The sequence below is a fragment of the Paraprevotella sp. genome (assembly GCF_986071375.1).
This window is the reverse complement of sequence record NZ_CFQRNQ010000013.1, coordinates 1-57,671: the sequence shown is the minus strand read 5'-3', so window position 1 is coordinate 57,671 and position 57,671 is coordinate 1. Positions and strand designations below refer to the sequence as shown.

Annotated in this window: 50 protein-coding genes and 1 tRNA gene (1 of these 51 running past the window's edge); 13 read left to right on the top strand and 38 right to left on the bottom strand. The window is 50.5% G+C overall.

The features are described 5' to 3' along the window. Positions 1-397: the final stretch of a dGTP triphosphohydrolase gene (gene dgt, locus AC5RDV_RS08550; protein WP_282748428.1), read on the top strand. The gene continues 959 nt to the left of window position 1, outside the view; only the last 397 of its 1,356 coding nucleotides appear in the window; its start codon lies beyond the left edge, outside the window; its stop codon occupies positions 395-397. Positions 398-424: 27 nt separating this feature from the next. On the opposite strand, the gene glsB is transcribed toward dgt, so the two are convergent. From glsB to rsmH, 16 genes are all read right to left on the bottom strand, one after another. Then, positions 425-1,357, bottom strand: coding sequence for a glycine N(alpha)-acyltransferase GlsB (glsB, locus tag AC5RDV_RS08545; protein WP_008629008.1), 933 nt, complete (start codon positions 1,355-1,357; stop codon positions 425-427). Between the two features lie 23 nt (positions 1,358-1,380). Continuing rightward, positions 1,381-2,199, bottom strand: a complete 819-nt coding sequence (gene glsA / locus AC5RDV_RS08540; protein WP_172604707.1) for a lyso-glycine lipid O-acyltransferase GlsA — start codon at positions 2,197-2,199, stop codon at positions 1,381-1,383. Between the two features lie 74 nt (positions 2,200-2,273). After that, positions 2,274-2,639 carry a hypothetical protein gene (locus AC5RDV_RS08535; RefSeq protein WP_008629006.1) on the bottom strand — a complete coding sequence of 122 codons (366 nt, stop codon included), beginning with the start codon at positions 2,637-2,639 and terminating at the stop codon, positions 2,274-2,276. A 237-nt stretch (positions 2,640-2,876) separates the two neighbouring features. Further along, positions 2,877-3,326, bottom strand: a complete 450-nt coding sequence (locus AC5RDV_RS08530) for a GatB/YqeY domain-containing protein (RefSeq protein ID WP_008629005.1) — start codon at positions 3,324-3,326, stop codon at positions 2,877-2,879. Between the two features lie 23 nt (positions 3,327-3,349). Further along, the gene (ftsZ, locus tag AC5RDV_RS08525) at positions 3,350-4,669 is read right to left on the bottom strand and encodes a cell division protein FtsZ (RefSeq protein WP_008629004.1); all 1,320 of its coding nucleotides are present in this window, start codon (positions 4,667-4,669) and stop codon (positions 3,350-3,352) included. 21 nt (positions 4,670-4,690) lie between these two features. Then, entirely contained in the window at positions 4,691-6,043 is a 1,353-nt protein-coding gene (gene ftsA, locus AC5RDV_RS08520) for a cell division protein FtsA (protein WP_008629003.1), read from the bottom strand. Position 6,044: 1 nt separating this feature from the next. After that, on the bottom strand, positions 6,045-6,782 hold the full coding sequence (locus AC5RDV_RS08515) for a cell division protein FtsQ/DivIB (RefSeq protein ID WP_130893880.1): 738 nt from the start codon (positions 6,780-6,782) through the stop codon (positions 6,045-6,047). Then, positions 6,779-8,155 (bottom strand): UDP-N-acetylmuramate--L-alanine ligase, encoded by a 1,377-nt coding sequence (gene murC / locus AC5RDV_RS08510; protein ID WP_276786776.1) that lies wholly within the window; start codon positions 8,153-8,155, stop codon positions 6,779-6,781. The genes AC5RDV_RS08515 and murC overlap by 4 nt, the downstream gene beginning before the upstream one ends. Before the next feature lie 69 nt (positions 8,156-8,224). Then, entirely contained in the window at positions 8,225-9,352 is a 1,128-nt protein-coding gene (gene murG / locus AC5RDV_RS08505) for an undecaprenyldiphospho-muramoylpentapeptide beta-N-acetylglucosaminyltransferase (protein ID WP_008629000.1), read from the bottom strand. Positions 9,353-9,740: 388 nt separating this feature from the next. Continuing rightward, entirely contained in the window at positions 9,741-10,949 is a 1,209-nt protein-coding gene (locus tag AC5RDV_RS08500; protein ID WP_008628999.1) for an FtsW/RodA/SpoVE family cell cycle protein, read from the bottom strand. Between the two features lie 17 nt (positions 10,950-10,966). Further along, positions 10,967-12,301, bottom strand: coding sequence for a UDP-N-acetylmuramoyl-L-alanine--D-glutamate ligase (gene murD / locus AC5RDV_RS08495; protein ID WP_282748412.1), 1,335 nt, complete (start codon positions 12,299-12,301; stop codon positions 10,967-10,969). A gap of 10 nt (positions 12,302-12,311) precedes the next feature. Beyond that, complete coding sequence (locus AC5RDV_RS08490; RefSeq protein ID WP_130893878.1) at positions 12,312-13,577, bottom strand: phospho-N-acetylmuramoyl-pentapeptide-transferase; 1,266 nt, start codon at positions 13,575-13,577, stop codon at positions 12,312-12,314. Between the two features lie 11 nt (positions 13,578-13,588). Then, positions 13,589-15,040 carry a UDP-N-acetylmuramoyl-L-alanyl-D-glutamate--2,6-diaminopimelate ligase gene (locus AC5RDV_RS08485; RefSeq protein ID WP_278455397.1) on the bottom strand — a complete coding sequence of 484 codons (1,452 nt, stop codon included), beginning with the start codon at positions 15,038-15,040 and terminating at the stop codon, positions 13,589-13,591. 15 nt (positions 15,041-15,055) lie between these two features. Beyond that, entirely contained in the window at positions 15,056-17,218 is a 2,163-nt protein-coding gene (locus AC5RDV_RS08480; protein WP_008628986.1) for a penicillin-binding protein, read from the bottom strand. After that, complete coding sequence (locus AC5RDV_RS08475; protein ID WP_008628984.1) at positions 17,215-17,763, bottom strand: FtsL-like putative cell division protein; 549 nt, start codon at positions 17,761-17,763, stop codon at positions 17,215-17,217. The genes AC5RDV_RS08480 and AC5RDV_RS08475 overlap by 4 nt, the downstream gene beginning before the upstream one ends. A gap of 3 nt (positions 17,764-17,766) precedes the next feature. Then, complete coding sequence (gene rsmH / locus AC5RDV_RS08470) at positions 17,767-18,675, bottom strand: 16S rRNA (cytosine(1402)-N(4))-methyltransferase RsmH (RefSeq protein WP_008628982.1); 909 nt, start codon at positions 18,673-18,675, stop codon at positions 17,767-17,769. A gap of 195 nt (positions 18,676-18,870) precedes the next feature. On the opposite strand from rsmH, the gene AC5RDV_RS08465 reads away from it, so the two are divergent. The 6 genes from AC5RDV_RS08465 to AC5RDV_RS08440 all read left to right on the top strand — a co-directional run bounded on the left by AC5RDV_RS08465 (position 18,871) and on the right by AC5RDV_RS08440 (position 25,618). Continuing rightward, positions 18,871-19,611 (top strand): peptidylprolyl isomerase, encoded by a 741-nt coding sequence (locus tag AC5RDV_RS08465; protein WP_282748411.1) that lies wholly within the window; start codon positions 18,871-18,873, stop codon positions 19,609-19,611. A 152-nt stretch (positions 19,612-19,763) separates the two neighbouring features. After that, the gene (locus tag AC5RDV_RS08460) at positions 19,764-20,912 is read left to right on the top strand and encodes a PCMD domain-containing protein (protein WP_008628976.1); all 1,149 of its coding nucleotides are present in this window, start codon (positions 19,764-19,766) and stop codon (positions 20,910-20,912) included. Positions 20,913-20,932: 20 nt separating this feature from the next. Then, on the top strand, positions 20,933-21,748 hold the full coding sequence (locus AC5RDV_RS08455) for a porin family protein (RefSeq protein ID WP_282748410.1): 816 nt from the start codon (positions 20,933-20,935) through the stop codon (positions 21,746-21,748). 20 nt (positions 21,749-21,768) lie between these two features. Then, positions 21,769-22,425 (top strand): calycin-like domain-containing protein, encoded by a 657-nt coding sequence (locus tag AC5RDV_RS08450; RefSeq protein ID WP_157183539.1) that lies wholly within the window; start codon positions 21,769-21,771, stop codon positions 22,423-22,425. A 458-nt stretch (positions 22,426-22,883) separates the two neighbouring features. Next, the gene (locus AC5RDV_RS08445) at positions 22,884-25,427 is read left to right on the top strand and encodes a calycin-like domain-containing protein (RefSeq protein WP_282748409.1); all 2,544 of its coding nucleotides are present in this window, start codon (positions 22,884-22,886) and stop codon (positions 25,425-25,427) included. 17 nt (positions 25,428-25,444) lie between these two features. After that, positions 25,445-25,618, top strand: a complete 174-nt coding sequence (locus AC5RDV_RS08440; protein ID WP_282748408.1) for a hypothetical protein — start codon at positions 25,445-25,447, stop codon at positions 25,616-25,618. A gap of 116 nt (positions 25,619-25,734) precedes the next feature. Here the strand turns inward: AC5RDV_RS08440 and AC5RDV_RS08435 are convergent, their stop codons facing one another. Then, on the bottom strand, positions 25,735-26,844 hold the full coding sequence (locus tag AC5RDV_RS08435) for a hypothetical protein (protein ID WP_008628965.1): 1,110 nt from the start codon (positions 26,842-26,844) through the stop codon (positions 25,735-25,737). A gap of 309 nt (positions 26,845-27,153) precedes the next feature. Here AC5RDV_RS08435 and AC5RDV_RS08430 point away from each other — a divergent pair, with 309 nt between their 5' ends. Further along, a complete protein-coding gene (locus AC5RDV_RS08430; RefSeq protein WP_282748407.1) occupies positions 27,154-27,600 on the top strand; it encodes a copper resistance protein NlpE in 447 nt (148 codons plus the stop codon). 125 nt (positions 27,601-27,725) lie between these two features. Here the strand turns inward: AC5RDV_RS08430 and recO are convergent, their stop codons facing one another. Beyond that, positions 27,726-28,451, bottom strand: a complete 726-nt coding sequence (recO, locus tag AC5RDV_RS08425) for a DNA repair protein RecO (protein ID WP_130893871.1) — start codon at positions 28,449-28,451, stop codon at positions 27,726-27,728. Positions 28,452-28,660: 209 nt separating this feature from the next. Here recO and AC5RDV_RS08420 point away from each other — a divergent pair. Together AC5RDV_RS08420 and rpsT are read left to right on the top strand one after the other, a co-directional pair. Next, positions 28,661-28,732: transfer RNA gene (locus tag AC5RDV_RS08420), tRNA-Glu, on the top strand. A 30-nt stretch (positions 28,733-28,762) separates the two neighbouring features. Next, complete coding sequence (gene rpsT, locus AC5RDV_RS08415) at positions 28,763-29,017, top strand: 30S ribosomal protein S20 (RefSeq protein ID WP_008628959.1); 255 nt, start codon at positions 28,763-28,765, stop codon at positions 29,015-29,017. An 82-nt stretch (positions 29,018-29,099) separates the two neighbouring features. Here the strand turns inward: rpsT and AC5RDV_RS08410 are convergent, their stop codons facing one another. Then, the gene (locus AC5RDV_RS08410; protein WP_008628958.1) at positions 29,100-29,741 is read right to left on the bottom strand and encodes a thiamine diphosphokinase; all 642 of its coding nucleotides are present in this window, start codon (positions 29,739-29,741) and stop codon (positions 29,100-29,102) included. Continuing rightward, positions 29,738-30,316, bottom strand: coding sequence for a nicotinamide riboside transporter PnuC (gene pnuC / locus AC5RDV_RS08405; protein ID WP_282748406.1), 579 nt, complete (start codon positions 30,314-30,316; stop codon positions 29,738-29,740). The genes AC5RDV_RS08410 and pnuC overlap by 4 nt, the downstream gene beginning before the upstream one ends. 220 nt (positions 30,317-30,536) lie before the next feature. Between pnuC and gyrB the strand changes: the two genes are divergently transcribed. Further along, a complete protein-coding gene (gyrB, locus tag AC5RDV_RS08400) occupies positions 30,537-32,504 on the top strand; it encodes a DNA topoisomerase (ATP-hydrolyzing) subunit B (protein ID WP_008628956.1) in 1,968 nt (655 codons plus the stop codon). Between the two features lie 96 nt (positions 32,505-32,600). On the opposite strand, the gene AC5RDV_RS08395 is transcribed toward gyrB, so the two are convergent. The 8 genes from AC5RDV_RS08395 to rnhB form a co-directional block, all read right to left on the bottom strand. Continuing rightward, on the bottom strand, positions 32,601-34,994 hold the full coding sequence (locus tag AC5RDV_RS08395; protein ID WP_282748405.1) for a leucine-rich repeat domain-containing protein: 2,394 nt from the start codon (positions 34,992-34,994) through the stop codon (positions 32,601-32,603). Between the two features lie 329 nt (positions 34,995-35,323). Next, positions 35,324-36,601 carry a hypothetical protein gene (locus AC5RDV_RS08390; protein ID WP_282748404.1) on the bottom strand — a complete coding sequence of 426 codons (1,278 nt, stop codon included), beginning with the start codon at positions 36,599-36,601 and terminating at the stop codon, positions 35,324-35,326. Between the two features lie 304 nt (positions 36,602-36,905). Continuing rightward, positions 36,906-37,490: a DUF3109 family protein gene (locus AC5RDV_RS08385; protein WP_172604771.1), complete on the bottom strand. Its 585-nt coding sequence runs from the start codon at positions 37,488-37,490 to the stop codon at positions 36,906-36,908. A 27-nt stretch (positions 37,491-37,517) separates the two neighbouring features. Then, the gene (gene ung, locus AC5RDV_RS08380; protein WP_130893867.1) at positions 37,518-38,180 is read right to left on the bottom strand and encodes a uracil-DNA glycosylase; all 663 of its coding nucleotides are present in this window, start codon (positions 38,178-38,180) and stop codon (positions 37,518-37,520) included. Between the two features lie 206 nt (positions 38,181-38,386). Beyond that, positions 38,387-39,904 carry a 2,3-bisphosphoglycerate-independent phosphoglycerate mutase gene (gene gpmI / locus AC5RDV_RS08375; protein WP_282746782.1) on the bottom strand — a complete coding sequence of 506 codons (1,518 nt, stop codon included), beginning with the start codon at positions 39,902-39,904 and terminating at the stop codon, positions 38,387-38,389. 365 nt (positions 39,905-40,269) lie between these two features. Continuing rightward, on the bottom strand, positions 40,270-40,581 hold the full coding sequence (locus tag AC5RDV_RS08370) for a hypothetical protein (protein WP_008628947.1): 312 nt from the start codon (positions 40,579-40,581) through the stop codon (positions 40,270-40,272). A gap of 57 nt (positions 40,582-40,638) precedes the next feature. After that, positions 40,639-41,553, bottom strand: coding sequence for a helix-turn-helix transcriptional regulator (locus AC5RDV_RS08365; RefSeq protein ID WP_282746783.1), 915 nt, complete (start codon positions 41,551-41,553; stop codon positions 40,639-40,641). Between the two features lie 3 nt (positions 41,554-41,556). Continuing rightward, positions 41,557-42,180, bottom strand: a complete 624-nt coding sequence (gene rnhB, locus AC5RDV_RS08360) for a ribonuclease HII (protein ID WP_008628937.1) — start codon at positions 42,178-42,180, stop codon at positions 41,557-41,559. A 163-nt stretch (positions 42,181-42,343) separates the two neighbouring features. Here rnhB and AC5RDV_RS08355 point away from each other — a divergent pair, with 163 nt between their 5' ends. Together AC5RDV_RS08355 and AC5RDV_RS08350 are read left to right on the top strand one after the other, a co-directional pair. Then, positions 42,344-43,801 carry a hypothetical protein gene (locus AC5RDV_RS08355; RefSeq protein WP_282746784.1) on the top strand — a complete coding sequence of 486 codons (1,458 nt, stop codon included), beginning with the start codon at positions 42,344-42,346 and terminating at the stop codon, positions 43,799-43,801. After that, the gene (locus AC5RDV_RS08350; RefSeq protein ID WP_282746786.1) at positions 43,798-44,946 is read left to right on the top strand and encodes a DUF4934 domain-containing protein; all 1,149 of its coding nucleotides are present in this window, start codon (positions 43,798-43,800) and stop codon (positions 44,944-44,946) included. Before AC5RDV_RS08355 ends, AC5RDV_RS08350 begins: the two co-directional genes overlap by 4 nt. Before the next feature lie 249 nt (positions 44,947-45,195). Here the strand turns inward: AC5RDV_RS08350 and AC5RDV_RS08345 are convergent, their stop codons facing one another. The 10 genes from AC5RDV_RS08345 to AC5RDV_RS08300 form a co-directional block, all read right to left on the bottom strand. Further along, on the bottom strand, positions 45,196-46,410 hold the full coding sequence (locus AC5RDV_RS08345) for an aminotransferase class V-fold PLP-dependent enzyme (RefSeq protein WP_282746788.1): 1,215 nt from the start codon (positions 46,408-46,410) through the stop codon (positions 45,196-45,198). 7 nt (positions 46,411-46,417) lie between these two features. After that, entirely contained in the window at positions 46,418-47,761 is a 1,344-nt protein-coding gene (gene sufD, locus AC5RDV_RS08340; RefSeq protein ID WP_282746790.1) for a Fe-S cluster assembly protein SufD, read from the bottom strand. Between the two features lie 14 nt (positions 47,762-47,775). Next, on the bottom strand, positions 47,776-48,531 hold the full coding sequence (gene sufC / locus AC5RDV_RS08335) for a Fe-S cluster assembly ATPase SufC (protein WP_008628924.1): 756 nt from the start codon (positions 48,529-48,531) through the stop codon (positions 47,776-47,778). A gap of 22 nt (positions 48,532-48,553) precedes the next feature. Next, positions 48,554-50,077, bottom strand: coding sequence for a Fe-S cluster assembly protein SufB (sufB, locus tag AC5RDV_RS08330; RefSeq protein WP_130893861.1), 1,524 nt, complete (start codon positions 50,075-50,077; stop codon positions 48,554-48,556). A gap of 95 nt (positions 50,078-50,172) precedes the next feature. Then, on the bottom strand, positions 50,173-50,709 hold the full coding sequence (locus tag AC5RDV_RS08325; RefSeq protein ID WP_282746794.1) for a CvpA family protein: 537 nt from the start codon (positions 50,707-50,709) through the stop codon (positions 50,173-50,175). Between the two features lie 7 nt (positions 50,710-50,716). Beyond that, positions 50,717-53,518 (bottom strand): translation initiation factor IF-2, encoded by a 2,802-nt coding sequence (gene infB, locus AC5RDV_RS08320; RefSeq protein ID WP_282746796.1) that lies wholly within the window; start codon positions 53,516-53,518, stop codon positions 50,717-50,719. A gap of 8 nt (positions 53,519-53,526) precedes the next feature. Continuing rightward, positions 53,527-54,789, bottom strand: coding sequence for a transcription termination factor NusA (gene nusA / locus AC5RDV_RS08315; RefSeq protein WP_008628917.1), 1,263 nt, complete (start codon positions 54,787-54,789; stop codon positions 53,527-53,529). 5 nt (positions 54,790-54,794) lie between these two features. Continuing rightward, a complete protein-coding gene (gene rimP, locus AC5RDV_RS08310; protein WP_130893857.1) occupies positions 54,795-55,262 on the bottom strand; it encodes a ribosome assembly cofactor RimP in 468 nt (155 codons plus the stop codon). 136 nt (positions 55,263-55,398) lie between these two features. Continuing rightward, on the bottom strand, positions 55,399-55,791 hold the full coding sequence (locus tag AC5RDV_RS08305) for a hypothetical protein (RefSeq protein WP_282746799.1): 393 nt from the start codon (positions 55,789-55,791) through the stop codon (positions 55,399-55,401). Next, positions 55,788-57,452 carry a S41 family peptidase gene (locus tag AC5RDV_RS08300; protein WP_008628911.1) on the bottom strand — a complete coding sequence of 555 codons (1,665 nt, stop codon included), beginning with the start codon at positions 57,450-57,452 and terminating at the stop codon, positions 55,788-55,790. Before AC5RDV_RS08300 ends, AC5RDV_RS08305 begins: the two co-directional genes overlap by 4 nt. Positions 57,453-57,671: the final 219 nt, after the last annotated feature.

Genomic DNA, 57,671 nt, shown 5'->3' with positions numbered 1-57,671 from the left:
CGTGAAGGTGTTTTTGGACAATGAAGAAGAAATCCTGGCCGGCACCTTTGAAGGTTGCCTCATCGACCACATTTCCGAAACGCCGCGAAAGGCTTACAAAGCTTGCGAAAGCATGGCATACGCCAAGATTTACCGGAGCAAGGATGTCGTGGATATCGAACTGGCCGGTTTTCAGGTTATCACCACGCTGTTGGAACTCATGACAGAAGCGGTATGCCACCCTGAGAAAGCGTATTCGCAGTTACTCATCAACCGCGTGTCACAACAGTACGACATCGGAGCCGAACGGCTCTACGACCGCATCATGGCCGTATTGGATTACATCTCCGGCATGACGGACGTGTATGCCTTGGACTTATACCGTAAAATCAATGGCATGAGCCTGCCTTTCGTATAACCGAGAAGCCTCATGCCGCCTCCCCCGTTATCCGCGTCCGGAGAAGGTTTCAATGTGCCGCCTGCGCTTTTCCTCCCGAATCTCGTCCACGGCAATCAGGATGCCGGTCTCCTCCACGTCGCCGAACTCGTCGTTGATAGCCGTGCCGAACATCTTCATCGTGGGCGACAACCCCATGTAGGCGTTCACCAAAGGTGGGATATTATAACCCAACTTGCGCACTTCCGAATTCAGTATCTTATAGTCTTCCTTGAAATCCTCGTAAACGAACAATTTACCCAATTCCTCCGTATCGGCTTCCAACTGCAAGGGATGAATCGGCACTATCAGCCTGTCCTTATCCTCGAAATGCTTTTTCAGAAAATACAGAATCATATCACGCCCATAACGGTCATAAGACGGATACATGGTCATCTTACCGAAATAATAGCGCACGTCAGGCACTAAAACCGTCAATGCCCCCAGGCCGTCCCACAAGTTGTCCAAAGTGAACAAGCCTTTTGAACCCTGTCGCGTACTCTGGTATTCCAACGTCACGAACGAACGTCCGAGCTCTATCGTATAGGGCATATAATTCTTCATGAAGTTTTCCGAGAAGTGGAACATGTGGGAAGTAGCCAATATGGGCTGCCCATCCTCACGCAGCTTCACGTCTGCCCCAATCAAATAGCGGTATCCTCCCAAAATTGCTTCTACATCAGGGTCCCATACGATCAACTGCTTATAGGGTTCTTCCATCATGTCGAAGTCATCCAAATCGAGCGACATCCCCGTACCTCCACCGGCAGCCCGGAAAGCGATTTCACGCAAACGGCCGATTTCGCGAAGTACATTCGGTGAATCCTGCCACGTCACCACATATATCTCATTGTGGCTTTTGTTCGTATAACGCAACCTCTTATCCGCAGTCAGTTCTGCCTTCAGCAGCTCTTTACTCACCGGAGCTATGATTTCTTCCATATCATCAATCTGTTTTCTTCTCTTTATAACTTATACACTTTTTCCTTCACTTCCTGTGCCCACTGTTGGGGGCTTTTGGACTTGTCGAACGTGCTCCATGGTATCGGTTTCCCGATTACGACCCGATACTCGCCATGCCTGCTGCGGTACATTTCATCGGGTAAAAACAGCATGGCCAGGTTAAACTTGAGATGCAACCGTTTGCACCATCCCGCGATGGAATAAAAGCGGTCGGAATTCTGCCCTATGAAATGTATCGGCACCACATCCCGCCGGGCAGCCACACTTTTCACGATAAATGTCTTGCTCCATGCCAAGTCCCTTATGCTGCCGTCTTTCATACGCCGCGAACAAATGCCGGCCGGGAACATGATGACTTGGTCATCAGAACGAAAAGCATTCTCTACCATTTGAGGGAAATTACGCGCCTGCTTCCCCAACTTATTGATAGGTATACACAGGGGAGCCAATCCTTTCAGGTTCATCAGAAGGTCATTCACCAGATACTTAATCTTCCCGTCGTAATGACGCCCGAGCACCATTCCCAAAGTCACACCGTCTATGGCACCCAACGGATGGTTGGACACAAAAGTATATTTCCGGGACAAATCGGAAATGTTCTCCAAGCCGTCCACCTTTACTTTCACATCCAAATAAGCCAATGTGTGTTCACAAAAGTCAACACCCACATAACCTTGACGCAGATACTCATTAATAAAATCCTGATGAATGAGACGTTTGAGCCCGTTAATCAGAAAACCGGGAATATATCTGGCTTTCTTTCCGGCACGCGTCCGTATGATGTCATCAAGATCGATTAATGTCACAGCTTTATCCGGCATGATTCTTTCCTTTGTCTCCATTGCAACAGCAAACCTCCATCTTTAACTCAATCTTCCATATTCGTAAAGAAGTCTCACGATACCGTCACTTTAGAGTTGTTAATGATATAAGTCCCCTTCGGCAATCCACTAATCCAGTTTGTCCCTTTGTTCAGTCGGAACAACCCGTAAAATACGCCATTACCCTTATACACCGGAAGCATCTGGGAATGTCGGCTCGTAACCAACAACGAACCTCCCTTCATCTTAATCTTAATTGGATAAGTCGAAGAGACTCTCTTCGTCTTGTAGACATGGGTATATTCGGAAAAAGACACGTCATGCCCTACCGAATCTGCCTTAGCCCGGATGGACACGCGGTCTACAGCCGAAGTGCTTACGGAACTAAAGGACATCAATAGCACCCACAAACTAACCTTTTTCCAACTATGCGCCCACATTACGTTTAAAATTAACTTCTATTTTGCAAAAATAGAATGAAACTATCAGTATCCAAGATAAAGGCTGAATATTTTAAGAAATATTAGACATATAAGGTTTGAAATCCCCGTTCCGCTCTCATTTCCGTTTCAATATCCCGCCCTTCAGAACCGGACAATAATCAACAAAAGCCGAATGGCACTCTACCTTTATCCCGTATCGTCACATCCGGCTTTCGTTGAGTTTATCCTCAGCAGTCAGGCTAATAATTGCCTTACCAAGGAGCTGATAGCCTTACCATCAGCTTTGCCTGCCAACTGTTTCGTGGCTGTGCCCATCACTTTGCCCATATCCTTGGCACTCGTAGCGCCTACGGCAGCAATAATGGCTTTGATTTCCTGTTCCAGTTCTTCTGCCGAGAGCTGCTTGGGCAGATAACGGCTGATGACTTCTACCTGAGCCAACTCTTCGTCGGCCAGATCCTGACGTCCTTGCCCTACGTATAAAGCCGCAGTGTCCTTGCCCTGCTTGGCCAGTTTAGCTAAAATTTTCATTGCCGCATCATCTGTCAACTCATCGTTTGCTCCCGGAGCGGTTTTGGCTTCCAAGAAAAACTTCTTGATGTTCCGCAACGCCTCCAACGCGACTTTATCCTTGGCCTTCATGGCCACTACGATATCCTTACTGATTTGTTCAAAAAGTGCCATATCTTATTTCTTCTTATTATATACTAAAACACTATCATCGACTTTTCCTCTCCATTAGTTCCTGCCGCCATGCCATCGGCCGCGTTCTCCATTCCGGCTGTCTTGCTTTTGATACTGGACAACACTTCCTTGCTACGCTTATAGGTAGGCGTATCTTCCACCATGGAAATCACATCGTCGTTATCCAAGTCGTCTTCTCCGAAAATATAAAGATGATGCGGGCGCTTGATTTCCCTTTGGTTCATGTCATGCGTGTAAAACTCACGTCGGCGTTCGGCTTTCTTTACGGCTATTTCTTCTTTCTGAGCCCGCGCTTCTTCATCTTCAATGCCATGCTTGGCCATCACATTATCCATGCCCGGCACGTTCTTCAGACCGAATCCGGTAGCCAACACCGTGATCTTTACCTTCTTCTCCAACGTAGCATCCGTGGCCAGTCCGAACTTCGTCTCCACATCGTCACCGAACTTACTCATGAATTCATGCACTTCGTTCATTTCTTCCATGGTCAACTGGTCGCTCTCTTCCTGATCGCAGAACGAAATGCTCAGCAACACCTTCTTGGAGTTGAATATGTCGTTGTTATTGAGCAACGGGGAATGAAGCGCACTTTCAATGGCCTGGCGCACACGCCCTTCACCCTCTCCGAATCCAGTACTCATGATGGCCACGCCACCGTCTTTCAGCACCGTGGTCACATCCTGGAAGTCGAGGTTCACAATGCCATGTACCGTAATAATTTCGGCTATGCTCTTGGCGGCAACGGACAACGTATCGTCTGCCTTGGCAAAAGCATTCAACACAGTAAGCTCCGGATAAATCTCACGCAAGCGTTCATTATTGATAACCAACAACGCATCGACATGCTTGGATATTTCCTCCACACCGTCCAATGCCTGGTCTATTTTCTTCAATCCCTCAAAACGGAACGGTATAGTCACGATACCGACCGTCAGGATACCCATTTCCTTGGCACATTGTGCTATCACGGGAGCTGCACCGGTTCCGGTACCGCCTCCCATTCCGGCCGTAATGAAGACCATACGGGTTCCGTCGTTCAGCATTTCTTTTATACCGTCCAAACTCTCCATGGCTGCCTGACGAGCACGTTCGGGACGGTTTCCGGCCCCCAATCCTTCTGTCCCCAATTGCAGACGCGTCGGGATAGGAGAGTCGCTCAAAGCCTGATTGTCGGTATTGCACAGCACAAAACTCACATCATGGATACCCTCCTTATACATGTGATTGACGGCGTTACCTCCGCCTCCCCCAACTCCGATCACTTTAATGATGCTCGGGCTGTTCGTTTTGAAGTTAAACCGTATGTCTGTTTCTTCTTGCATAATCTATTTTGTTTTTCTATGTTATTCTTCAGTTACCGTTTTAGTCAAATCCACAAGTTTCTCTTTAAACTTCTTCCAAATCCCCCCTTTACTTTTCGGTTCCTCTCTTTCGTAGACTTCCTTATGCGTTTCCTCTACCGGAACAAAACCGGGAGCCGTTTGCGGCATTTCCTGTTCTTCTGCAACCTCCTCGGGCACTTCCTCCTTCATTACGACCTTGGGTTCCACGCAATTCTGGTTTCCTTCGTTCATCAACGCTAACAAAGTATTCAAAGAACCGTCCTTCACAACCTGCTCGGCATGAACAGCTTGTAAGGCAAAAGGTACAATACGCGCAAAACGCGTTTTATCCGGATGAAGACGGGCTGCTGCCGCTTTATCAAGGTTCTTCACATTGGATGCCGCACCCGAAATGACAATTCCGGCCAACAACTTATCCTGATAGCCGCTGTTACGAATCTGTGCTGCCACATTGCTCAAGATTTCTTCCTCACGAGCCTCTACAATGTCCACCAACAAACGCTCCTCAATCGTACGACCGTTGTTCACCAGAAGATTCTTGGCCAGTTCTTCACTGCTCAGATCGGAATAAGCCGACCCGTATTTCATCTTCAGTCCCTCCGCTTCGTCCTCATCAATTTGCAGGCTGCAAAGATCCTGAGTGATATTATTTCCTCCTAACGGTATCACTGCCAGATGGCGCAACAAGTTGCCTTTATATACTGCGACAGTAGTCGTTCCGTAACCGAAATCCACAAGAGCACAGCCCGAACGCTTCTCCGTATCCGTCAGCACGCAGCCGGCTAAAGCCATCGGTGCCACAAACATGCCGGCCACGTCAAGCCCGACCGCCTCCACACATTTCAGAATATATTCTTTAATTTCCGTTTTGGCAATGATATTCAGATAGTTTCCGTCTATCTGGCTGCTCAGGACCCCGACCGGATCCACCGTAGTATCCAAACCGACATGGTATTCCTGCGGAACCACTTCCAGTATTTCATAGCCGGCATATACCGTATTCCTGTTGGTCTTGAGCAAAGAATCCACCAACTCTTGCGATACCACGGTTTTTGTGGCAAACTGACGTGACACCGTGTTCTTCTTCGTCCGCAACGACTGACCTCCTATTCCGACAAAGACCTTACGCACGCGCATTTCCAACGCATTCTCCATCTTGTCGACAATGTGTTTCAAACACATCACGGTCTTGTCTATATTATATACCACACCCTTGCGGATACAGTTCCGTGCATCTACCTGTTCGATATCCAACACCTGCACACTGCCGTCTATATTCTTGCACCCGGCCACACCCCGTATCTTCGAGGAACCGAATTCTATCGCTACAATGATTTCTTTCTCTACAGCCATATCATTTCTTATTTTTCTTGCAAATAATTTGATTGTTATACTTCAGGCTGATCTGGGAGTACTTATTCCATCCCACCTTGTTCAGTCCTTCCGTATAAAATTCTTTCATCCTGCCCAGTTTGTCTTCCACATTCGTGGGACGCCCCAAAAGGATCGTATGTTCCCCTACCCGGGGCACTAATTCCACCTCGCCATTCTCCAACACATGAATCTGTTGGATTTGGTGGTTCCAGAACGGGTTATCTTGTATCAGCCTTCCCAGACGAGTCAGATTCTGCCGGGCATACTGCGGTGTGATATCCCCGGTCGCCACGACCAAATCAGCGTAGTAGGAGGATTTCGGCATCTGCCGGCCCGCACGGTCCAGATAGTAATCCTGTCCGTCGGAAGACATGACATGCAATATAGGAAGACGTTGCTTGATGCGCACACATACCTTCCCGCCGGGCGTCTTATAGCTTGTTACGTCCTCGATATAAGGATTCTTCCGCAAAGCCTCTTCTATCCGGCTCAACATCACCTCGTCCATTTTTTGTCCCGTCGGGTTGCATTTGCGGCTTTCCAACAGCCTCAACACTTCTCCCGACTGGATGAAACCGGTCCGCAGACTGTCTTCGACCACAACCTCCACGCCATTGCACACAAGCCCTTCCTTGGGTTTGTTCAGCACCGTGACTGCTGCGATAAAATAGCAAAACAGTCCCACCAAAAACAATATAATGGCCAACTTCTTAATCATCTCTCTTCCAATACCTCCGTAATCTGCGGAGCATAGGATTCCAAATCTCCGGCTCCCAACAATATAAACACATCCGCATCCGACTGCCGCACTATTTCCGGCACGTCTTCCTTCCGGCACAGGCATTTCTTCACCGTAGGAGCCAAACGGTCGTATATCAGCCGGCTCGTCACGCCCGGGATAGGCGCTTCACGGGCAGGATAAATATCCGTAAGAATCACCTCGTCCAACAGCGAGAGGCTCCCGGCAAACTCCTTATAAAAATCACGTGTACGCGTATAAAGATGAGGTTGGAATATCGCTGCAATCTTCTTTCCCCGGTACAGTTCGCGGACAGATATCACGCTTTGACGTATCTCGGCCGGATGATGGGCATAGTCCGTCAGGAAAACGGCCTTATCGCTCTTCAAGCGGAAATCGAAACGCCGGTCCACTCCTCTGAACGAAGCCATGCCTTGCTTTATCTCTTCCGGTGTCACGCCGCTGATTTGCGCCAAGGCCATGGCCGCTATCCCGTTCTCGATATTGATGCTTACGGGAACGCCCAACTGCACATCCTTGATATGCCCTAACGGAGAGATAAAATCAAAATATATTTCACCGTCACCGATACGGATGTTCTCCGCATGGAAATCCCCGTGCCCGCGACTATAAGAATAGGTCATCACCCCCTCTTGTACATCCGGCTGCATCTCCAGTCCCTCGTGCAGGACCAAAAAACCTCCCGGACGAATCAAGGAAGTATATTTTCTGAAGCTTTCCAAATAGGCCTCTTTCGTCCCGTAGATATCCAAGTGGTCGGGATCGGTGGCTGTAATCACAGACGCGTATGGCGTCAGCCAATGAAAAGAACGGTCGAACTCGTCGGCTTCAATGACCACGTAGTCGCTCTTCGGAGAAAGAATGTAATTCGTACCGTAATTCTTGGTGATGCCACCCAAAAAGGCATTGCAGTCCACGTGGCTCTGGTGCAGGATATGGGCCGCCATGGACGATGTGGTGGTTTTCCCGTGCGTCCCGGCCACACAAAGTCCTTTATGGGCACGCGTCAACGCGCCCAACACCTGCGCACGTTTCTCTATCTCGAATCCGTTCGCCTTGAAATAGGCCAACTCGGCATGCTCGCAGGGGATGGCCGGTGTATAAACCACCAGGCAAGCGTCCTTGTCCCGACAAGCGGAAGGAATCTGTTCCACATCCTCTTCATAGTGAATCCGGGCACCCTCTTCCTGCAACTTCCGCGTGAGTTCGGAAGGCGTGCGGTCGTAACCTCCCACACAAAGCCCTTTCTGCAGGAAATAACGGGCTATGGCACTCATGCCGATTCCCCCTATTCCTACGAAATACACAGCTTTTATCGCGTTCATTTCCATCTTCTACTTCTTCCTTTAAATAAACCGCTCCCGCTCGGCAGAGGCAAGCAAGCTTGCCTCCGCGCTCGCTTAATCGCGGTTTTCCCTATATGCCACGGCGAGTTTACAAACCTCTTCCGCAATGCGGTCGGCAGAGTCCGTAAAGGCCATGGCTTTGATATTCCGGCCCAATGCAGACAATTTGTCCGCATCCCGGATGACATTCAGGGCCAATCCGATTAATTTGTCCACGGCCTCGTCATCTTTGACGTAAAGCGCGGCTTGTTTGTCGACCAAAGCCAACGCGTTTTTAGTCTGGTGGTCCTCGGCCACGTTCGGCGAAGGCACCAATATGGCCGGCTTGCCCAACAGGCACAATTCCGAGATGCTACTGGCCCCGGCCCTTGAAATGACCAAATCGGCAGCCGCGTATGCGTCCTCCATCTTGGCGATGAAATCCGTCACGAACAGATTGTCGGGCTGCCCTTTCAGTTTCAACTGTTCCTGTATATGGGCAAAATAATAACCTCCCGTCTGCCAGATAAACTGCACACCGGAAGCCGAAATAGCCGTAAGATTAGCGAGCACGCTCTCGTTCAAAGTACGCGCCCCCAAGCTGCCGCCTATCAGGAGCACCGTTTTCAGCCCCGGCAGCAAGCCGAAATCCGCCAAAGCCTCTTCACGGCTTTTGGTATTTTCCAACAAACCTTGACGGACAGGATTTCCCGTCAGGATGATTTTCTCTTTCGGGAAAAAACGCTCCATTCCGTCGTAAGCCACACAAATCTTATCGGCCCGCTTGGCCAACAACTTATTGGTCACTCCGGCATACGAATTCTGCTCCTGTATCAATGTGGGGATTCCCATTGCCCCGGCCACATTCAACGTGGGACCACTGGCATATCCTCCCACTCCCACGGCCGCCATCGGCCTGAAATCACTGATAATCTTCCTCGCCATTCTCCGGCTTTTCCAAATCTTGAAAAGCACGGCAATATTCTTCAGCAAATGCTTGCGGTCGAAACCGCAAATCGGCAATGCCTTGATAGGATAACCGGCAGCCGGAACACGCTGCATCTCCATCCGCCCCTCGGCTCCGACGAACAATATCTCGGCTTCCGGATGCTGCGATTTGATGGCATTCGCAATGGACACGGCAGGGAATATATGTCCGCCCGTTCCTCCTCCGCTCACGATAATCCTTAACTCTTCTCTCATGAAACTGAATTTTATCAGCAAAAATAATAATAAATCCGGTATTTCTATCCTTTTTTCTTCCTTATTTTATTCCGGATAAGAATTATTCCTTACAAAATCATTTGATTCAGCCCATTCTCTCATCCACTTGCGGCAAACGTTTTTTCAATCTGCGCCAAATGATTTTTCATTCTCAGTCGAACGATTTTTCAATCTCCTGAGACCGGTTTTCCAATCTACGGCAATAAATTCAAAGAATATAACTTCTTGAAAACAAGCCTTCTATACACAAAACCGCCCACAAGCCTTCCACAAAGGGCAAGCAGCGGATGGAGAATCATAAATCATGACATAAAGAAAAGTCCGTTCCCTTCCCGGGAACATTACCGTCCCTCATGCGAATCTTTCTTCAATCTTCAGTTTCTTCCGTTACCTGGGGCTTTTTCTTGGCCGAACGGCTTACGCTCAGGATGACTCCCATATACACGCAATTAATCAAAGTGGAGGTACCCCCTTTACTGATTAGCGGCAAGGGTTGCCCCGTCACCGGAAAGACCCCGACGGCCACTGCCATATTAATCATGGCTTGCGTGACGAGCATCAACGATAGCCCCATCACAAGGAAAGCCGGGAAGTTCCGCTCGCACCGGCTGGCTATCCTGGCCGACCGGAAGAGCAACACGATATATAGGAACATGACGAAAGCTCCGCCGCCCAATCCGAGTTCCTCTATGACGATGGCATAAATAAAGTCGGAAAACGACTGTGGCAGGAAATCGCGTTCCACGGAATTTCCCGGCCCCCGGCCTATCACATTACATGTGGCAATGGCTATCTTGGCATGCGTCACCTGCGGATTCTTGGTCAGGTCGTAATCCGCCGCATCCTCCGGTATATTCCCATGCCCGCGTACACGACTGGCCCACGTAGGCAAACGGTGCAAGCCGGGCCATTCGCTCATGGATTCTGTCGTAGAGTCCGGTGCAAAACGCAAAAATGAGAACAAACCGGCTCCGGCAATAACGATAATGCCCAATAAGGTGCCCAACTGTTTCCAAGGTATCCCGCCTATGAACATCATCACCAGAATGACCAGGAAAGTCATGGCGGCCGTAGAGAAGTTTTCGGGGACAATCAGCGCACAGATTACCATCGAAACGCCCATAATCCACTTGAACGCACGACGTTGCGCACCGGCCTCGTCACGCATGCTCGAAAGAATCATGGCTGTCGTGGCTATCAATACGCCTTTGGCTATCTCGGAAGGCTGAAAACCGATACCGCCCACCTCAAGCCATCGGCTCGCGTTGTTCACCTTCGTGGTGAACATGGCTATCCCAAGCAAGAATACGGACAACGGTATGCCGGCCAAAGGTATCAACTTAAAATAACGGCACGGTATCTTATGCACCAAAATCGTGGCCAACACGCCTACGACGAAATATGAGGCATGCTGCAGAATCGGCTTCCAATAATACCCTGTCTTGTAACTCATATTACTGGAGGCACTATACACTTCTATGATGGATATCATGCCGAGGAAGAACAAAATCATCCAAATGACCTTGTCACCTTCGAACAGGCTCCACTTCTTTAAAACTTTTACAGGTGTGACCATCCTTTCGCTCCCTTACTTTACAACGCCCTTACCAATGATTTGAACTGTTCGCCACGGTCTTCCATGTTCTTGAACAAATCGAAGCTGGCACAACAAGGGCTCAACAATACGGTATCGCCGGGACGGGCCATTCTGTAACATGCTTCCACGCAGTCTTTCATGCTATGGGTGTCGGCAATGGGAATACCGAATGAATCGAAAAAGGCATGCAGTTTCCCGTTGTCTGCCCCAAGGAACACCAGTCCCACACATTTTTTCCGCACCAGTTCGGCTATGGCCTCATAATCATTCCCTTTGTCTTTTCCTCCCAAAATCAATACCGTGGGCGTTTTCATGCTCTCCAATGCGTACCAACAGGCATCCACGTTGGTGGCCTTGGAATCGTTGATATAATCCACGCCACGCACACGCACCACTTTCTCCAAGCGGTGTTCCACGCCTTCAAAATCACTCAGGCTCTGACGAATCACCTCGTTCTTCACCCCGGCAATGTCGGCCGTGATGCCTGCCGCCAAAGAGTTATACATATTGTGCTTCCCGGTCAAAGCCAATGACTCCTGTTCCATGTTGAACGGCGTGGGGTATTCTATCACATATTGCCCGTCGGCCAGATAACCTATCATCCCTTCTTTCTTCAAGATGGAGAACGGACACTTCTTGGCCTTGATTTGGTATTTCTCCAATTCTTTCCGGATAATCGGGTCGTCATTCCAATAAACGAAGGCATCCGTCTCTTCCTGGTTCTGCAAGATGCGCATTTTGGCATCCACATAATTCTGCATGCAATGGTCGTAACGGTCCAGATGGTCGGGCGTGATGTTGAGCAATACGGCAATGTTGGCCCGGAAACGGTACATGTTGTCCAACTGGAAACTGCTCAGTTCTATCACATAGTAGTCATAATCTTTCTCGGCCACCTGCAGAGCCAGGCTTTGGCCGATATTCCCGGCCAACCCGACATTGTAACCCGCTTTCTTGAAGATATGGTAAATCAGGGATGTCGTGGTAGTCTTGCCGTTGCTGCCCGTAATGCAAATCATCTTGGCATGCGTATAACGTCCCGCAAACTCGATTTCCGAAATGATAGGGATACCGGCCTCTTTCACTTTCAACACCATCGGGGCATCTTCCGGTATGCCCGGGCTTTTTATCACCTCGTCCGCATTCAGGACTAATCCTTCCGTATGGCCGCCGTCTTCCCACGCAATCCCGTAACAGTCCAACATGTCTACATAATGAGGTTTGATTTTTCCCATATCGGAAACAAAGACATCAAAGCCTTTTTTCTGAGCCAGCACTGCAGCACCCACGCCGCTTTCGGCCGCTCCCAATATTACCATTCTTTTCCCCATAGCTTCTTCCTTATCTAATTTTTAACGTTATAATCGTCATGGCCGCCAAGATGATCGTGATAATCCAAAAACGGACCGTAACTTTCGACTCTAACCAACATCCTTTAGGCCAGTTGCACAGCACTTTCACGTCTGGGGCCAACTGCCCCGGGCGCACCCGGAAAGTATCATGGATCGGGGCTCGCTTGAACACTCTTAACTTCAATCCTTTCCGGTTCCCCCATTTCGCATAGTTCACTTGCAGAATCACGCTCAGGCTCTCCATCAGGAACACGAAACACATCAAGGGGATAAGCAATTCTTTATGTATGATGATGGCCGTCACGGCAATGATGCCTCCAATGGACAAACTGCCCGTATCCCCCATGAATATCTGGGCAGGATAGGCGTTATACCACAAGAAACCGACCAATGCCCCGACAAAAGCACAGATGAAGATGACCAGTTCCTCCGAACCGGGTATGTACATGATATTCAGATAACTGGCAAAGGCTATATGACTGGACACGTAGGCCAATACGCCCAACGCCACACCGATAATAGCCGAATTGCCCGCCGCCATGCCGTCCATGCCGTCGTTCAGGTTCGACCCGTTGGACACGGCTACCACGACCAAGGTCGTCATGACCACAAACAAGAACCACCCGGCAGCCGTCTTGTATTTTCCGCAAAAGCTCATCATCTCGGCATAATCCAAATTGTTGTCCTTCACGAACGGAATCGTGGTAATAGTCGATTTCACTTTCTCGCTTTTGTGCACAACGACTTCTGTATTGCCCAAGCGCTGTGTCGAAACATTCTCCCGGATCACTGCGTCGGGACTAAGCCACAATGTCAGGCCGACAAAAAGTCCCAAAAGGGTCTGTCCCGCCAACTTGTAAATGGGGCGCAAACCATCCTTGCTTACTTTCATCTTGATATAGTCGTCCGCAAACCCCAAAACGCCCAACCACACAGTCGTAATCAGCATCAGTATCATATAGATGTTACGCAAACGCCCGAAAAGCAAACAGGGGATGATGATGGACACAATGATAATGACACCGCCCATCGTGGGCACACCCTTCTTCTCCACACCATAGGGATCTATGGAAGCATCGCGTTGCGCCTCACTCACGTTGTGGCGTTTCATCCATTTGATGAAGTATTCCCCGAACCAGACGGAAATGACCAACGACAGAATCAAGGTCAGCAAAGCCCGGAAAGAGATGTAGGTCCACATGTGCGAACCGGGAATCCCGTACTCTCCTAAAAATCGAAACAAATAATACAACATGCGCGCAACGGTTAAATGCCAAATACTCCTTTTATTACCTCATGGTCGTCAAAATGATGCTTCACGCCTTTCACCTCCTGGTAATCTTCATGCCCCTTCCCGGCCACCAACACCACATCGCCGGGACGTGCCATCATGCAGGCCGTACGGATGGCCTCCTTACGGTCGACAATGGAGATTACCTTGCGCATTTGCTCCTTGTCCAGTCCGGCCAACATATCGTTGATAATTTCCTGCGGCTCTTCGAAACGCGGATTGTCACTGGTAATGATTACCCTGTCGCTGTTTTTCACCGCTTCCTGCGCCATAATCGGACGCTTACCCTTGTCACGGTTGCCTCCGGCACCGCAGACCGTAATGACTTCGCCGCGCCGTTTCAGTATTTCGTTCACGGTCGACAACACATTGACCAACGCATCCGGCGTATGGGCGTAATCGACAATGGCTGTCACTCCCTCCCGAGAACGAATCGTCTCGAAACGTCCGTTCACCGGGCGCAATGTACTAAGGGCTACCAAAACGTCCTCAGCCCCGCGCCCCATACAAACGGCTGCAGCGTACACAGCTAACAAGTTGGACACATTGAAACGGCCTATGAAAGGGACACTCACCTCTTTGCCATTGACATCCAAACACATTCCTTCAAACGACTCTTCCAACACCTTTGCCTTGAAATCGGCAGCCGCACGCAAAGAATAAGTCTTCACGACGGCCTTTGTGTTCTGCACCATGATCATTCCGTTACGGTCGTCAACATTCGTCACGGCAAAAGCCCCCTTGGGCAAACCGTCGAAAAATGCCTTCTTGGCATCGCGGTAGTTCTCGAATGTCTTATGGTAATCCAGATGGTCGCGCGTAAGGTTCGTAAAAATACCTCCTGCGAACTTCAGACCTGCGATACGGTGCTGGGCCACGGCATGCGAACTGACTTCCATGAAAGCATATTTGCATCCTTCGTCTGCCATACGCCCCAACAAACGGTTCAACGTAATCGGGTCTGGCGTGGTATGCTCTGTCGGGACAGCCTCGTCATCTATATAGTTGCAAACCGTGGAACAAAGTCCGCACTTATAACCGAACACCCGGAACATATTATATAATAAGGTGGCAATCGTAGTTTTCCCGTTCGTACCGGTCACTCCGACAAGTTGCAATTTGGAGGTCGGGTCACCGTAAAACACCGTAGCCAACCGCCCCACCGCACTTTCGGAATCCTTCACTTGTACGTACGTCACCCCCTCAGCCTGCACCTCCGGCCATGCTTCGCACACTACGGCCACGGCTCCTTTCTCTATCGCCTTGCCGATATAAGCGTGACCGTCGGCCTGCGTCCCTTTGACGGCGACAAACAAATCGCCCGGCTGCACAAGCCGGGAATCCATATTGATTCCCGTAATGTTCCGTGCGGTATCGCCTTCGACCCGTACGACACTCACGCTTTTCAGCAAAATATCCAACTCCATCATCATGCTTCCCTCTTATCTTTTTAATTTAATCTGTATGGTTTGCCCTTTCTTATATTTGACGTACGGCGGGATGCTCTGCGAAACCACACGCCCCACGCCTTCCAATTTCACTTTCAATCCCCGGCTCTCCAACATATACACGGCGTCTTTTGCCCCCATGCCTTTCACGTCCGGTACGATTTCCATCGGCGTATTGTCACCGCGCAACGTCACGGCATTCCCGCTGTTCACCGCTTTCCCCCAAACGCTCTTTCCACCTTTGTCCGTGCTCCAGTCTTGTTTAAAAGGAATATCCAGTTCTTTCAGTACTGCCCGCGTGGCATTCAAGTCACCGTCCAACACATCCGGGACGAAGACGGAAGCCGAATCTGATGCTTCCGACACATCGCGATATACCCCTTTCGCCATGACGCTTTGGGCAATCTCGCTGAACACCGGACCGCAATGCCCCCCTCCCGAAGCAGGCAGGCCGGACTTTTGTATCGCGACGATGCAACTGTATTTCGGCCGGTCTGAAGGATAATAGCCGCAGAAACTGATAAGATATTTCATCCGGCCTCCATGATAGCCGCCCTTGCCTTGGGCCACTTGTGCCGTACCGGTTTTCCCCGACACCTTGAAATCCTTGCATCCGGCTTTCTTGCCCAGTCCCTTACTTACTACCATTTCCAGTATTTCCTGAATGTCGTCCAGGGTCTTCGGAGAGCATATCCGCTCTTTGATGACTTCCACCGGGAATTCGCGCACGATTTCGCCATTCTTCCGGACGGCTTTTACAAAACGCGGACGTACCATCTTTCCACCGTTGGCTATGGCATTATAGAAAGTCAATGTGGCTATCGGCGGTATCTGGGTCTCATACCCGATGCTCATCCACGGCAAGGCCGTCTTCGACCAATTGCTGCCGTCCTTCTTCGGGCGGCGCACCCGCGGCTCTCCGCTTCCCATCAAAGGTATATTCAGGGGAATGCCCACTCCTTCACGATACAGCCCGTCCACGAATTTTTCCGGATGGTCTTTATAGTTGTCGTCTATCAAGCGGCTGACCCCGATATTGGAAGAATACATCAGCACTTCAGGCACACTGATTCTTCCGTAACCGCCACGCCGCCAGTTGTGATCCTTCATCACCCGCCCGTGCATCTCCCACTGTCCGTTACCGGTGTCTACGAAATCATTCTTCGAAATCTTTCCGTCCTCCAGTGCCACCATGATGGACGCGGTCTTAAAAGTAGAACCGGGCTCCATTAAGTCAGACACGGCGTTGTTCTTTACCTCGCGATACTCGCCATCCGCACATTTCGTCATGTTCACAATGGCCTTCACATCTCCCGTGGCCACCTCCATCAGCACTACCACGCCCACGTCGCCATTGATGTTTTTCAACTGTTTCAACAACGCCTTTTCCGCCGCATCCTGCATGGACACATCGATGGTCGTTTCAATATCATTACCATCCACCGGAGGGGCATCCACCAGACTCAACCACTTGTTACGCACCTTGGCACGATGGGACACGCCTTCCTTGCCCCTCAAAATGGAGTCGTAGGAAAGCTCCAGGCCGTAACGCGCCGAATCCTTACTGGCATACAAAGCCCCCAACGTACGCGTGGCCAATGAGCCGTAAGGCTTCTTTCGTTGATTGAATTCCTCTGCATAGAACCCGCCCTTGAAAGGAGACTCACGGAACAACGGCAGTTTCTTGCACTCCTTATACTGGATATAAGAGATTCGCCGACCGTATATCTGCCAGTTCCTCCGTCTCAACTTTTTTCCCTTTTTCAGCCGTTTCTTGAAATATCCGGCGGTTTTATCGGGAAAGATTTTACTCAACCCCCGGGAAATGGAATCCAAGTCGGCCATCAACACGCTGTCCCTCCAAGCCTGCAGTTCCTTGGCCGTCTCCGGATTCTTGTCCGACGCGACATAATCCATATAGATCTTATATTCCGGCAAGGAGCTGGCCATAATCTGCCCGTCTGCCGAAAGGATGTTTCCACGCTTGGCAGGAATGGGCACATTCTCTTTTACCAGTTTACGGCTCACCTGCGTCCAATACTCGCTCTCCACGAACATCAGGTAGGCCGCATTGCCCAATATATACAAACCGCCCAAGCTCATCAGTACGATGACCACGAAGAAACGGGGCATTATCTTTTTATTGTCGAAGTTCATTCTTCTTCCTCGTTTTGGGATTTAATCAAAAAAGGAGGTTCTTTCGGACTTTGCAGCACGCTGTCCGGAGTCTGTCTCAAACTTTTTTCTATCTGGCTTTGCCGTGTCTTTACGGTCAACTCGCTAGAACGGGTCAGCGCACGGTATCTCACCTCCGTCAATTCCGTCTTCAACTTTTCAATCTCAATCATCTCCTGCTCTGCGGAATAACGGTTCGTGATATAAATGATGGCAAAAAACGTACAGAGTAAAATCAATCCCATCTGGCGACGCAACCACCCGGCCGTAAGGATATCCCCACCCAATATCTCGCGTAAAGACACGTTAGGACGTTGGTCCACGCCCTCACTCTCCGTGAAAGCCTTGATAGGAGACAGTTCACCCGGCCCGGCCTTTTCCTCGTCGCCCGGCACCACGCCATCCCCCTCGGACAGCCCCCCGCCCGGCTCGGCCTCCTCTGCTCCGGGACTTCCGGCAGCTTCCTCCGTGGGCACACCGACGAGTTCCACGTCCGTTTTTTCTTCCAAATCCAGTTCTTCCTTCATCCTTTATTTCTTTTCCGCGATTCTCAACTTGGCACTGCGGCTACGGGGATTCGCACGCTGCTCCTCTTCTCCCGGCACTATCACTTTATTATGGACAGCCCTGAGCGGACAATCCACATTGCCATAGAAATCCTGTATCCGCTTGCCCTCCACATTTCCGGTTTTGACTAAATTCTTCACCATCCGGTCCTCCAAAGAATGATAGGTCAACACCACCAAGCGGCCTCCCGGGCGGAGCAATTCGACCGCAGCCGTCAACATCTCCTTCAAGGCGTCCATCTCCTGGTTCACTTCTATACGCAAAGCCTGGAACACCTTAGCCAATTCTTTCTTCTCCCGGTCACGCTCAAACAAAGGCTTTACGACCTCCATGAACTCTTCCGTCGTCTCAATCCTCCTGTGCATACGGGCTTTCACCACCCATGAGGCTAATTTACGGGCATTCTTCAATTCGCCGTACAGGTAGAAAATGTCGGCCAACCGCTCTTCCGCGTAATCATTCAACACATCCGCCGCTGTCAACTGCGCCCGCTGGTTCATCCGCATGTCCAACCTCCCGTCGAAACGAAACGAGAAGCCCCGTTCCGCATCATCGAAATGGTGGCTCGACACGCCCAAATCAGCCAGCAGGCCGTCCAACTCTCCCACGCCGTAATAGCGCATCCAGTTCTTCAGGTACCGGAAATTGCTCCGGACAAACGTAAAACGTCCGTCAGCAACGATATTCGCCTCGGCATCTTCGTCTTGGTCAAAACTATACAAATGCCCGGCCGTATCCAGCCGGGACACAATCGCCCGGCTGTGCCCTCCTCCTCCGAAAGTGACATCGGCATATACCCCGGCAGGATTGACCACCAGACCGTCTACACATTCTTTCAACAAGACAGGGACGTGATAAACTGCTTCTTCCATCAATATTTTACATTACGCGAGGTCAAAGGTACGAATTTTCATAGACACATACACCTTATTATAATAAAATATTTATCGACATGCTGTTAATAACTCCATGAAGAAAGAACGCGAGGCATCTGCAAGAAAAAGAGCGATTTATTTCCCGGCAGAAATAGTTTTTACTATCTTTGCCCACAGTTAGACTGAAACCTTATGAAAAAACTCTTGTTATTGGTATTCCTAATAGGAACAACCGCATTTCACACCCAAGGGAAAATCCGCGAAAAACGTTCGATTGTGCGACTGGAAACCGCAATGGGCAACATTCGTATCGCGCTGAACGACGAAACACCGGTCCACCGGGATAATTTCCTCAAATTAGTTTCAGAAGGATTCTACGACGGAACGCTCTTCCACCGCGTCGTGAAAGACTTCGTCATTCAAGCAGGCGACCCGAATTCCAAACAGGCTCCGGGCGGAAAGATATTGGGAGAAGGAGGGCCGGGATATATGTTGGCTCCCGAAATAGACCTGCCTTTCCAATACCATAAAAGAGGAGCGGTGGCCATGGCGTGCGAAAATGACGCAAACAACCCGGACCGCCTAAGCAACGGGTCGCAATTTTACATCGTATGGGGAAAGAAATACCGCCCCCGGGAACTGGCCTTTGCCTGGACCGCGCTGAAAGGCGGTGTGTACGGTGATTTTGAAACCAACAGGGAAATGGAGCAAGAATACCTCACCACCGGAGGCACACCCGGGTTAGACGGAGGATACACCGTATTCGGCGAAGTCATAGAAGGGCTCAATGTGGTAGAAAACATCCAATCCACCGCGACAGACTCCCACGACCGCCCGCAAACCGACATCGTAATCCTGCATGCCGTGGTAGAACAAAAATCAAAGAAGGCCGGAACAACAGGTAAAAGACAGCATTTGCCAGGATTATATTAAAAACATCCGATTTCATCGGTGTTTTCTTTTCTATTCATCTGCCTGCGCACGAAAGGAAATAATGGTAAAATAACTCTTTATACCGTTTTTTGCGATTTAACCAACCTTTTTCATTACCTTTGCCTTGGTTTTAATCTAAGACTTGTATATTCATGAAGAAAATCTTATGCGGACTTTCTCTTTTTGCCGCTTTTTCGTTAAGCTCTTGCATACAAAACGAACCCGCCAACTCAGAGTGTGATATAGAAGAGGCTTATGTTCTCGCATCTGACGAGGAGGCTTTGTTCTTCACCCCGAATGACGCAGTGAAGGACGTGGCGTCGTCCGACACGTCCATCGTGTTTTATCTGCGCGAAGACTTCACAGACTCCACGCAGTTGCAAGCGTTGAAAATAAACTTCAAGCTCACTCCGGGTGCCTCCATCACACCCGAAAACGGTAGTGTGCAAGACTTCACGCACGGCGGCATACGCTACCGGGTCATGTCCGAAGACCGGCAATGGCACCGGGATTATCATGTAAAGTTTGCACTCATACAGCCCATAGAGACCGACCTTTCTTTTGAAAACATTAAGATGGAAGCCAATGGACGTTATTACGAGTGGTTCGAAAAATCGGCACACGGCAACGACGTCCCCCAATGGGCTACCGGCAACCCGGGTTACGCCATCAGCCGTTCGTCAGCCAAACCCGACGAGTTCCCTACGATACCGTGGACAAAGGATGCCATAAACGGACAATCCGTCAAGCTCGAAACGTGTGACACCGGTCCTTTCGGTGTCATGGTCAATATGCGCATCGCAGCAGGCAACTTGTTTATCGGGACGTTTGATGTGGCCAACGCCTTGAAAGATGCCATGGCCGCCACGCGCTTCGGCCTGCCGTTCAACAAAAAACCATTGCGCTTTGAAGGATATTACAAATTCAAGCCAGGCGAAAAATTCCAGAACAGAAAAGGCACCATCATTGAAGACCGCATTGACGAACCGGACTTATATGCCGTATTATACAAGAACACGGACGGGCACGGGCAACCTGTCACCCTGAAAGGCGATGACGTATTGACCCACCCTAACATCGTGGCTTTGGCACGCATCCAAAATCCGGTGCATGATTTCAACACATGGACCCGCTTTGACATCCCCTTTGAATATAGCGGCAACGTAAACGAGAAACTACTAAAGGCTTACGGCTACAACCTGGCTGTCGTCTTCACTTCCAGCATCGAAGGAGCCAGTTTCTGCGGCGCCGTTGGAAGCACGCTGTTGGTAGATGAAGTGAAAGTGGTTTGTGAAGAATAACCCATAATAAAGAAGAGAACATGAAACATCTGAAATATATCCTAATCTTTGCCCTGTCATCAGCCACGGGCACGTTACAGGCACAAGACCTCAAAGAACTGATGAAGGAAAACCGCGAGAACCGGGAAGCCAACTATGCGAAATGGGGACCGACATCCGACCACGACGGTATGGGCTATGTCGTCAGGGCCGGATTCGTGCTAGGCGGAACGACTCCTCTTCCTCTTCCCAAGGAAATCCGTAAAATCAACGAATTCGCTCCGAAGGGCGGTTTCAGTTTAGGAATAGACGGATATAAGTACTTCAATACGAGATGGGGACTTTCCGCCGGACTTCGTTTTTTCATGCAAGGCATGCGCACGGGGGCTGAAGTGAAAAACTACAACATGGCCATCGTGATGGGCGAAGACGTGGTAGAAGGACGTTTCACGGGGACGGACATTACCGAGACCCGCATGACGGGCTTTACGATTCCCGTAACGGCCACCTACCGTGTAGGAGCCAGATGGACATTCAATCTCGGCCCTTACGTCAGCTATTGGATCTATCGTGACTTCGACGGCGAAGTCTTCGACGGCTATTTGCGCGAAGGCTCACCCGTGGGACAAAAGATAACCATCGGTACCGACAATCCGGCTTCTTACGACTTCAGCGACAACATGCGCCATTTTTCTTGGGGGATGGAATTCTGTGCCGACTTCCGTATAAAGAAGCATCTCAACGTCTTTGGACTGTTGGACTGGGGTATGAACGATGTGTTCAAAAGCGACTTTGAAACCGTCACGTTCTCACTCTTCCCACTCTATGCCACTTTCGGAATGGCTTATTATTATTGATCACTTAAAAAAATATGAATATGAAGAAGTTATTTACCTTATTATTATTTTGTGCAAGCCTCACGCAAGGGTACGCCATGAACGCTGCTTCAACAGGAAGCAAGGCATCTAAAGAGTACACAGACAAACTCGTTGTCACCATTAACGGTGAATCCAGTCCTGAACAAACTACTAAAATCACGGTAGAGACCCCCAAAGACGGCATCATGAACATTACACTTCCCAACTTCTGTCTTAGCGCAGGAGAAGACATGATGTATGTAGGGACAATCAAGGTGAATGAAATCCCGTTGACAGCTTCTGGATTGTATAACACATTCACCACGAACCAGACCATACAAATCGAGGCCGGAGACATACCTATTGAAGGCATGTGGCTCGGTCCTATGTTAGGCGATGTGCCCCTACAAATGGTAGGTAAAATTTCCGATGACAAATTCTACACTACAATCGACATTGAAATGGTCTTGCTCGGACAAACTATCCACGTCGTATTCGGCACGGACGATTTTGGTTCTTCCATTCATTCTGCCCTGTCTGAAAAGCAAATGCAAACGACAAACGTCTACACTCTGCAAGGCATTCTCGTGAAGGGCAATGTGGAAAAAGCCCATGCCCTCGACGGATTGCAGAAAGGCATTTATATTGTAGACGGCAAGAAAGTTATCAAAAAATAAAGTAACGGGCTGCGATTCCCCTAAAAAAAGAAGACAAATGCCGATGGAGGATTCTCCATCGGCATTTGTCATATAAACAGCTGAATACAAGCCACTTCCCAAACCTCAACGACCTTCTTCGAAAAACTGCGGAGAACGAAAAATCAATCTGCTTAGAATGATTTTCCATTCTCCTGAGATCAATTTTTCAATCTCCTGAGATTGATTCGCTCCCTTCTGCCAATGGCATCCGTATTTTCGTTATATTGACAAAACACCAACTCCCTCCTTCTTCTTCCTTCCCCTTCCCCCTCCTTTGGGTAAAAAAACGGTAAACCCTTTATTCTACTGAAATTACTACCGTAAAATCCGAAAATCCTACCAAAACAGGAAATGCACTTTTGGCCTTTCTGCCTACTTTTGTATTGGCCAAAAGAACTAAAAGCGGCTATTTACAAACTATAAAAAGATAGATAAGAATGAAGAGATTGTTTACTTTGTTATTGGGGGCAACATTTGGCTGCGGAATACAAGCGCAATATCTCCCAAATACAGGTTTTGAAGCATGGAAAGAAGTTTGCGGTAGTTCCTACCAATCAAGTAAAAGCGGAAAAAGCGGTGGAGCCGAAGGTTTCAGGCAACGCCCGGGAACCGAACCAATGGATTGGAACGGTTCAAGCGTAAACCAAAAAGTTTGGGCTTACTTTTTTTCACAAGAAAAACAAGAAACACTCATAACACAAGGTGTAAGCAGAAACGGAACAAAATCCGTGGTTCTCACCAATAAATTTGTCGGTGTCGGTAATATAGGTAGCAATGCACCCGCTTTCATCACATTTGGCACCCCGTGGGTTTATGCCGTTTCTACTATTGAACAGTGTGATGGCGGTGTATATGGCGGGACAAATTTCACTTTCCGCCCGGATGCCATCAGAGGATGGTACAAACGTACGCCATCCACAGAGGGAAATGAAAACGCCCACATAATCGCCTATCTGTGGAAAGGGACCTACAGCTCAGGAATCAAGTCACACACAGCAAACGACATAAAAGAAGATGTAGACCGCGTTGTTATGGGAAAAGAGAGTGGAACGGCAAACGGGACGCTCATTGCGTCATGCGACTATGGATTCGCCACTACCACAAACAATGACTGGCAAGAAATCATCGTGCCGCTAAATTACGAAAAAGGGCAAGAAAACACCATTCCTGAAAAAATGAATGTCATCATTTCAAGTGCCGATTATTGGACGCGTGCTAACATCAAAGACCAAAGCATACTGGAAGTGGACGACGTGCAATACTTGTACTATTCCCAATTAGCCGAACTCTCGTACGACGGCAAAAGCATCGACGGTTTCAGCAAAGACAAATACGAATATACCATCACGGCAGATTACGACGAAAGCAAACTTTCCGCTAAAGCCGACGGCATAGGCGCCATCGTGGAGAAGTCTTACGATGAAGAGACACACAAGCTTACCATCACGGTGAAGGGGAACGACATCAGTGCCAATACAGAAAACTTCCATACTTACACGTTGGAATTCAAGCAGGCAGAAGAACAAATACCCTTGGAAAGCACCGACTATTCCGGCTTCTTGACCGTGACCGTCAATGGCAATTCCGCAGATTCCCAAATCACAACTATCCGATTAATCAAGAATACGGACGCGTCCTATTCCTTCGCCTTGGACAACTTCATATTGGGAGCAGGCGAAGATGCCATGCCCATAGGTAACATCTTATTGAAAAACCTAACCGTAAGCGAAGACGGGAAGACCTTTACCGCAAACCAAACCATACAAATCACAGAGGGAAACAAAGAAGGTGTTACAAGTTGGTTCGGACCGCAATTGGGGGATGTCCCCGTGGTACTCTCTGCCACCAAAAACGGAAACAACATGACAGCCGACATCGACATTGACATGACTAGCACTATCGGACAGGTCATTAAAGTCTCTTTCACGCCAGTACTGGAAACCAAGTTTACCAATCCATTGCTCGTGACCATCAACGGCAATTCCGCAGATCCCCAGATTACAACTATCCGATTAATCAAGAATACGGACGCGTCCTATTCCTTCGCCTTGGACAACTTCATATTGGGAGCAGGCGAAGATGCCATGCCCATAGGTAACATCTTATTGAAAAACCTAACCGTAAGCGAAGACGGGAACTCCTTTACCGCCAACCAAACCATACAAATCACAGAGGGAGACAAAGAAGGTGTTACAAGTTGGCTCGGACCGCAATTGGGGGATGTCCCCGTGGTGCTCTCTGCCACCAAAAACGGTGACAACATGACAGCCGACATCGACATTGACATGACTAACACTATCGGACAGATAATTAAAGTCTCTTTCGCACCAGAACTTGTCATAAACGGCACCACAACGTTAGAAGTGACCGGAGGAGGGCTTTACAACGTGACTCTCTCCCGTAATTTTGCGGCAAATTGGAACACGATATGCCTACCATTCGACACTACACCCACTACATTAGGTGCAACACAGGTACAAGCTTTCACCGCTTGCGACGGAACTACACTCACTTTCACTAAAACAGAAAGCATGATGGCCAACACGCCCTATCTCATTTATTTTGAAAAGGCACCTGCCACTCCCTTGTACATCAGCACAGAAATCAAAGCAACCGTCCCCACTTCCGTAACCCACGGCAACGTGACCTTCGTCGGCAACTATGAAGCAGGCAAGAACATGGAAGGCCTTTACGGCGTAGCCGAGAAAGCAGGCGAACAGTACATCATGCGCGGCGGAACGGGCAGCACACTGGGCAGCACAGGAGCCTATTTCACCGTAAGCGGATCTGAAGTGAATACCCTGCGCATCCGCCTTGAGGGAAGCGGAACCGGCATCTCCGACGTGGAAGCCGGGAAAGGCGGCCAAACCTTCGACATCTATAGCCTGAACGGCATCAAGGTGCGCAGCCAAGCCACCACTACCGACGACCTGCCCAAAGGCATCTACCTCATCAACGGAAAAAAACATATCGTAAAATAAAAACAGGAGACACCGAAATGAAAAAGAACATTTACACCACGCCCGTTGTGGGAATAGTGAAATTGGACACAACAGGAATTATCGCGACATCCAAACTGGGCACCGGGGACAGGAACGACATCGAAATAAAGGATGAAATCTTCGAAGGCGAATTCCGTTCCAACCGGAATCACTGGGAAGGACTCTGGTAAGGCTAAACCTGAACTTTATCCATAACGCAAGTGTGGGGCGCAGCACGGAACGCAGTTCCGGCCCGCCCCACATTTCTGTTTCCCGGCACTTTGCCAAACAGAAAACAAGCACAATGCTAAGCCTTGGCGTTGAGGGCAGACCTTTTCTTCAGGTAATCGTCCAACTTCATGCCTTCCATACGCTCAAAGCAAATACGGGCGGTCTTGGACGAGCCGAAACCGACAACGACACAATCGGCCACCGAGACGATTGAGCCGTCGGCCACTCCGCGCTTCAATGCACTGATACGGTAAGAATTGATGTAGTCGTGGCAATTGTTATAACCTTGGCTCCGGAGGCATTGCAATAACAAATGGCGGTTGATTCCCGTGGCCTCGCACAGGCGGTCGCGCCCGAACGTGTTGTCTTGCCACTCACGGTCATGTTGCATGAAGAACTCCACCCGCTCAAAACGACGCCGGTTGGTTTCGTTGAAGTCCTCCTTTTCGGCCTGCACGATAACCTCTTCCGTGGGTGCTTCATCCACCTCTACAATCTCTGGCTTAGGCAAATGGATGGCCATGGTCTCCAATGTCCGATAGAACAAATACATATTCAAAAGACAGAACAAATAGAAATAGACTAATAACAACATGGCATTGAATACTGCCGTAACTACTATATAGAACACCATATTCAGCCCCATGGCGGTCACGTAACCTTTCAAATAACGGGGTATCTCGGCATTCTTGACCAACAACCGGGGCAGGCGAAGTATATTGGTCACATAGTAGACAGACAACCCCAAACCTGCCAGACGGAACAACATGTCCGGCCCCCACCAACACTCTGCCAGTTCGGAGTAGGTATGGACAATCACCGGACGGTTTCCCAAAAGCAGACTGGCGACATATAATATAATAAGGAATATGGCCGGCGAGGCATAACGCCACATCCGTCCCCACTGCAAATATCCCGGCATGGGGATGCTCAAGGGATAAATGCCCTGAAGAAAAGAAGTCACCACCAACAACAAAAGCATGAAAGGATGGAGCAAGCCGACATTCGCGAACTTGAGCAAGGGCATGAACGGGAAGGACACACAAGTCAACACTCCGAATATGCCCATAATCCATGCCAAGGACAAGTATTGCACCTTATAACGGGAATACAAGAACAACACGGAGGCCATCATCAAGTGGATGGTAGCAATGACGACGAGGGTAATAAGAATATAGGTCTGCATATCAGGCAAAGATATAAAAAACAGCCCAGTTGCAAAAGCCTATGGATAAAAAATTGATTCTGATTGCTGTTGACGCCACTTTCCGTAAAGCCCCGCCTTTTGCGGCAGGCGACGGTTGCCAATAATCCGGAAAACTCGTTAGCCAACAAGATTGTGCACATTGCCTTTTTGCCCAAAGGGTCCTCTGGTATGTTAAAGTCGAAAAGATTATCCGGGTTCATGATTTCATTCCCAAAATAACATGTACTTTTGTGTGTCTTGAAGAAACAACTGTTTTAAGGCAAACTTATAAAAGAAAGGATTTTAAGTATGAAAAAAATGAATCAGATCTTGGCAGCAGCCTTGTTGGCTTGCATGGCCGCCTGCACAAGCAACCAGAAAAAAGAAGCTGCAACAACAGAAACGACAGAAACGGAAGCAGCCACAGCCGTCGGCGACACAACTGCCCTCGCCATGACGGGCACCTTTGAAGGTATATTTCCGGCTGCATCCTGTGAAGGCATCCGCGCTTCACTGACAATCAATGCAGACAGCACTTATACCTATAAAAGAGAATACATCGGCGAAAAAAACGGGAAGTATGAAAGCAGCGGCATTTACCACCTGAAGGCAAAGGACTTGATTGAACTGATTACTCCTTCTTCCGGAGAAAAGACTTATTTCAAACGTGTCGAAACAGGCTTTATGCTGTCTGACAGCCTGGGCACAGTCAATCAAGGCGAGCTTGCCGGACACTATATATTGAAAAGACAATAGACTTTTCATTTGGCACACGCAAAAGGAAGAAGCCACATAGGCTTTTTCCTTTTGTGATTCAAAGCTTTCTTGCATATCCCTTAAGGACACACAAGCCCCGGACATTGCTTTCCCCACGCTCGGAATCAGGCAAAAACCTCCTTCAGGACATCCAAGGATTTCAATTCAGGGAACTCCGGGACATGCAGCCTGTAATACTCATCCAACACCTCTAAGTAACGACCGCGCTCCAGACGGTTCATCGCAAAAAAACGCATCGTATCATAGTTCATCCGCATGAAGAGGGGGATGAGAGCCGCCTCTTGCGGTTCCAAATATGCATGGCGGGACGGGGAAGAGGACACAAAACAAGCCTCCACCATGTCGAAACAATCCCCCTTGTGCCACTCCTCCACGTTGGGATAGAAACCAAGAAACCGCGTCAGCCGTGTGAGAAAAACCAGATGGAAGTTTGAGAACCCCTCCCCACTGGCATCCAACCATTGCAAAGAATAGAGGATATAGGAAAAAAGTGTGTCGCTCCCCTCTTCATGTTTCAACACACGGCAAAGGAATTCGGCCAGGAACAAAGCCATGGAAGACTTACGTGGGTCGTACGGCAACGTCTGATAAACATACTTGAACCGCACATCCCGTATGCGCTGCAAAGCCGACTTCTGCCGGTAGTCGAAATCTATCTCCAAAATGGAAAGCGGCCGAAAGAACACACCTTTGAGGGCCGCCTTACGCGATTTTGGCAACTTTACCATGAAAGACACCGTCCCACGTATGGCCGTATAGATATCCACAATCAAAGAATTGTCGTTGTATTTTAGCGTACGCAACACCACGCCTTGCGTTTTTTCCTGCATAAATCTCCATTTTTGGGGACTAAAATTAGGAAAAACGACCGAAATACGGGAAAAAATCACCAAAAACACATTTTTTTGAAAGATTTTCCTCGATTTATTTTGTCGGTTCAAAGAAAAGCCATACCTTTGCATCGCAAATGAGAACGGTAGTCTGCAAATGACTTGAAAACGGTTTCAGAAAGCAAAAGAGCGAAAGCTCAAATCGCGTTGGTCCCTTCGTCTATCGGTTAGGACGAGAGATTTTCATTCTCTAAAGAGGAGTTCGACTCTCCTAGGGACTACTAAGTTGAACGAATTATTTAAACGTAAAGATGGCAAACCATAAATCATCATTAAAAAGAATACGGCAGGAGGAAAAAAGAAGACTCCACAATAGATATTACGCGAAGACCATGCGTAATGCTGTTCGTAAGCTTCGTGCTACGACAGACAAGGCTGAGGCTACAGCGATGTATCCCAGTGTACAAAAGATGTTAGACAAATTGGCTAAAGTAAACATCATACACAAGAATAAAGCTGCCAATTTGAAATCTAAATTGGCCATTTACATCAACAAATTGGGATAATTCCGATAGTATCATATATAGGAAAGAGTTGAAGTTTCTTCAACTCTTTTTTTTGTATCTGTACCCATTGGGCAAACTGTCCCTAAGAAACCGTCGGCATATTGATGAACACTAAATACTCCCCCTCCCCACGTATCACGAACTCTTCACCGGTCGCCTCGTTCAACGTCCCTTGCCACCAGTTGGCAAAATCACGCAAAGGATAAGCCAGACCTTCCCCACGCAAGCCTCGCGTGCCGAAAGCAAAAATCGAAACCTGTACTCCCTTGCAACAGAAAAAACGGCAATCCCCTTTCACCGGTACGAAAAAACCATAATCCGTATACATACGTACTTCCGCTCCCATCCGCATATATTCCATCAACAGGCTGATATTCCCCAAAGTATGATCTTCCCTACGCCCCGTAGCACCGACAATGGCAATCCGACGAAATCCTTTTTCCAACAGATAGCTCACAGCTTTGGTCTGGTCGTTTGTCTCTTGGTCCGGATTATACCGGATAATACCCGCATATCTTTTCTGGTTTTCCACGCTCAACGAATCTCCATCCCCTACAATCCTGTCCGGCACGCGTCCCGACTCTAAACAACGGTCGGCCGCCCCGTCACAACATACCGTAAAAGGAGCTGTGTCCAGTATCCTCAACGGCAAAGCCGACACGGGAAACTCCCCATTCCCCACGACTACCGCTTCCGGCACGAAATCCCAACCGACCCGTCTCATTTCTCCTCTTCCATCATTCGTATCCATTTCTTATATCCTCCGATAGCAATTAGGGCATAAAGGCCGTACAGTCCGGCCGTAAAATAAAGTTCTTTATAAACATACAATCCACAGCAAACCACATCGACTATAATCCACACCAACCACTGCTCTACGTATTTACGGGCCAACATCCATATTCCCACGATACTCAAAGCCGTCGTAAAACTATCCGACCAAGGCACGTCACTATTGGTAAATTCTGTTAAGATCCAGGCAATCAATACCAAAGTGACCACAAAGACCGAGAACAGAGGCACATAAATCCGGGGAGGAGTATGGGTTATCGACAGAGCAGAAGCTGCATCTTCCTTTCCGCCCCACCCGTATTTCCAACTCAACCATCCGTACGCTGCCGCCAACAGATAATAAACATTGATAGCAAAATCTGCGTATAACCCTGCTTCATAATACACGAAAATATAGATGGCCGGCATGACTACACCTACTATCCACAAATAAATGCTAGCTTTATACTCTAGCCAAAGATAAATCAGGCCGACACAGGTACCGGCTATCTCCAGACAATTACCCATCACCTCTTTTTCCAATTATTAAAAAACCGACATCATGACCCGGCAACTTCTTTAAACGGCAAAATTACACTTTTCGGCCGACGCAAGCAAACATCCTCGTCTAAACACGACAAACCCACAGGATTTTCACGGTTACATAAAGGGCAAAACCCTCCTTTTTCCTTTCCCCTTTCAAAGTTTTTGCGTATATTTGTGCGTTAAATATGAACGAATTAAAACTATGTCAGAAGAAGAAATAAAAGGCACAAATTATTCGGCCAGCAGCATTCAGGTGTTGGAAGGACTGGAAGCCGTACGCAAACGTCCGGCGATGTATATCGGAGACATCAGCGAGAAAGGTTTGCACCACTTGGTTTATGAAACCGTGGATAACTCCATCGACGAAGCACTTGCCGGCTATTGCACGCACATAGAAGTCACTATCAATGAAGACAACTCCATCACCGTGCAAGACAACGGCCGCGGTATTCCGGTAGACATGCATGAAAAAGAGCACAAGTCCGCATTGGAAGTCGTAATGACCGTACTTCATGCGGGTGGCAAGTTCGACAAGGGTTCCTATAAGGTGTCCGGAGGTCTTCATGGTGTCGGTGTGTCTTGCGTAAACGCCCTTTCTACCCACATGCTTTCGCAAGTCTTCCGGGAAGGCAAGATTTACCAACAAGAATACGAATGCGGCAAGCCGCTTTATCCGGTCAAGGTCGTAGGCGAAACCGAACTTCGGGGCACACGCCAACAGTTCTGGCCGGACAGCAGCATCTTCATCACGACCACTTACAAATATGAGATTCTGGCCAACCGCATGCGCGAACTGGCATTCCTGAATGCCGGTATCACCATTATCCTGACCGATATGCGCGAAAAGGACGAGAACGGTGTGCCGCGCAGCGAGACATTCCATAGCAAGGACGGCCTGAAAGAATTCGTGCGCTACATTGATTCCAGCCGTATCCACCTGTTCAACGACGTGATATACCTGAACACGGAAAAGCAAGGGGTTCCTATCGAAGTAGCCATCATGTACAACAACGGTTATACGGAAAATATCCACTCCTACGTCAACAACATCAATACCATAGAAGGCGGTACGCACTTGGCCGGTTTCCGCACGGCACTGACCCGTACGCTGAAGAAATACGCTGAAGACGAATACGCCAAGGAATTGGAAAAGCTAGAGAAGAACAAGGTGGAAATTTCCGGCGAGGACTTCCGCGAAGGACTTACCGCCGTCATTTCCATCAAAGTGGCCGAACCGCAGTTTGAAGGACAGACCAAAACCAAATTGGGTAACAGCGAAGTAGCCGGTGCCGTACAGCAAGCCGTAGGCGAAGCCTTAAGTTATTATTTGGAGGAACATCCAAAAGAAGCCAAACTGATTGTGGACAAAGTCATCCTGGCTGCGACAGCACGTGTGGCCGCCCGCAAGGCCCGTGAAAGCGTACAGCGCAAGAGTCCGATGTCGGGCGGCGGTATGCCGGGCAAGTTGGCCGACTGTTCGGACAAGGATGCAGCCAACTGCGAACTGTTCATCGTCGAGGGTGATTCGGCCGGCGGCTCTGCCAAGCAAGGGCGCAGCCGTCAATATCAGGCCATCCTCCCCATCCGCGGTAAGATATTCAACGTGGAGCGTGTCATGTGGCACAAGGCTTTCGAACATGAAGAAGTGAACAACATCATACAGGCTTTGGGCGTACGTTTCGGCTTGGGCGAAGACAGCAAGGAAGCCAATTATGAAAAGCTACGCTATTACAAAGTAATCATCATGACCGATGCCGATGTCGATGGTTCCCACATTGACACACTGCTGATGACGCTCTTCTACCGCTACATGCCCGAACTCATCCAGAAAGGCCACTTGTATATCGCCACTCCTCCGCTTTATCGTTGCAAGAAGGGTAAAATCGAAGAGTATTGCTATACGGAAGCCGACCGCCTGCGTTTCATGCAACAATATAACAACGGTTCCGAACAAGGCATGACAACCCAACGCTACAAAGGTTTAGGAGAAATGAATCCGGAACAGTTATGGGAAACTACCATGAACCCCGAAACACGCCTGCTGAAGCAGGTCACCATCGAAGACGCAGCCGGAGCCGATTACGTGTTCTCCATGCTGATGGGCGAAGATGTCGGACCGCGCCGTGAGTTTATCGAACAGAACGCCACTTACGCCAATATCGACGCATAAACATGGACGGGCAATGAAAAGCCCCCTGCCATATAAAACAAAAGAATCCGCTTCGACATAGTCAAAGCGGATTCTTTTGTTTCTATCTGCAAGCAATCAGTCTACCACTACCTTACGAGTTGTACCATCGCTCATCTTAATCAGGTTGATGCCACGCTCCGGCTGCGTAATCTTGCGACCGTCCAACGTATAGCGGCCTACTTCTTTCACCTCTTGAGCTGCCGGCAAACCGTTGATGGCAGAAGCGTCGAACTCTTCAATATGCCCGAAACGCGACCATTCCACGGCATTCTTATAAGCTTCCAGACTGCCTTCCGGAACATAAAGCGTCACTCCGGACAAGTCGTACGGGAATGTATTTTCCTCCAATACTATGGGAGAGGGATTATAAACCCGGCACTCTTTCAGCCTGCAATAAGAGAACATGCCATAACCATAAACCGCCTCAAGGGTTGAAGGCAATGAAATAGACTCTATCCTGTCGCCAAAATAAATCTCAGGCACAGTGATATCCGCGCTGCGCATGCGCGCCCATTCATCCGGCTGGCCGATATACTTCACCCCCTCTTCTATCCTTACCCTCGTCTTGGCCGGAGGTACCATATACACCGTAGCGAGGTCTTTGGCATACACAATACCATCCACCGACTTGTAGTAAGGATTGTCGGGCGACACCTCAAAGGCTTCTACATAATATCCAAAACCGGAAGCTTCCCAATCACCGACAGATGCAGGCACATAAACCTTCTTGACGGGCAGGTCTGCAAAAACATCCGGCAAGAAAGTGATACCTTCTTCCAATGTCAAACCGGACAAGGCCGTACAATAATCAAAAGCGTTGCCAACCACAGTTTTCAACGAAGCCGGCAGGTTGATTTCCTTCAACTTATCACAATTGGCGAAAGCATAGGATTCTATCGTCTCCAAACCATCGGGCAGAACCACCTTGACCAAAGATGTGGGACGGTCGAACGGAGTGAACGCCTCTTTGCCGATGGTCTTTGTACCCGGCTTGATGGTAATTTCTGCCAAGTCGCCTGCCAAGCCAATGGCCGTCGTTCCGGCATAAATCACGCCAGGCTCATGGTTTTCCAACCACGGTGTCCCCACGAAAGCGGAACTTTCGGCCGACGCACTCCCTTTAAAGATAACCTCCGTCAACTGCTTGCTGTTGCCGAACGCACCGTAAGACACCATTACCCCATCGGGAATGGTCACTGAAGAAATCAACGAGCCATAGAAAGCCATACCGTCCACCTTGACAACATCGTCAGGCAGCACAACCTTGCCGGTCAAGGCCGGTGCCACCAACATGGCCACCCAACCTTCTTCTCCTCCGCCTATGGCTTCGTCTGCCTTTTGGAGCAACACATTGCCGGAAGCCGCAAAGTGCTTGTTTCCTTCGGCCACAGTCAGTTTTTCCAACTTCTTCAACATGCCGAATACCGGCACAACACGATCTTCAAAATTATAATCATCCGAAGGAATCTCAACATGCGCCACATCAACGACATCTGCCGGTATGTGGAATGATGTCAATCCACCGGCCAAATCCACCAAGCTCCTTTCCCCATTAAAAGGCTCACGTGAATAAATGGCATTGTCCTCTGAAACATATTCGGCATTTCCCGCTGCGACAGACAAAGAAACCAAATTCTCCATAGCGGCAAACTGCGCAGCTTGATAAGACGATGTCAACCTTGCATCCGCCGGCATCGTATAAGATGTCTTGTCCACACCGATAAAAACGATTGCACGCAACCTCACATCAGTATTCCATTCTGTATACCATCCGTACAGCACATTGTCTTCTACTTCATAACGTTCACTCTTGCCGGACATCTCTAACTTGGCCAAAGACGGGCAACCGTCAATGGAAATACCTTCTGCCGAAGCCGGGAACGTTGCGGAAACCAAAGACGGGCAGTCCTTCACTGTCAGATTAACCAAACCGGCCGGAAACACAATACCCTCGATATTGGGCTTATCCTCTAAATACAATGAAGGATATTCCCCTCCCACCACATCGTCCGGAACGACCACAGTGCCTTTCACCATGCGCGGAATGACAAGGCATCTCTTCGGCAATGTCTTACTGTAAAGGCATCCGTCCTGCGAAAAGAAGAATTCGGAACTTGGATCCACCGTCACTTTCTCCAACTGGTCGCAATCGTCGAAAGCATACTTTTCATCACTGAAACCTTCCACCGTGGCCGGAATCGAAAGCGAATGGATGGATGAAGCGATGATGGCATCCCCACCAATCCACACCACGCTGTAGTCCACACCCTCATGCTGCACAGAGGAAGGAATGACTATATCCTTCACCCCACGGGGAATGGCTGACAAAGTAACCCGTTGGCTTTCTCCGCTACGGACGATATACTTATAACCATCCACCACAAAAGTGACCGGTGCGCCCCAAACCTGCACGCCTGCGCCCCACAAAAGGGCACAAACCCACAACCATAAAAAAGTAACTCTTTTCATAACTTATTTTTTTAATTACACATTGCTCTCTTCGTAAGAGATAAACTGACGAGAGTAATAAGCTATACAATATAGAGATACAAATCTGTTTTATGTCAGACTCTTGACAAAGTACTGAATTTGTTTGTAACCTCTACTATATTTATCTTCGTTATTCTTGTATTTTTCAAGTTATTAGCATAACTTTGTCCTGTCAGTTTATCTCTTACGAAGAGACAAACCAACGACATAATAAAGCCCCAATGCTCTAATCTTCAAAATAAAAAATGCCGTTTTAGCATAAAAAAACAGCTAAAACGGCTTTTATTATCTTAACACCTCTATCAAAATCAATAAGCAGCTTCGAGCACCGTAGTGTAGATAGACCGCATCAACAAATCATCTTCTTCCGAATAGTCGGAGAAACTTTCCAACACATTGACACGATTCCCATAGAAAACGGCAGTGGCAGTTGCTCCGTCATATTCCTCACCAAAGTCATAGGCATAAATGACACCATTGGCCTTGTCCTCCCATCTCCAATAGGAAAGCTCCACAGAACCATCGCGGAAAAATTGCAAGTAAGTACCTGCTTGCGAGAACAGCACACGTTCCATGGCTTCACTTCCCACGTCGAAGATGTCTTCTTCCGCCCAATCTATGCCGTAACTGTTCACATAGGTAGTCACTTGGTCGGCATCCACACGATAGATGGCATCATATACATTCACCTTTTCCATATAATACTGTGCACGTTCTTCCACGGCCGTCCACATACGGCAAAGATTTCCGGAATTTCCCGTCAACTCATCGTCCACGTTCACAGCCTTTTGTACAGGTACCTCGGTCTCCACTCCATCATAGCCTATCATTTTAAAAGCTGTGATATTACCGTTTCCGTCCCGTCCTTCCACAACCAATGTACCAAGCCCTTCCAAACTGTATTCATTTTCAATAACTTGTTCAAAACGCCCTGCTATCAACATCGTGTTCTCAATATTGCGGCTGAACACAGGACGGTGATTGAACAAACCGGCCACTTTCGTAGCCTTGCGTGCCGTAGCTTTCACGCCATAAGGATAGGCGGCAGCCTTTATCGCCACATATTGCCCGTCAGCTGTCAGTTCGATAGAACGGTAAGGAATTTCAGAGGTATTGATTTCATACTTTCCGCTCACGTCCGCATAACGTGCAGCATCGGGCAAATCGACAGGAGCAGAAGTGTCATATTCGGGAGCAGACTGAGGGATGTCACCGCCTCCTTCGCCTTCACCGCCAGAAGTCCCGGGACGCAAAAACACCTCTTCATAACCATCCTCATCCACAGCCACCATTTTAGTATCTGAGATAGAAACAATCGTCCAACGCATCACTTCGCCATCGGCCGAAACGGTCACGGTCTTAGAAGCCGCATCATAAGTGAACGAAAACGGATACCGTTCACCTTCCTCCACTATCACGCCACTTCCGTTAGCATTAAATGTAATTTCATCTCCATACCACAACCATGTACCCAACAACTCTTTAGGTGCTCCCACATCACCTTCATCGTCATCGTCGCAAGACACAAAACTTACTCCCACCATTAAAGCCAGAAGTAACATCCATAAATAACTTAGCTTTTTCATAATACCTTGTTTTTAATTAATAAATAATCGCACTCTTCCCAAGAGAGCGACTGACAATGCAAAAATACCATAATTATTTGAGAAAGAAGAAAGAACAATGCAAAATATTTTAGCATTGTCCAACAAAATGAGCAAGCTGTTTTAAATCACGTGATTTAAAACCATAGTCTGGAATTCATTCATAATGTTTTAAATACGTCAGTCGCTCTCTTGGGAAGAGAGCGACTGATATTTTTTTACTTTCGCAGAACAAGCCTATACTGTCAGACGGTTTACGATTCACATCATCCCTGCATATCGGCTCTCATTCCAAGTAGCCCTGTTCTTTCAATTCCTTTGCTGCACTCTCCAGTTCCGTGTACCATTCTTCGCCGAAACGGCGTATGAGCGGTTCTTTCAGGAAACGGTAAACCGGAAGATTCAAATGCCCGCCCTTCATCACGGCCATCTTGCATACATCCCAACGATGGTAGTTCAACGCCACACAACCGCCAATCTTCTTCAAACGAATGGGGTAAAGATGGCAGGACAACGGTTTGTAGAACGAGATCTTCCCTTCGCGGTAGGCTTTCTCCAAAGCACAATAACAATAACCGCGCTCGTCATAACACGTGAACACGCAATCTTTCCCGTTGACAATACTGGTGACCATATCTCCGTCTTCATCCGTGTAAACCACGCCCTGCCGGTCGATCACAGCCTGGGCCGAAGCCGACAACCAAGGCCATACCACCGGCAAAGCCTCTTCCAACTCGGCCACTTCGTCCAATTCCACAGGAGCACCCGCATCTCCCTCTATGCAACACTCCCCCTTGCAGGCATCGAGGTCGCAACAAAACTTCTCGCTCAAGCAATCGATAGAGATAATGGTATCGTCTATCTGAATCATAGGTATACGGTCGTTCTTCATGACATCCTACCAATTTATCGGTGTTTCCCCATGTTGCTCCAAATAAGCATTGGCCAAGCTGAAATGCCTGTTCCCGAAAAAGCCATGATAGGCAGACAATGGAGACGGATGGGCCGAAGCCAATACCAGATGGCGGCTACGGTCTATAAACGCCCCTTTCTTTTGGGCATAAGCCCCCCAAAGTATAAAGACCAGATGTTCGCGTCCCTCGGCCAACGCCTTGATGGCGGCATCGGTAAACTCCTCCCATCCCTGACGCTGATGCGACCCGGCCTGGTGGGCACGTACCGTCAATGTGGCATTGAGCAACAACACACCTTGTTCAGCCCAACGGGCCAGATTGCCACTCGGAGGCACCGGTACCCCCAAATCATCATGTATTTCTTTAAAAATATTCTGCAAGGACGGCGGAAAGGGGACTCCGTCATTGACAGAAAAACACAAACCATGCGCCTGCCCCGGCCCGTGATAAGGGTCTTGTCCGATAATGACCACCTTCGCCTTGTCATACGGACAGAGGTTGAAAGCATTAAAAATCAACTTTCCCGGAGGATAACAAGTCGTCGTACGATACTCCTGACGAACGAAATTCGTCAACTTCACGAAATAAGGCTTCTCAAATTCCGGAGCCAAATGCTGTTTCCAACTCGGTTCTATTTGTACATCCATAAACTCTTTCTTTATACCTACAAAAATAAAGCTTTTTTTCGGTAATCCGGAGATTTATTCCCGTTTTTGAGACCATAGGCGCATCAAAGGCTCCTCAACGCCATGATAGAGAAGAAATGCCGACACCCAAGAGAGGACAAAAAAGGGCAAAGCCTCCACGCCCCTGAGTGCGGAAGCCTTGCCCGGGATTCATGAATAAAGTAAAATTAATCTTTTATCAAGTTCTGGCCCGTCATGTCGGAAGGTTGTTCCAACCCCATGATATGCAGGATGGAAGGTGCCACATCGGCCAAAATACCATTCTCCACCTTAGCCTGCTTATTGGCTGTCACGTAAATGAACGGCACTGGATTCAACGAGTGAGCCGTATTGGGCGTACCGTCCGGATTGATGGCATTGTCGGCATTGCCGTGGTCGGCAATAATGATGGTCTCATAGTCGGCAGCCTTGGCTGTCTCCACCACTTCCTTCACGCATTCGTCTACGGCCTTCACCGCCTTTTCGATAGCCTCGTAAATACCCGTATGGCCCACCATGTCGCCATTGGCAAAGTTCACCACGATGAAGTCGTACTTGTTCTCCTTGATGGCAGCCACCAGCTTGTCTTTCACCTCGTATGCACTCATCTCCGGTTTCAAGTCGTATGTAGCCACTTTCGGAGACGGAACCAAGATACGGTCTTCTCCTTCGAACGGAGTCTCGCGCCCACCGTTGAAGAAGAACGTCACGTGTGCATATTTCTCCGTCTCTGCCGTATGCAACTGCGTCTTGCCCTGTTTGCTCAGGTATTCACCCAACGTGTCCTGCACGTTCTCTTTCGGGAAGAGGATGTGCACGCCCTTGAAACTGGCATCGTACGGTGTCATACAATAGTACTGCAAGCCCGGTATTGTCATCATGCCCTGTTCCGGCATGTCCTGCTGAGTAAGCACCACAGTCAGTTCCTTGGCACGGTCGTTGCGGTAGTTGAAGAAAATCACTACATCGCCTTCCTTGATTGTACCATCCACCGTAGAATTATTGATAGCTTTCACAAACTCATCGGTTACGCCTTCGTCATAAGATTCCTGCATGGCAGCCAACATGTCCGTTGCCTGCTTACCTTCACCTTTCACCAAAAGGTCGTAAGCCTCTTTCACACGTTCCCAACGCTTGTCGCGGTCCATGGCGTAGAAACGGCCGATGATGGAAGCAATGACGCAGCCCGTCTTCTCGCACTCGGCCTGCAACTGCTCGATGAAGCCCTTTCCGCTCTTCGGGTCGGTGTCACGCCCGTCCATGAAGCAATGCACGTAAGTATGCTCGATGCCGTAAGTCTTGGAAATGCCGCACAGCGTGAACAGATGGTCCAACGAAGAGTGCACGCCACCGGTAGAGGTCAATCCCATCAAATGCACGCTCTTACCGTTCTGCTTGGCATATTCGTAGGCTGAAACGATTTCAGGATTCTTCAAGATGCTGCCGTCGGCACAGGCACGGTTGATTTTCACCAAGTCCTGGTACACGATACGGCCTGCACCGATATTGAGGTGACCCACCTCGGAATTCCCCATCTGTCCGTCGGGCAATCCCACGTTCTCACCCGAAGCCTGCAACTGCGACATCGGATAATTCTGGGCCAAATAGTCCATATACGGTGTCGGGGTGTTGAAGATTACGTCACCCTTGCCGTGATTACCCATTCCCCATCCGTCGAGAATCATTAAAAGTGCTTTCTTTGCCATAATTTTATATTTTTTAGAATGATTATTCTTTCCGTTATCCGTGCAAAATTACGAATAGTTTTCGAGAATATTCCCGCCTGCGAAGAAATTTCACACCTTTTATCTCTATGCCTTTCCCATGCCTCTTGGTACAATGGGACAAAAAGACAAAACTTTTTCAAACCTCTGCCATTCGTTTCAGCGATGTGCAGAGAACGGAAAATCAATCTGCGCCAAACGAAAAATCAGTCTCAGCCGATTGATTTTTCGTTTGGCGCAGAAAAAAAATCGAATTTAAGGAGAAACATAACACGTTTATAAACAAGTCATTGCAAGCCGTCAGCATTTCAAGTCAGACCGTCTTCAAAGCCCTCCGACCGTACCGTTTATTTCAATCCCGCACGACGGCATTGCACCATCGTCAGTGCAAACCAACCCAAGAACAAAAAACGGACAAAAGGAGAAAACGGGAACGGAAAAACCATCAGGACAAAAGCCATTTGTGCATGAAGAAGATGCAGCGTCTGCAAAGGAGTGACGCAAGTTTCCAACAAACGGCTGTAGAACGCAGAAAGGGAGTGCACCGCCTTGCTGCGCAAACAATAACCTTTGAAAGCCGCAAAAACGGAAGGACGGGAAGCCGCATACTGTCCGGAACGGACGGAAGAGGACGGCAGAATCATTTCTTTCTTCATCATCGTAAAGTTTTAAAGGTTGAACTTCATGGTGCAAAGAAACGATGCCGTCGTGTCAATCTACGACACAACACCGGTTTTTTTTGTTAAATCTTTGATTTTCTCCCGCAAAAACAACTTGAATTCGGGCGACTCCAACACTTCCACGTCTTCAAACAGCCCCAACACGAACCGCCCCACGCCCTGAAAACTGCACACATCCGTCGACAACAACCAATGGTCCGCCCCGTCGGGCTGCAACGAGCGGATGGCCTGCGGGCATTCTTCCTTCAACAAGCTGCACGCCAAACGGCCGAGCCGCAACACGACCCGGCGGCGTTCCTCGCCACTGAAACGGAACAGGTCGGTATACACCATCGCATGCTGTTCTTCGTGGCTCCACAATAAATCCAAGACTTCCACCCTGCCGATACGGCTCACTTTGAACGTCTTGTTCTGGCCGCTTTGCAGTTCGTAACAACGAATCCCGTCATGATGGTCCAGAAACAAATAGGGTTCCACCACACGGTTGCTCGTCCGGTTGCTGTGCGCAGAACTGTAATCGTGCAACACCACCTGACGGTGGAGTTTCACGGCCTCGTACAACTGCTGAAGCTTTTCTGCCTGTCCCGGGTCGGTTTCCACCGCATTCAATATCCCGAAATCATAGATACGCTCCAGTTTATGGCGCAAATGACGCACCTGTACATCCGTACCGGAAGCCATGTCGAGCACGTGCCGTAACGTGAGTGCCTCGTCTTCGGTGAAATGAACCAACTGGGTGATTTCCTTAAAGAAAGGCGACGACTTATCGAGACGGTAAACGCTACCTTGCTTGACCACCTCGAAACCGATGTCGCGGAACAGTTCCAGGTAACGGTACAACGTGCGGCGGCTCATGTCCAGCTTGCGGCACAGTTCGTCCAAGGAATATTCACGGTTTTGCGTGAGCAACACCATCAGCCTCAACTGCCGTTCAAAAATACCCAGTTCCATCGGTCATCGCCCTTTCGTCTCGTCGGGAGCAAAGAGTTCCATCTGTCCGTCTCCCAACAGGTTATAACTCATCCGGTGGTAGGGTGTCACGCCATGGCGGCGGATGGCTTCACGGTGCGCCTTGGCCGGATAACCTTTGTTGGAATCCCAATGGTACACAGGATATTCCTCATGCAAGCGGAGCATGTAATCATCGCGGTAAGTCTTGGCCAAAATGGAAGCGGCGGCGATACTCATATATTTCCCGTCACCTTTCACCACGGTGGTATGCGGCAGGTCCCGGTAAGGCTTGAAGCGGTTCCCGTCCACCAAAAGAGCCTCCGGACGAACGGCCAACTGGTCGAGTGCCCGGTGCATGGCAAGGAACGAAGCATTGAGGATATTGATTTCGTCGATTTCCTGCGGCGTGACGACGCCTACGGCCCATGCCAACGCGTCCCGCTCTATCTGTCCGCGCAACAAATACCGCTTTTTTTCGCTCAACTGTTTGGAGTCGTTGAGCATCTCATTGCGATAGTCTTTCGGCAGGATGACCGCCGCAGCATACACTGCCCCGGCCAGACAGCCGCGCCCGGCTTCGTCAAGGCCGGCCTCTATCAAATCTGGATTTAAATACGGTAATAACATGGTGGCAAAGGTACGGCAAAGAAACGAATAATAAGGTAACGGAGATGTAAACTTTTCTATTTTTGGTGTAAAAATTCCCCTGCACAAAGCCGAAAAGGAATAACTTTGCATGGTCGGTTCAGACCGGCAACATTTTAAAATCCATTCAAAAGACTTGTAAACCATGACAAAGAAAACCACAATGGCATTATGCTTAGGCCTGAGTTTAAACTTCGCCTTTGGAGCCGTATTGCCACAAGAGGGACAGGGTCCCTTGTTCCGTTCCACGGACAAACAACTGGAAGAGACGTTCAATTGGGCTTGCAACATGGCCATGTCGTATGCGCATGACGGGAACGACCCTGTGGGCTATTGGTATGAAGCGGCACTGCCCCAACGCGGAGCGTTCTGCATGCGGGACGTATGCCACCAATCCGTAGGGGCACAAATACTAGGCCTTGCACGGCATAACAAAAACATGCTGACACACTTTGTGGAAAACATCAGCGAAGAGAAAGACTGGTGCACGTATTGGGAAATCAACCGCTACAACCAACCTGCTCCCATAGACTATAAAAATGACAATGAGTTCTGGTACAACCTCTGCGCCAACCCGGACGTAGTGCAGGCATGCCTGAAAATGTATGAATGGACGGGGGACAAGGATTATCTGGAAGATACCCGTTTTACGAACTTCTACGACAAGTCGCTAGACGAATACATCACCCGTTGGCAACTCTCCCCGGAGGAAATCATGTCGCGCCCCCGGTTCATGAACCTTCCCGAGAACTTTGACCCGAACTACAATTTCCATGCCTGTCGGGGCATAGCCTCTTACGTGGAAAACTTCCACGGACTGAGCGTGGGCGTGGACTTGATTGCATCGCTCTATGCAGGCTACACGGCGCACGCCCGGATGGCTCTCATGAACGGACAAAAGAAAAGGGCGCGGAAGGACAAGAAAACCGCCGAGGCTTACCGTAATCTGTTGGACACGCAATGGTGGGACGCAGCCCACAACCGTTACCAAACCTTCTGGACAGAAGAACACAAATTCTACCGGGGCGAAGGCATCCCCTTCCTGCTGTGGTTCGGTGCCGTAAGCCGTCCTGAGCGCATCCGCGCTTCGGTGGAGGACATCCTACAAAAAGAGTGGAACGTGGAAAACCTGTCGGCCTTCCCTGCCCTCTTGTACCGCTATGGCTACCTGTCGGATGCCTACCGCATACTGGTAAGCCTGCCCCATGTGGACCGTTGCGAATACCCCGAAGTGTCGTTTGGTGTAATAGAAGGTATCGTATGTGGGTCGGCAGGCATCTTGCCTTCTGCATCCGAAAGCAGCATCGGCACATGCTACAGGCTGGCGGACAAGGGGCAAGACATTGAAGTGGGGCGTCTTCCCGTATTCGACGGCCATATCACCTTGAGGCATTCCGGTGCGGCAAAAAGCCGGTTGGAGAACCATACAGGGCGGAAAATCACATGGAAGGCCGCCTTCCCGGGAGCCTATTCCAAAGTGAAGGCCGGCAAGAAGACTTACAAGACCATTCAAACGGAGGATGCCAAAGGCAATGTGACCTCCACGGCCTCCATCCCGTTGGAAAACGGTGACAGCCTGACTGCCGAGGCTTTGAAAATATGAAAAAGGCATTTTACTTCCTCGCGACCTTGCTCCTCCTGTCTTGCCACCACGCGTCCCAAAAAGGACATACGGTTTCCGTCCGCATCGACCCGGACGAAGCAGAAAACTCCATTGCCGCCGACGAGTGGTTGGACACGGCCGGTTGCGCCCTCATCCCCCTGGCCGACACGGAGAAACCGATAACAAACGCAGCCCTGCTCAAGACGCACGGGGGCAAGATATACATTCTGGACGAAGAGACACATTGCCTGCATGTATTCCACGCGGACGGGACACTCGACTTCTCCATAGACCGGCGCGGAAAGGCAGGCAACGAATACTTGTGGCTCTCGGACTTCCATGCCACGGACGAACGTCTTTACCTGTTGGACCATATCGGGCAAAAGATTCTGGAATGTGACACACTGGGGCGGTTCATCCGGAAGAGGAACATAGACGACTTTTATGCCAACGGCATTTCTGCCACAGACGAAGCCTTGTTCCTCGTCAACGAAGGCAGCACGCCCAAAGCCGGAGCCTTCCATGTATTCCAGTTCGACCATGAAGGCACATTTCGGAACAAGTTCATCCCCTTCAATCCGGACAGGGGTTTCGGGTCGGGCAAAGAATATGACACGGACGGACAAGGAGACCTCCTCTTCTGCCAGGCTCCGGACGACACCGTGTTCCTCGTCACGCCGGAAGGATGCACGCCCCTCGTGCACATCGACTTCGGGCGGCACGCCCTCCCGGAGGAATACCATCACCTGAACCTATTGGAAATCATGCGTAAGGGACTCTACCGGCAATACGTGACGGGCATCGACAGGATTTTCGGGAACGGAAAGCTTGTTTTCCTGCAATACCATTACGGTGACGACTGGAACTGGATAGTCTACGACCGTGAACGGCAGGAAGTGGTGAAGCATGGGCGGACGTTGGATGTCAACCACACGTATCGCATCGAACTGTGTGAGTTTGCCATGGAAGACGGCTATGTATACGAAATCTGCCCGGCTTTCGACTTCCTCATGCACGTGGAGCATTTCATGCCGCGCATATCTCCCGAACCGCGCTACCGGGAAGAACTGGAAGAAACGGCCGCACGGCTGACGGATGCCTCCAACCCCGTACTAGTCCGCTACAAGTTCAAACAAGCGGAATGAAAAGGGATTTTATCGCCATTTTCACGGGATTGAAACAAGAAGCAGTCACCTTTGCCAAATCCATCTTGTTATGCTTACGGTTCAACCGAAGAAGAAGCTTACGAAGTACTCTATACCCTGACGCACGAAGAAAGGGAAATGTACACGTGGGAGGAGTGGAACTAAAAAGCGTATCAAACCATCCGTGCCCCGAAGACTTGGTGTTATAACCTGTCCTCGGGGCACGGATGTATAACTAAAGAGGAAGCCTCAGAACATCTTGGCGACCCTTTCGATGCCTTCGGCCAGGGCGTCCACCTCCTCGAGGGTGTTGTAGAGGCCGAAGGAGGCGCGCACCGTGCCCTCCACGCCCAGGCGGCGCATCAGCGGCTCGGCGCAATGGTGCCCCGTGCGCACGGCGATGCCCAGGCGGTCGAGCAGCGTGCCCATGTCCAGGTGGTGGATATCGCCCACCAGGAAGGATATGACGGCATCCCGCTCCCCGGCTTCGCCCAATATGCGCATGCCGGGAATGCGGCGCATGCGCTCCAGTGCATAACGGGCCAGTTCCTGCTCGTGCGCATGGATGCTGTCCATGCCCAAGGCGGCGACGTAATCGAGGGCGCGCGCCAACCCCGTGGTGGCCACGTAGTCGGGCGTGCCGGCCTCAAACTTGAACGGCAGTTCATTGAAGGTGGTACGTTCGAAAGTGACGTGCCGGATCATCTCTCCGCCTCCCATATAAGGCGGCAGACGGTCGAGCCACTCCTCCTTACCGTAGAGTACGCCTACACCCGTAGGTCCGTAAATCTTATGCCCGCTGAAGGCGAAGAAATCCGCGTCGAGCGACTGCACGTCTACTGCAAAATGCGGAGTGCTCTGCGCACCGTCCACTAATACGGGCACGCCGTGGGCATGGGCGGTTTCAATCATCCGGCGTATGGGATTGACCGTGCCCAACACGTTGCTCACGTGCGTCACGCTGACGATGCGCGTGCGGTCATTAAAAAGCTGCTCGTATTCGTCCAACACCAGTTCGCCACGGTCGTTTATCGGAACCACCCGCAGCTTGATGCCCCGCCGTGCCTGCAGGAGTTGCCAGCTCACGATGTTGGAGTGGTGCTCCATCTCGCTGAGGATGACTTCATCGCCTTCGCGCATGAAGGCCTCGCCAAAGCAGGAGGCCACGAGGTTGATGCTCTCCGTCGTGCCGCGCGTGAACACAATCTCGGCCGTCGAACGGGCATTCAGGAAGCGGCGTACCGTCTCGCGGGCCGCCTCGTGCAGCTCGGTGGCCTGCTGCGAAAGGAAGTGCACGCCCCGGTGCACGTTGGCGTTCACGTTGTAGTATTCGTCCGTCATGGCTTCCACCACGCAGCGGGGCTTCTGCGTCGTGGCCCCGTTGTCCAGGTAGACCAACGGGCGGCCGTAGACCTCGCGCCCCAGGATGGGGAAGTCTTTCCGTATCTCTTGTATGTCGTACATCTTTCTCTTATTTACATAGTTTGCATCCCGAACAACGGCTCAGCTCGCCACGGAAACGCTTCTCCACCAAATGGTGCAGGCGGTCGCGCAAGGCCTCCAAGGAGATGGCGTCGATGACTTCGCCCGCAAAAGCGAACTTGAGCAACATCTGTGCCTCTTCGCGGCTGATGCCGCGCTGCTGCATGTAGAACAGGGCTTGTTCATTCAGCTGTCCCACCGTGGAACCGTGGCTGCACTTCACGTCGTCGGCATAAATCTCCAACATGGGTTGGCTGTACATGCGGGCTTCCTTGGTGGCACAGAGGTTGGCATTGCGTTCGTTCGACACCGTATGCTGCGCACCCTGCCGTACCAGAATCCGTCCGGCAAAGGCGCCTACGGAACGTTCGTCCATCACATATTTATACAACTGGTTGCTGACACAATGCCCGGCACGATGGTCTATCAGGGTGTTGTTGTCCACGCGCTGCTCCTTGTCGGCTATCACCAGGCCGCAGAGGTTCGACTCGGCTCCTTCGCCGTCCAACACCAAATCGGTACGGTTGCGCGTCTGGCCGTTGTGCAACGTAATGTTGTAGAGGTTCACCACGCTGCCGCGCTGCTGACGCACATACATGTTGCTGAAACGCCGGTTCTTCACGTGTGTCTCCTCCAATTCATACAACTCCAGACGGGTGTTCTCTGCTGCGAAGACTTCCACCACTTGGGTGGTCAGGAAATTGCAATCGTCCATCGCATGGTCGCAGAAAAGCAACCGCACCTGGGCGTTTTCTTCCAATACGACCAGTACGCGGCGGTTGGCCATCAGGTCCACGTCGGAACGCAGGATGTTCACCACCTGCAACGTGCGTTCCACCACCACGCCACGCGGCACGTAAATGAAAAGTCCGTCTTGCACCAACATCGTGTTCAGCGCGTTAATCGCGTCTTTCTCCGTACGGGCCAGTTTGCCGTAGCAGGCCGACACCCGGTCGGGATAATCCTCGGCCGCCTGCTTCAGGGAGCATACCACCACGCCTTCGGGCAACGCGGCGGCCGGAAGTGCCTTCCGGTAGAAACTGTCATTAACCATGAAATAGAGTGAAGTGCTCAGGTTCGGCACATCACAGCGGAAGGCCTCGTAAGGATTGACGGGAAACTCTACCCGGTTCAGGTTCAGCCCGTAGTCCGGCGCAAAGGCCGCCGAGACATCCGTATACTTATAGCGTTCCACTTTCTGCGTAGGGAAACCCTGACGGGTGAAATCCTCAAAAGCCTTGTCGCGCAAGGCATTCAACGCCACTGCACTATGGCTGTCGAGCATCTCCCGGCATCCGGTGAAAATATCCATGTATTGTTGTTCGCTATTCATTGCCGCTCAAGTTTTTAAACGGCCGAAGTTTCGGCCTTGATCCAATCGAAACCCTTGTTTTCTATCTCCACGGCCAGTTCCGGGCCTCCGCTTTTCACGATGCGTCCGCCGAGCAGCACGTGCACCACATCCGGCTTGAGGTAGTCCAACAGGCGTTGGTAGTGGGTGATGACCAAAGCCGAAGTTTCCGGCGTGCGCAGCTTGTTGAAACCTTCGGCCACGATGCGCAAGGCATCCACGTCCAGTCCGGAATCCGTCTCGTCGAGGATGCTCAATTTGGGTTCGAGCATGGCCATCTGAAATATCTCATTACGCTTCTTCTCCCCGCCGCTGAACCCTTCGTTGACGGAACGGTTGGCCAACTTGCTGTCCAGTTCCACGACCTTACGCTTCTCACGCATCATCTTCAGGAAATCTCCCGCGCTCATCGGTTCCATCCCGTGATACTTGCGTTTGGCATTGATGGCCGCACGCATGAAGTTGACCATCGACACGCCGGGAATCTCCACCGGCTGTTGAAACGACAGAAAGAGTCCTTCGTGCGCCCGTTCTTCCGGTTTCATGGCCAACAAGTCCTTGCCGTTGAACGTCACGCTGCCACTCGTCACCTCGTATGCGGGATTTCCCACCAACACATTGCTCAACGTGCTCTTTCCGGCTCCGTTCTGCCCCATCAGGGCATGTATCTCCCCCGGATTCACCGTCAGGTTGATACCCTTCAATATCTCTTTGCCATTGATGCTGGCATGCAAGTCTTTTATCTCTAACATAATGTCTGTCTTTTAAGTTTGTCTATCCTACCGTGCCTTCCAATGACACATTCAGAAGTTTCTGCGCCTCTACGGCAAACTCCATCGGCAGTTTGTTGATTACGTCCTTGGCATAACCGTTCACAATCAGTCCCACGGCCTCCTCGGTAGGGATGCCGCGCTGGTTGCAATAGAACAACTGTTCTTCCGAAATCTTCGACGTGGTGGCTTCATGCTCCACGATGGCCGTCTCGTTCCGTACGTCCATATAGGGGAAAGTATGCGCCCCGCATTCGCTGCCTAACAACAGGGAGTCGCACGAGCTATAATTGCGCGCCCCGTCGGCTTTCGGCGCCACACGCACCAACCCACGATAGGAATTCTGGCTTTTGCCGGCCGATATGCCTTTGCTGATAATCGTGCTCTTCGTGTCGCACCCCAAGTGAATCATCTTTGTGCCCGTATCGGCCTGTTGGTAATTGTTGGTCACAGCCACGCTGTAGAACTCAGCTTGGGAATGGTCTCCGCTCAGGATGCAACTGGGATACTTCCACGTAATGGCAGAACCTGTCTCCACCTGCGTCCACGAAAGCTTACTGTTCGCCCCGCGCAGGTGCCCTCGCTTCGTCACTAGGTTCAGCACGCCGCCGCGCCCTTCGGCATCGCCCGGATACCAGTTCTGCACCGTGCTGTACTTCACCTCTGCGTTTTCGTTCACCACGATTTCCACAATGGCCGCATGCAACTGGTTCTCATCGCGCATCGGAGCAGTACAACCTTCCAGATAGGACACATAGCCCCCGTCGTCGCACACGATGAGCGTACGTTCGAATTGCCCCGTATTCCGCGCATTGATCCGGAAATAAGTGGAAAGCTCCATCGGGCAACGCACGCCTTTGGGGATATAGACAAAGGAACCGTCGCTGAACACTGCGGAATTCAACGCCGCGAAATAGTTGTCACGGTAAGGGACCACCGAACCTAAATATTGCCTTACCAAATCCGGGTACTCACGCACGGCTTCGCTGATGGAACAGAATATGATGCCGCGCTCCGAAAGTTTTTCCTTAAAGGTGGTCTTCACGGACACGGAGTCCATCACGGCATCCACCGCCGTACCGCTCAGTGCCAGGCGTTCCTCCAACGGGATTCCGAGCTTGTCGAAGGTTTTCATCAACTCGGGGTCTATCTCGTCCAAAGACTTCGGCCCGTCCTTCTTCATGCCCTTCGTCGGGTCGGCATAGTAGGAAATGGCCTGGTAGTCTATTTCCGGTATCTTCAGGTGAGCCCACGACGGCTGTTCCTGCGCCTGCCAGTAGCGGAAAGCCTGCAGGCGGAATTCAAGCAGCCATTCCGGTTCTTCCTTTTTGGACGAGATGAGACGCACCACATCCTCGTTCAGGCCACGCTCGATGATTTCGGTCTGCACGTCGGTACTGAAACCGTACTCATATTTCTTGTGCGCCACCTCACGGACGAACTGGTTTTTCCCTTCGTCCGGTCCTTGCCCGTCCTTGGGAACGTCCCCATTTCTCTTATCTTCTTCTTTCTTATACATTTCTTTCATATCCTCTCACTTATAGCCAAAGAGAGGAATGCCCCATAAGTACACCTCATGACCGCATTCCTGCCCTTCATCGTATTATGTAATAAGGTAAATAGCTACCTTAACTGCTTTTTCGGGTCTTGCCCGAAGGCCGGTGAAGCCGCATCCTCCACAGCCCGGACCACATGAATCTTGCACACGTCGAACAGCTTGTCGGACATGGCACGAACCGGATGATACAAACGGGAATGCCCGACCGTCGGACCGGATATCAGATGTATCCTGAACGCGACATTCAACGCGCAACTCAGAAATACCATGTATTTCAATCCGCCCAACAAAGCTCCCCCCAAACGGTTCAATCCTCCTAATTTCACGGTTTCCACGGCTTTAGTCAACATATACGCCAACAGCGACAGCCCGACCGGAACACCAATCCACAGAAAGATGAATGCCAACGCCCGTCCTACGGATACGTCGCTTCCTATATAAGGAGCTATCCAATCGCCCAACGCGGAATAAAGCATGAAGGCAACCCACAGCCCCGCCAAAAACCCCACAATGGAGACGACTTGGCGAAAAAATCCGCACATCAGCCCCTTGACAAAGCCCGCCAAGACCACGGCCAGAATCAGGATATCCAGCGCATTCATCACCTTTTTACAGCTTGGCCTTGACCTCCACCTCTTGATAGGTTTCAATCATGTCGCCTTCGCGCAAATCGTTATAGTTCACCAGACTGATACCGCACTCGAAGTTCGTGCCCACCTCTTTCACGTCATCCTTGAAACGTTTCAGGGCATTGATTTGTCCGGTGTGTACCACGATACCGTCGCGAATCACGCGAGCCTTGTTGCTACGCTGCACTTTTCCGTCGACCACGTACGCACCGGCTACCGTACCCACCTTGCTGATATGGTAAACCTGACGCACCTCCACCGTGGCCGTCACTTCTTCTTTCACTTCGGGAGCCAACATGCCTTCCATGGCAGACTTCACCTCCTCTATCGCGTCATAAATGATAGAATAAAGGCGGATGTCGACACCTTGTTGTTCGGCCATCTTGCGTGCCGAAGCCGAAGGACGGACCTGGAAACCGATGATAATGGCCTCTGAAGCCGCTGCCAAAGCCACGTCGCTCTCGGATATCTGTCCCACGCCCTTATGAATCACATTGACAGCAATCTTTTCCGTAGACAACTTGATCAAAGAATCGCTCAAGGCTTCGATGGAACCGTCCACGTCTCCCTTCACGATGACGTTCAACTCTTGGAAACCACCCAAAGCGATACGGCGGCCCACCTCGTCGAGCGTCAGGATCTTCTGCGTGCGCAAACCTTGCTCGCGCTGCAACTGTACACGTTTGTTGGTAATCTCACGTGCCTCTTGTTCCGTATCCATCACATGGAACGTGTCGCCTGCTGTCGGCGCCCCGTCCAGACCCAGAACCGTGGCCGCCTGAGCCGGGCCGATTTCCTTCACACGTTGGTTACGCTCATTGAACATGGCCTTCACGCGGCCGTAGTTCGTACCGGCCAACACGATGTCGCCTACATGCAACGTCCCGTTCGACACCAGTACCGTCGCCACGTAACCGCGCCCCTTGTCCAAAGAAGACTCGATGATGGAACCGGTCGCCTTACGGTTCGGGTTGGCTTTCAAGTCGAGCATCTCGGCCTCGAGCAACACCTTCTCCAACAACTCTTCCACGCCGATGCCTTTCTTGGCTGATATGTCCTGGCTTTGGTATTTGCCTCCCCAGTCTTCCACCAAGAAATTCATGGCCGCCAATCCTTCTTTAATCTTATCGGGGTTAGCCGCCGGCTTGTCCACCTTGTTGATAGCAAACACGATAGGCACGCCTGCCGCCATGGCATGGTTGATAGCCTCTTTCGTCTGCGGCATGATGTCGTCATCCGCCGCAATGATGATGATGGCAATATCCGTCACTTGTGCACCACGGGCACGCATGGCCGTGAACGCCTCATGCCCCGGAGTATCCAGGAACGTAATATGCCTTCCATCCTCCAACGTCACGTTATAGGCACCGATATGCTGCGTGATGCCTCCGGCTTCCCCGGCAATCACATTGGCATTACGTATATAGTCGAGCAAAGAGGTCTTGCCATGGTCTACATGCCCCATGACGGTCACAATCGGGGCGCGCGGCATCAAGTCTTCCTCATCGTCTTCCTCTTCATTCACCGCTTCGGAAACTTCCGCACTGACATACTCCGTCTTGAAACCGAACTCCTCGGCCACCAGGTTGATGGTCTCGGCATCCAGACGTTGGTTGATAGACACCATGATGCCGATGCTCATGCAAGTCCCGATGACCTTCGTTACCGGGACGTCCATCATCACGGCCAATTCGTTCGCGGTAACGAATTCGGTAAGTTTCAGCACCTTGCTTTCTGCTGCCTGTTCTTCGAGCTGTTCTTCCATGGAAGCCCGGGCATTCTCCCGCTTTTCCTTACGGTATTTGGCTCCCTTTCCGGCTTTGCTCTTGTTCGTCAGGCGAGCCAACGTCTCTTTTACCTGCTTGGCTACGTCCTCGTCAGATACCTCCGCCTTGATGACCGGCTGTTGGCGGTTCTTGTTCTTGTTATGTTTGCCGCCTCCCTGACCGTTCGCCCCGGGCGCATTGTCCCGTTTTTTCCCGTTCTGTTGGCCCGCCACGGCATTCACGTCCACACGTTCCTTGCCGATGCGGACGCGTTTCTTTTTGCTTTCGGACGCATTCTGTCCCCCTCCGCCCTGGCGCGGGCGGTCGCCGCCTGCCTGGCGGTTCTTTTCTTCACGCTCCTTGCGTTTCTCTTCCTTCGTCTTTTTCTTAGGACGGGTAGACTGGTTCAAGGCCGACAAGTCTATATGCCCCTTCACCTTGAGTTGGGGAGCGGCCTGCGCCGTATGGTTCAGGCGGAACACACCGTCCGTTTCCGTACCGATGGCATTGCTCCTTTCCTGCAGGAGTGCCGCCTTCCGGTCCACGGAGTCCTCCTTCCCGGCCCGGGGGGGCCCTGCCTGTTTCGGTTCCTGTCCTGCCACGGGCGCTTCCGCTTTCACCTCAGCCGGACGGGCAGGAACCGGAGCCTCCTTTTTCTCCGGAGCAGCAACCGGCCCCCGCGCCCCCAGGTTATCCAAGTCGATATGCCCTACGACTTTCGGCCCCTTTCCTAGTCTGGCCTCGGTCGCTGTCTTGATCTCCACCGGCTTCTCTTCGGGAAGCGCGATGGTCGCTTTCTTTTCTTTGTGTTGCCGCTTACGGCTGACGGCAGCGGCATCGTCCCTCAACCCCTTGTCCTTCTTGAACTCGGCCACCAACATCTGGTACTGTTCGTCGGAGATTTTGGTGTTGGGATTGGCTTCCACGTCGCTGAAGCCCTTTTTCTGCAGGAACTCGACGGCAGTCTGGAGCCCTACGTTGCATTCTTTGGTTACTTTATTTAGTCTTATGCTCATACTTGTGCTTATTCTTCCTCAAATTCTTCTGCTAAGATTCTCAATACCTCGTCCACGGTCTCTTCCTCCAGATCGGCACGGGATACCAACATTTCACGCGGCGCGTTCAATACGTCTTTAGCCGTTTCCATGCCGATACCCTTCAGCGCGTCTATGATCCACTGGTCGATGTCGCCCACGAACTCGTCCAGATAGATGTCGTCGCCTTCTCCTTCGGCCCCTTCTATTTCACGGAACACGTCTATGGTATATTCCGTCAGCATGCTGGCCAATTTGATGTTCAACCCGCTCTTTCCGATAGCCAACGAAACCTGGTCGGGATTCAGGTAGACTTCCGCCTTGCGCTCCTCTTCGTGGATGCGCACGCTGTTCACCGTGGCCGGGCTTAACGCGCGGGTAATGAACAGCGAAATGTTCTGCGTGTAGTTGATCACGTCGATGTTCTCGCCGCGCAACTCGCGCACGATGCCGTGCACGCGGCTTCCCTTCACGCCCACGCAGGCTCCCACCGGGTCGATGCGGTCGTCATAGCTCTCCACGGCAATCTTAGCACGTTCTCCCGGCATGCGCGCAATCTTGCGCACCGTGATCAGGCCGTCGTGTATTTCCGGCACCTCGGCTTCCAGCAAGCGTTGCAGGAAGACGGGGGAGGTGCGGCTCAGGATAATCTTGGGATTGTTGTTCGTATTGTCCACGCGGGCCACCACGGCGCGCACGGCCTCGCCCTTGCGGTAAAAGTCGGAAGGTATCTGTTCCGTCTTGGGCAATATCAGCTCGTTGCCCTCGTCGTCCACGCAGAGCATCTCCTTTTTCCATATCTGGTACACCTCTGCGCTCACGATCTCGCCCACACGGTCCTTATACTTGTTATACAGGCTGTCGTGCTCCAGCTCCAGGATCTTGCTGGCCAACGTCTGGCGCAGGGTCAGGATGGCGCGGCGGCCGAACCCCGCAAAGTCCACATTCTCGCTCACCTCTTCGCCCACTTCGTAATCCTCGTCAATCTGGCGTGCCTCCGTGAGGGAAATCTCCCGGTTGCCGTCCTTCACCTCCCCGTCGGCCACGACCGTGCGGTTGCGGTAGATTTCAAAGTCGCCCTTGTCCGGGTTCACGATCACGTCGTAGTTGTCGTCCGAGCCGAAGAGCTTGGCGATGACGCTGCGGAAACTCTCCTCCAACACGCTCACCAACGTGGCGCGGTCGATGTTCTTCGTCTCCTTAAACTCTGCAAATGTATCAATCAAACTGATGGTTTCTGCTTTCTTTGCCATGGTTCCTATTTAAAACTTATTGAATACTTCGTGTACTTTATTTCGTCATACCGCAGTGTAACCGTCTCTTCCACCCATTTCGGGCGCTTCTCCCCCTCCAGTTTCCTCTTGACCTTCACCGTCACCTCGAAACTCTCCGGGCCGGCAGCCGTCAGCACCCCGTGGAGCTTGCGCCCGTCGGCCGTGAGCACGTCCACCTCGCTCCCCACATGGTTCACGTATTGCTGCAGGACCTTGAACGGCTGCCCTATCCCGGCGCTGCCCACTTCAAGTTCATAGTCCTCTTCCTCGCGGCTCAGGCGGCTCTCGATGAAACGGCTCAGCTCCACGCAGTCTTCTATCCATACCCCTTCGGCGTGGTCTATCTCCACCACGATGCGGTCGTCCGCGCTCACGGCCACGTCCACCAGGAAGTAATCCCGGCCCTCCAGCCATTCTTCCACTAACCCTTTTACAATGCTCTTTTCTATCATGCGATTACACTATTAAATGCAAAGTGAGGAGCCTTGTCAAGCCCCTCACTTCATCATACGACTGCAAAAGTAGGCAAAAAGCATCAATCTGCCAAGCTTTCAAACAGTTATTTTATATCATTTGAGAAAATCCGGTTCAAAAGGCTTCCATAGACACCGTTTCGTCATGGTTTCGCAACACGACACGCCCGCCTTCCGAAGGCAATTCGAACGAACTGACCGCATCTGCTTCCGGGCGTACCACCATCAATAAATTCTCTTTATCAGGCACCGCCACGACAACTTCCAATGAATCTGCGGCCACCCTTCGGCTAAACGCCACGCTGTCATTGATTTGAAGCAGCACGCTATCGCCCCGGAAACCTTCATCCAACGATATCCGATACTCCGTCCGTGCCTCTTCCGTTCCATGCGTCCCGTCAGGGAAACACCACATCCAGAAGAACACGACAACCGCCAACACGACTACGGCCATAGCCATGATACCGAACATGATGCCCTTGTTAGGATTCGCCCTTCTCTTTTTCATTTTTTCACCGGTTTAAGCAAACTTGCATAACGTTCCGTATCTGTCAAAATCTCTAAAGCGGTTTTCAAGTCCTTATCCGCTTTCAACTGTTGTTGGACCACCCCGCGCCTAAAATAATAACGGGCTACGATATCACTTTCCAACACCGACTTGATTTCTTCCTTGTTTTTCGGGACTTCCAAGTCGGCAGACACACCGCCCTTCATCTTTGCAGCCAACGCCTCGAATTCCGGCTTGGCTCCCTCATAGCATCCCTCGAAGCGAGCTGTCCGCTCCAACAATTTCATCATTTCCTCTGTACGACGCTTATAAGTAAAATCACTCCCTTCCACCATCTTCACAAAATCAGCGTAATCCGCATCCGTCAAGGAAAACTCCCCGGCCGGCGCAATGGCAGCATGCGTCTGCACATAATGGTTGACGTAGTCCAACAACACATCGGAAGTGGCTATGTCATAAACGATGGACGGAAGACTGTCCGGCGTAATCACCACGTCCGGCTTAATGCCGCCACCGTCGCGAACCTCGCGGCCACCGGCCGTCTTGAACGCTTTCGTCAGACTGTCCGGCAAAGTCTTCGCAGAGCCGTCCGGATTCAAATGACGGTAGTCATACGCCTGGATACAGCGTCCGCTAGGAATATAATAGCGGCTCGTCGTCACCTTCAGACTTCCGTGATAAGGCACCTCACGAATCATCTGCACCAACCCCTTACCGTAAGTACGCTCACCGACTATCACGGCACGGTCCCAATCCTGCCATGCCCCGGAAACGATTTCGGCCGAGGATGCCGTAGAACCGTCTACCAACACAGCCACCGGAATATCCACGTCCAAGGGTTCTTTCTTCGTGTAGTGTTCCGAATTGACCGAAGCCAACTTGCCTTTCGTGTACACGACCTTCTGTCCACGGGGCACAAACAAGTTCGTCACCTCTACGGCCTCGCTCAACGGTCCGCCCGGATTGCCACGCATGTCTATCACCAACGCCTTGGCACCCTGCTCCTTCAAATCGACCACGGCCCGGCGGACATCGCGCGAACAACCGTCAACAAAACGTTCGAAATAAATATAACCGATACCGTCTGCCACCATTCCGTAATAAGGCACGGGGGGCATCGCGATATTCCGGCGCGTAATCTTGAACGACAAAGGATGTTCCACTCCGGCACGCTTCACCGTCAGTTCAAAAGTCGTACCTGCATCGCCCCGTAAGTTTTCGCTTACTTCCTGCGTGCTCTTTCCTTTCATATCCTTTCCGTCGATGGACAGAATCAAGTCCCCTCCTTTCACTCCGGCTTCTATGGCCGGGCTGTCTTCCTGGGGTTCTATGACCATCACCCGGTCTTCTTTCTTATAGAATCGGATCACAGCCCCTATTCCGGCATATTTCCCGGTAGTCATCTCTTTCAGTTCATCCATTCCTTCTTCCGGATAATACACCGTGAAAGGATCCACCTGCCGCAACATGGCATCTATCCCCCATTCTATCACCGTATCGGCCGACAGGGAATCGACGTAGAACATATCCAGTTGCTTATAAATGTCATTAAAGATTTCCAGATTCTTTGAAATCTCGAAGTTATGGTTACTGTCCTTTTGGGCGGACACGGGAACGGCCGACATGCAGCAAAGCCCCACAGCTAAGAATATCTTTTTCATACCGCAAATTTAATCATTTCAACCATACGGTAGCAAAATATGGAGACAAGTATTCCTCCGGCTTATGATTTTTTCATTTTAAAGTCATTTTTTTCACCAATAAATTGCACAATTCAAAAAATACCACTACTTTTGCATCGCAATTAAGGGGAATGCCCCAGACTGCTTCAGTAGCTCAGTTGGTTAGAGCACCTGACTGTTAATCAGGGGGTCGTTGGT

Bases quoted from the DNA above. Each gene is read 5' to 3' on its own strand.
- glsB (WP_008629008.1), bottom strand. From the start codon at position 1,357: ATGGAAGAAATCATAGCTCCGGTGAGTAAAGAGCTGCTGAAGGCAGAA.
- glsA (WP_172604707.1), bottom strand. From the start codon at position 2,199: ATGCCGGATAAAGCTGTGACATTAATCGATCTTGATGACATCATACGG.
- AC5RDV_RS08535 (WP_008629006.1), bottom strand. From the start codon at position 2,639: ATGTGGGCGCATAGTTGGAAAAAGGTTAGTTTGTGGGTGCTATTGATG.
- AC5RDV_RS08530 (WP_008629005.1), bottom strand. From the start codon at position 3,326: ATGGCACTTTTTGAACAAATCAGTAAGGATATCGTAGTGGCCATGAAG.
- ftsZ (WP_008629004.1), bottom strand. From the start codon at position 4,669: ATGCAAGAAGAAACAGACATACGGTTTAACTTCAAAACGAACAGCCCG.
- ftsA (WP_008629003.1), bottom strand. From the start codon at position 6,043: ATGGCTGTAGAGAAAGAAATCATTGTAGCGATAGAATTCGGTTCCTCG.
- AC5RDV_RS08515 (WP_130893880.1), bottom strand. From the start codon at position 6,782: ATGATTAAGAAGTTGGCCATTATATTGTTTTTGGTGGGACTGTTTTGC.
- murC (WP_276786776.1), bottom strand. From the start codon at position 8,155: ATGGAAATGAACGCGATAAAAGCTGTGTATTTCGTAGGAATAGGGGGA.
- murG (WP_008629000.1), bottom strand. From the start codon at position 9,352: ATGAGAGAAGAGTTAAGGATTATCGTGAGCGGAGGAGGAACGGGCGGA.
- AC5RDV_RS08500 (WP_008628999.1), bottom strand. From the start codon at position 10,949: ATGGTCACACCTGTAAAAGTTTTAAAGAAGTGGAGCCTGTTCGAAGGT.
- murD (WP_282748412.1), bottom strand. From the start codon at position 12,301: ATGGGGAAAAGAATGGTAATATTGGGAGCGGCCGAAAGCGGCGTGGGT.
- AC5RDV_RS08490 (WP_130893878.1), bottom strand. From the start codon at position 13,577: ATGTTGTATTATTTGTTTCGATTTTTAGGAGAGTACGGGATTCCCGGT.
- AC5RDV_RS08485 (WP_278455397.1), bottom strand. From the start codon at position 15,040: ATGGAGTTGGATATTTTGCTGAAAAGCGTGAGTGTCGTACGGGTCGAA.
- AC5RDV_RS08480 (WP_008628986.1), bottom strand. From the start codon at position 17,218: ATGAACTTCGACAATAAAAAGATAATGCCCCGTTTCTTCGTGGTCATC.
- AC5RDV_RS08475 (WP_008628984.1), bottom strand. From the start codon at position 17,763: ATGAAGGAAGAACTGGATTTGGAAGAAAAAACGGACGTGGAACTCGTC.
- rsmH (WP_008628982.1), bottom strand. From the start codon at position 18,675: ATGGAAGAAGCAGTTTATCACGTCCCTGTCTTGTTGAAAGAATGTGTA.
- AC5RDV_RS08465 (WP_282748411.1), top strand. From the start codon at position 18,871: ATGAAAAAACTCTTGTTATTGGTATTCCTAATAGGAACAACCGCATTT.
- AC5RDV_RS08460 (WP_008628976.1), top strand. From the start codon at position 19,764: ATGAAGAAAATCTTATGCGGACTTTCTCTTTTTGCCGCTTTTTCGTTA.
- AC5RDV_RS08455 (WP_282748410.1), top strand. From the start codon at position 20,933: ATGAAACATCTGAAATATATCCTAATCTTTGCCCTGTCATCAGCCACG.
- AC5RDV_RS08450 (WP_157183539.1), top strand. From the start codon at position 21,769: ATGAAGAAGTTATTTACCTTATTATTATTTTGTGCAAGCCTCACGCAA.
- AC5RDV_RS08445 (WP_282748409.1), top strand. From the start codon at position 22,884: ATGAAGAGATTGTTTACTTTGTTATTGGGGGCAACATTTGGCTGCGGA.
- AC5RDV_RS08440 (WP_282748408.1), top strand. From the start codon at position 25,445: ATGAAAAAGAACATTTACACCACGCCCGTTGTGGGAATAGTGAAATTG.
- AC5RDV_RS08435 (WP_008628965.1), bottom strand. From the start codon at position 26,844: ATGCAGACCTATATTCTTATTACCCTCGTCGTCATTGCTACCATCCAC.
- AC5RDV_RS08430 (WP_282748407.1), top strand. From the start codon at position 27,154: ATGAAAAAAATGAATCAGATCTTGGCAGCAGCCTTGTTGGCTTGCATG.
- recO (WP_130893871.1), bottom strand. From the start codon at position 28,451: ATGCAGGAAAAAACGCAAGGCGTGGTGTTGCGTACGCTAAAATACAAC.
- rpsT (WP_008628959.1), top strand. From the start codon at position 28,763: ATGGCAAACCATAAATCATCATTAAAAAGAATACGGCAGGAGGAAAAA.
- AC5RDV_RS08410 (WP_008628958.1), bottom strand. From the start codon at position 29,741: ATGAGACGGGTCGGTTGGGATTTCGTGCCGGAAGCGGTAGTCGTGGGG.
- pnuC (WP_282748406.1), bottom strand. From the start codon at position 30,316: ATGGGTAATTGTCTGGAGATAGCCGGTACCTGTGTCGGCCTGATTTAT.
- gyrB (WP_008628956.1), top strand. From the start codon at position 30,537: ATGTCAGAAGAAGAAATAAAAGGCACAAATTATTCGGCCAGCAGCATT.
- AC5RDV_RS08395 (WP_282748405.1), bottom strand. From the start codon at position 34,994: ATGAAAAGAGTTACTTTTTTATGGTTGTGGGTTTGTGCCCTTTTGTGG.
- AC5RDV_RS08390 (WP_282748404.1), bottom strand. From the start codon at position 36,601: ATGAAAAAGCTAAGTTATTTATGGATGTTACTTCTGGCTTTAATGGTG.
- AC5RDV_RS08385 (WP_172604771.1), bottom strand. From the start codon at position 37,490: ATGATTCAGATAGACGATACCATTATCTCTATCGATTGCTTGAGCGAG.
- ung (WP_130893867.1), bottom strand. From the start codon at position 38,180: ATGGATGTACAAATAGAACCGAGTTGGAAACAGCATTTGGCTCCGGAA.
- gpmI (WP_282746782.1), bottom strand. From the start codon at position 39,904: ATGGCAAAGAAAGCACTTTTAATGATTCTCGACGGATGGGGAATGGGT.
- AC5RDV_RS08370 (WP_008628947.1), bottom strand. From the start codon at position 40,581: ATGATGAAGAAAGAAATGATTCTGCCGTCCTCTTCCGTCCGTTCCGGA.
- AC5RDV_RS08365 (WP_282746783.1), bottom strand. From the start codon at position 41,553: ATGGAACTGGGTATTTTTGAACGGCAGTTGAGGCTGATGGTGTTGCTC.
- rnhB (WP_008628937.1), bottom strand. From the start codon at position 42,180: ATGTTATTACCGTATTTAAATCCAGATTTGATAGAGGCCGGCCTTGAC.
- AC5RDV_RS08355 (WP_282746784.1), top strand. From the start codon at position 42,344: ATGACAAAGAAAACCACAATGGCATTATGCTTAGGCCTGAGTTTAAAC.
- AC5RDV_RS08350 (WP_282746786.1), top strand. From the start codon at position 43,798: ATGAAAAAGGCATTTTACTTCCTCGCGACCTTGCTCCTCCTGTCTTGC.
- AC5RDV_RS08345 (WP_282746788.1), bottom strand. From the start codon at position 46,410: ATGTACGACATACAAGAGATACGGAAAGACTTCCCCATCCTGGGGCGC.
- sufD (WP_282746790.1), bottom strand. From the start codon at position 47,761: ATGAATAGCGAACAACAATACATGGATATTTTCACCGGATGCCGGGAG.
- sufC (WP_008628924.1), bottom strand. From the start codon at position 48,531: ATGTTAGAGATAAAAGACTTGCATGCCAGCATCAATGGCAAAGAGATA.
- sufB (WP_130893861.1), bottom strand. From the start codon at position 50,077: ATGAAAGAAATGTATAAGAAAGAAGAAGATAAGAGAAATGGGGACGTT.
- AC5RDV_RS08325 (WP_282746794.1), bottom strand. From the start codon at position 50,709: ATGAATGCGCTGGATATCCTGATTCTGGCCGTGGTCTTGGCGGGCTTT.
- infB (WP_282746796.1), bottom strand. From the start codon at position 53,518: ATGAGCATAAGACTAAATAAAGTAACCAAAGAATGCAACGTAGGGCTC.
- nusA (WP_008628917.1), bottom strand. From the start codon at position 54,789: ATGGCAAAGAAAGCAGAAACCATCAGTTTGATTGATACATTTGCAGAG.
- rimP (WP_130893857.1), bottom strand. From the start codon at position 55,262: ATGATAGAAAAGAGCATTGTAAAAGGGTTAGTGGAAGAATGGCTGGAG.
- AC5RDV_RS08305 (WP_282746799.1), bottom strand. From the start codon at position 55,791: ATGAAAAAGAGAAGGGCGAATCCTAACAAGGGCATCATGTTCGGTATC.
- AC5RDV_RS08300 (WP_008628911.1), bottom strand. From the start codon at position 57,452: ATGAAAAAGATATTCTTAGCTGTGGGGCTTTGCTGCATGTCGGCCGTT.